This is a genomic window from Haemophilus sp. HMSC066D02, from assembly GCF_001810545.1.
Taxonomy (GTDB): domain Bacteria; phylum Pseudomonadota; class Gammaproteobacteria; order Enterobacterales; family Pasteurellaceae; genus Haemophilus_D.
On sequence record NZ_KV801826.1, the window covers coordinates 54,724 to 101,662 of the forward strand.

The window sequence follows — 46,939 nt, forward strand, 5'->3', positions numbered from 1 at the left end:
AAGCAGCTGAGACAGTGAAAGCAGCTGAGACAGTAAAACCAACTGAGCCAGTAAAACCAGCGGAACAACCAAAAAATGAAGAACAAATCGTGCTTAAACGAGTGGGGTTTGAGGTTAATAAAGAAGATAAAACAGTGACGGTCATTGAAAGACAAATACATGATGACAATAACGTTAATCTCGTTAATGTTGAAGGTCAAGAAATTGAAATTATTCCATCAGGGTATTACGAGCGTCCAGTCATTGGAACGAATGAGAAAGAAGTGTTACAGGCTGATTATCCTGAATTGCGTTCTATTAGTGGCAAAAACTATAAAAATATTCGTTGGGGAAAATTTACGGAGCCTGCTTTAGGTTCTGATTATTATGTCGCATTTGGTGTCAATCCAACAACAGAAATGCCACAATCAGGTACTGCAAATTATATTGGAAATGGTATGCATGTAGAGAAGCGGGCTGATTACTTAGATTCTAACTTATCATTCGTAAAGCTAACGGCTAATTTCGCAGATAAAACATTAAATGGAACAATTTCTTTAGCCAAAACAGGCTATAAGGACGTTCTTGTATCAAATGGGATTGCAGGGGGCGCTCTTTCTCCTAATGTACATTTTGATGATGTTTCCTTATCTGCCAAAATTCAAGGCAATCAATTTAGTGGAACAAATAGCCAAGGTGTTCAGGTTGAAGGAGGCTTCTATGGAAAAGATGCAGACGAAGTAGCCGGAACTTATCAAGGAAATGATAAATTTGGTGTTTTTGGTGCTAGAAAAAATTAGAAAATTTTTGTAAATTTTGAAGCAAGCTTTTGGCTTGCTTTATTTTTCTTTATAGGAATAAAAATGACTTCACAATCGAAACTTGTTTTATTTTTAAGCTCCTCATTGTTGCTTAGTTCATTCTCTTTTGCAGCAGAGAAGTCTCCTCAATCTCGTGATGAGCGGTTTGATGATCAGCTTCAGCTTGCAAAACCGGATTTATCCACTCAAAAGCCACAAATTTCAGAAAAACGTGACGATAAACATACACTTTCTATTACGAAAGAAGAATTGGCAAAACATCCTGATTTGATCGTACGTGGATTGATTCCTGCAGTGTTGCAAAATAATGGTGAAGCCGTTCAACTCTTATTGCCGTTGTATCAAAATTTGCCTAAACAAGATCCATTTTTACTTGAGTGGGCAAATGCGATTAATGCTCGCGAAGAGGGGCATTTTTCGGAAGCGGTAACTCGTTATCGTACTCTATTTTCTCAAGATTCGACCATCCTACCGTTACGTTATCAGTTAGCACAAGCACTGTTTTTAAACAATGATAATGAGGCGGCCAAAGATCAATTCCAAAAACTGAGAGCTGAACAAGTTTCTCCCGAGTCTATCGCCATGATCGACCAATATCTTTCGGCACTTAACCGCCGAGATCAGTGGAAGTTTCAAGGTGGTCTGAGTTTCTTAAACGAAAGTAATATTAACAATGCACCAAAAGCAGGCACTCGCATTGGAAATTGGAATGCCTGGGAGCGCGAAAGTGCAGCAGGTTTTTCTTATTTTGCAGAAGCAGAGAAAAAATGGTCATTACCCCATAATTATTTCACTAAATTTTCTATTGAGGGAAGTGGGAAATATTACTGGGATAATAAAAAATATAATGAATTTAATGGTAGAGTTGGCGCTGGATTCGGTTATCAAACCGCGCGTTTCGAAATGTCATTAATGCCATTTACAGAAAGACGATGGTATGCAGGTGGCTCCTCGGGTAGTGAGTCAATGAAGCAGTATTCGAAAAATTCCGGAGCTCGTTTAGATTTAACCTATTGGCTGAATGAAAAGTGGCAAATTTCAACCGCACTTGAATATGGTGAACAGCGTTATATCACTCGTAAACATTTGAATGGGAATAACTATCTTTGGTCGAATACGTTATCTTATTTTCCTAAGAGTGGTCAATTTTGGTTCGTAGGCGCTGATTATAATCGTGAAAATACACGAGATGAAGACAATGCTTATCAACGTAAAAATCTCCGTTTAGGTTGGGGACAAGAGTGGGGATGGGGTATTTCAACCCGCATTTCTCTTGCGTATGCACGTAGAACTTACAAAGGTGCTGATTTATTCAATATTCGTCAGAAAAATAATGAATATCAATCGGCAGTAACATTATGGCATAGAGATCTTTACTTCTGGGGAATCACGCCTAAAATTACGTGGTCTTATCAACGAGTTTCAAGTAATCACCCATTCTATAACTACGACAAAAATCGTATTTTTCTTGAAATGGGTAAAACATTCTAACGGGAGTTCATAATGGATTTATCACAACGATATAAACAAGCCGCCAAGGAGGCGCGCTGGGCATTAGGGTTAGCTATTTTTTATGTAATTGGATGGTGTGTTTGTGCTTATTTACCGAAAGACTCGCCTGGACCGATAGGTTTTCCGTTATGGTTTGAATTATCCTGTATTTATTTACCCATTTTGTTTGTGGTCATTGGGTATTGGATTGTCAAAATTGTCTTTTTAGATATCCCGCTAGATGTTGAGTCAAAGGAGAATAAATAATGAATTTAGGTATTATTCTCCCATTAGCTATCTATTTAGTCTTCATCTTTGGCGCGGCATTATTTGCTTATGTAAAACGCAGTAAAGGTGATTTCCTTACGGAATATTATGTAGGAAATCGCTCCATGACAGGCTTTGTCCTTGCGATGACAACGGCTTCCACTTATGCTAGTGCCAGTTCTTTTGTTGGTGGACCAGGGGCTGCTTATAAATATGGGCTAGGTTGGGTATTACTCGCCATGATCCAAGTGCCGGCTGTGTGGTTAGCCTTAGGTGCATTGGGCAAAAAGTTTGCATTACTTTCTCGTGAGACCAATGCGCTTACTATCAATGATTTATTTCTCTATCGTTATAAAAATAAATATCTCGTTTGGATTTCCAGTCTAGCATTGTTGCTTGCCTTCTTTGCCGCTATGGTTGTGCAATTTATTGGTGGCGCAAGATTGCTCGAAACCACGATAGGGATTCCTTATACTCACGCCTTACTTATTTTTGCCTTAACGGTTGGTATTTATACGTTTATTGGTGGTTTCCGAGCCGTCGTGTTAACCGATACGATTCAAGGTACGGTAATGATTTTTGGCACAATCGTACTATTAGTGGGCGTGATTTACCATCTCGGTGGCGTAGAAAGTGCGGTCAATAAATTAACTGAAATTGATCCGAGTTTAGTAAGCCCTTACGGCCCAAATGAGATGCTAGATTTTCAATTTATGGCATCGTTTTGGATCTTAGTCTGTTTTGGTGTGGTTGGTTTACCACATACAGCCGTCCGTTGCATGGCTTTCAAAGACAGTAAAGCCTTACATCGAGGCATGCTCATTGGTACGATTGTCCTTTCAGTGATTATGTTAGGGATGCATTTGGCGGGTGCTTTAGGACGTGCCGTTGTGCCAGATTTAACGGTGTCAGATAAAGTGATTCCAACCTTAATGTTGGAAGTGCTTCCTCCTATTGTTGCAGGGATTTTCTTAGCCGCACCGATGTCGGCGATTATGTCCACAGTTGATGCGCAACTCATTCAATCCTCCTCAATTTTTGTGAAAGACTTATATCTTGCAAGCAAACCTGAAGCCGCGAAGAATGAAAAACGAATTAGCCGTATTTCATCAGTCATTACACTAATTTTATCGGCGTTGTTAATTCTTGCCGCACTGAATCCACCTGATATGATTATTTGGTTGAATCTATTTGCTTTCGGTGGATTAGAAGCAGCATTCCTTTGGGTGATTGTATTAGGCATTTATTGGGATAAAGCAAATGCAGCAGGTGCAATAAGCTCAATGGTGGTGGGATTAAGCAGTTATGTGCTACTGACTCAATTTGGTATCAAACTATTTGGTTTTAATGCCATTGTACCTGCACTTGTATTTGGCTTGATTGCTTTCATCTTGGGTAACCAATTCGGCGCAAAAAAACAGTAAAAATGGACCGCACTTTATGATTTACCAGATCCTAGCATTGTTTATTTGGAGTAGTTCCTTTGTTGCCGCTAAATACACCTTTACAATGATGGACACCATTTTGATGATCCAAGCCCGTTTATTAATGGCGGCGATTATTGCGATGCCACTCTTTTTTCGTCGTTGGAAAGGCGTGTCTAAACCGATGCGAAAACAGCTTTGGTGGCTAGGTTTTTTCAATTATACCGCGACCTTTTTGCTGGGATTCATTGGTTTAAAATATACAAGCGCGGCGAGTGCAACGACCATGATTGGATTAGAACCATTATGTGTGATTTTCATTGGGCATTTTTTCTTTCAAGATCGTGCGAAATGGTATCATTGGTTGTGTGGGGCTTTTGCCTTTTTAGGCGTAGCCATTTTAATTCTAGGCGGGCAGGGCAATGAAGGCGCAAGTGAAATTAGCTTATTGGGTTGCTCCTTAGTGGTGGCGGCAAGTATTGTGTTTGCTTGTTGCTTGCGTTGGACGAAAAAAGTGGTGGCAACGGTTTCAGCACAAGCCTATACATCCATTTCGATTGTGTTAGCAAGCATCACCATGCTGCCATTTACTTTATTGCTGACGGAAAACTGGGATATCCATTTTAACTGGCTTGGTTTCTTTGGTTTGATTTATCTCGGTGTAGTATGTAGTTGGTTTGCCTTTTGGTTGTGGAATAAAGGCTTAAATTCGGTGGATGCAAAAATCTCGGGAATTTTGACCGCACTTGAGCCGATTTTTGGTGTCTTTTTGGCAGTATTATTACTCAACGAAGAGGTTTCACTTGTTTCAGCGCTTGGGATTATCATTATTGTGGTTTCAGCCCTAGGCGTAAGTTTATTACCCAGATGGTTACATAAAGAAATTAATTAAAAGGAAAAGAAGATGGCGTGGATTCAAATTCGCTTAAATAGTACAAATGAAAAAGCCGAGAATATTAGCGATTTTTTAGAAGAAATTGGCTCAGTTTCGGTCACATTTATGGATAGCCAAGATACACCGATTTTTGAACCACTTCCAGGCGAAACACGTTTGTGGGGAAATACGGATGTGATTGCATTATTTGATGCAGAAACCGATATGAATGAAATTGTGAGTTTGCTTAAACAAGCACATCATTTAGATGAAAACACCGCTTACAAAATTGAGCAAATCGAGGATAAAGATTGGGAACGTGAATGGATGGATAACTTCCACCCAATGCAATTTGGCAAACGTTTATGGATTTGCCCAAGCTGGCGTGAAGTGCCAGATCAAAATGCAGTTAATGTGATGCTTGATCCTGGTTTAGCTTTCGGAACAGGCACCCACCCGACAACCGCACTTTGTTTAGAGTGGTTAGATGGTTTGGATTTAACTGACAAAACCGTCATCGATTTTGGTTGTGGCTCTGGAATTCTTGCCATTGCAGCCCTTAAATTAGGGGCTAAAAATGCAATCGGTATTGATATCGATCCACAAGCCATTCTCGCCAGTCGAAATAATGCAGAACAAAATGGGGTGGCGGATCGTCTTCAACTTTTCTTATCCGATGATAAACCTGCAGATTTAAAAGCAGATGTTGTTGTGGCGAATATTCTTGCGGGGCCATTGAAAGAACTTTATCCGATTATTTCTCAACTAGTGAAAGAGAGCGGTGATCTTGGATTATCGGGTATTTTAGAAACCCAAGCAGAATCGGTATGTGATGCTTATACACAATCCTTTGATTTAGATCCTGTTGCAGTGAAAGAGGAATGGTGCCGTATTACAGGTAAATTAAAATCGGCTTAATTTCTTTTTGTCAATTAAAAAAAGTGCATTTTTTGAACAAATTTCACTTTGCAAAAAAACGAAAAATGCGTAATATAGCACCCCTTGTCGGTTGCTATTGTGGCCTGACTTGCTGGAGATAGGACTTGTAATTGGGGATAACATAAAATGCGAATTGGTTCTTATGAATTAAAAAATCGTATTTTATTGGCACCCATGGCAGGTATCACGGATCAACCTTTTCGACGTTTATGTGCCCATTATGGCGCGGGATTAACGTTTTCAGAGATGATGTCCACCAATCCACAAGTTTGGCATACAGAGAAATCGAAACTTCGTTTAGCACATAGTGAAGATCTAGGATTAAATGCGGTGCAAATTGCAGGTTCTGATCCTTTAGAAATGGCCCAAGCTGCAGCAATTAATGTAGCCTATGGTGCTGAAATTATCGACATTAATATGGGCTGTCCCGCAAAGAAAGTAAATCGAAAATTAGCGGGTTCTGCACTGCTTCAATTTCCTGATTTAGTGGAAAAAATTTTAAAAGAAGTCGTGAATGCCGTTGATGTGCCTGTGACGTTAAAAATTCGCACAGGTTGGGATAAAGCAAATCGAAACTGTGTGCAAATCGGCAAAATTGCAGAACAATCTGGTATTCAAGCTTTAACCATTCACGGGCGGACGAAAGAATGCCTATTTGAAGGGGAAGCGGAATACGACAATATTCGAGCAGTCAAACAATCAATTTCAATTCCTGTTATTGCGAATGGTGATATTGATTCTGCCTCGAAAGCGAAAAAGGTACTTGAGTATACAGGTGCTGATGCAATAATGATCGGTCGTGCCGCACTAGGCAATCCATGGCTTTTTCAAGCCGTCGAGGCTTTAGTTGAACATGATTCGATAATTCAAACTCCAAGTTTGCGTGAAAAGTGCGGTCATATTTTGCGTCATATTCAGGAACTTCATGAGTTCTATGGTGAGCAAAAAGGCTATCGAATAGCCCGTAAGCACGTAGCTTGGTATTTACAGGGAATTCAACCCGATTCCGTTTTTAGACAGACTTTTAACGCAATTAATGAACCGAAAGAGCAGTTAATTGTGCTGGAAGATTTTTTAAATTCAATTTTGGATAAAGAAAAATGTTAGAACAACAACGTAGTCCGTCTGAAGCGTTAACCGTTTCAGTTTTAAACTCTCAATCACAAGTAACAAACAAACCATTACGTGATTCAGTAAAACAAGCTTTACGCAATTACTTATCACAATTAGATGGTCAAGATGTGAATGATCTTTACGAATTAGTATTAGCGGAAGTTGAACACCCGATGTTAGATATGATTATGCAATACACCCGCGGTAACCAAACTCGTGCAGCGAACATGCTCGGCATTAACCGTGGTACATTGCGTAAGAAATTGAAAAAATACGGTATGGGCTAATTAAGATTAGCAAAAGAAAAGGCGAACATGATGTTCGCCTTTTTATTTATCTATTGAATGGTGAAGCTAATTGGTACACTGACTGAAGAGGTAAATCCAGCGGGTTTTGGACCAACAGGTCTTGCACTTCTCACCGCTTCCAGTGCTGCGTTGTCTAAGCTTTCATCTCCAGAGGAGTTCGTTACTCGTTCTCCTGATAAGGAACCATCTGCCCCTACGCTAAAACTCACGCTCACAACACCTTGTTTACGCATCATCTTCGCTCGAGCAGGATAACGTTTGTGCCGTTCAATTTCACGTCGAATAGCTGCACGGTAAGCATTTAGCTCATCCGTATTGGTACCTGAGCCACCTTGAACGCCATTTGTACCAGGTTGACCTGTGGTCGTTGCTTTAGAATTTGCCGTAGCCGTTGAATTAATATTCTTATCGCCAATCGGTAAGCTCTTCGGCATTTCTACCGCTTTCTCTGCTTTTACCTCATTTTTAGGTTTTTCTTTTGGCTTCTCTTTCGGTTTTGGTTTCGGCTTTTCTATTGGTTTTTCTGGCTTTTTCTCAGGTTCTTTTTTCTTCTCAGGCTCTGGTTTCTTCGTTGGATCTGCGACGACTTCTTGCTTTTCAGGTTCCGGTTCTGCCTGTTGAGGTTCAGGTTCCGGCTCAGGAGCGGGTTCTTCCACTCTCATCCCTTGAATCATTTCCATTGATATTGTCGTGGATATTTCACCTGTAGCATTACTTGCAGCTTCACTTGGCTTATGCCAGTTCCAAAGCAATGCGCCTACAATGGCACCATGAATTAATAGAGAAATAAGCAAGCCTAATAGTGATCGTTTAGCTTGTTGGCTGTTCATTGTTTATGCCCTACTCCGACGCCTCCCACTGCTGGCGCATTTTTGCTCGAAGCGCCTTTATCTTTCATCGAAACAATCGCGACATTTTTAATTTCGTTTTTCGATAACATGTCAGTAATCGTCACAAAATCTTGGAAAGAGGCTTCTGCATCAATTTTTAATGTAACTTTCTGATCTTTATTCCAACCCGCGATCTCTTTTTCAAGCGCTTCTTGCGAGATAGGTTTGTCATTAAAATAAAGTTGTTTATCTGCCGTTACAGTCAATAATTTGGCTAATTCATCTGATTTGAATGCGACCGTTGAACTGGCTTTTGGCACATTAACTTGAATTTTTCCTTGAGAAATAAAGGATGCGGTGATCAACACTATCGCTAATAACACCAACATAATGTCGATGAAAGGAATAATATTGATTTCATCAAATTTTTTCACGATTATTCCTTATCTTTTTGAGCGTTTAATACTTTCCATTTCAATAAGTTAACATCTACTTTACGACCTAAGCCGTTATAGAACATCATGGATGGAATCGCGACTAAAATACCTAGTGCGGTTGCTTTTAGCGCAAGAGAGAGGTGCATCATGATTGCGCCAGCATCGACATCACCGCCAGCTTGACCAATTTGATAGAAGGTTAACAAAATACCAATTACTGTTCCTAACAAGCCCACATAAGGTGCGTTTGCGCCAACGGTTGAAATGGTCGTCATATTGCGATTTAAATCAATTTCAAGTGAATGGATATTGGAATATTTAGCGACATTGACACGGCTTAAAAAGATAAAACGCTCAATCACAGTAGCAAGCATGATTACGCTCATAAGAAGTAAAAGCCCGATAATAATGTAATCACTATATTGTTCTAAAAACTCAAAAAGTTTTGGCATCTGATAGTCCTTTTATATGATAAAGAATACAAAATTAATTGATAATGAATTTCAATTAGATTGGAATTTTATCAAATGAAAAATAGAGCGTAAATATAAATTAGAAAAATGGCTATTTTTTGACCGCACTTTGAGGTAAATCATAGAAAGTGCGGTTGTTTTGAGAGGGGATTTAAAGGGATTGCAGGTAATCTAAGACAACCTGATGATGTTCGCCTGTTTTGAATTTATCAAAAACGTGTTGAATTTTGCCTTGTTCATCAATGAGGAAGCTAATGCGGTGAATGCCGTCATAGGTGCGTCCCATAAATTTCTTTTCACCCCAAACACCAAATTGCTCGGCAACCTGGTGATCTTCATCAGAAAGCAAGGTGAAATTGAGCGATTTTTTCTCAACAAATTGAGCCAGTTTTTTTGGCGCATCTGTGCTGATGCCTAAAATAATCACACCTAATTTTTCTAACTCGCTTTTAGCATCACGTAAACCGCAGGCTTGAGTTGTACAGCCTGGTGTTAAGGCTTTTGGATAAAAATACACGAGTACTTTTTTGCCTTTAAAGTTGCCAAGTGAAATTGGTTGATTATCTTGATTTAAAAGGGTGAATTGCGGTGCTAAGTCACCCACTTGTAATGTTTTCATAAAAAATCCTTAAAAATGTAAAAAATGATTTGTAAATTCAAGCTATTTTAGCGATTATAACCAAATATTTTCAAATGTTATTGTTAAAACGCAAAATAGATGTAAATGGAGTACCTTATGACTACGCAAACCCCCTTATTTTCAGGCAGTATTGTTGCTTTAGTAACCCCGATGGATAACCACGGGAACATTGATTTTGAAACATTAGAAAAACTTATCGAGTTTCATATCAATGCGGGTACAGATTCGATTGTATCTGTGGGGACAACAGGAGAGTCCGCCACATTAAGCATTGAAGAAAATGTGAAGGTGATTGAAAAGACGGTTGAGTTAGCAAAAGGACGTATTCCAATCATTGCTGGCACCGGTGCGAATGCAACGAGCGAAGCCATTGTGATGACAAAATTATTACGTGATAGCGGTGTAGCCGGTTGTTTATCTGTTGTTCCTTACTACAATAAACCAACTCAAGAAGGCATGTTCCAACATTTTAAAGCGATTGCAGAATGCACGGATTTACCACAACTTCTTTATAACGTACCAGGTCGTACCGGTAGTGATATGAAACCTGAAACCGTAGCACGTTTGTCGCAAATTGAGAATATTGTGGGGATTAAAGAAGCCACAGGCGATTTAACTCGTATCACTGCAATTAAAGAATTAGCCGGTAAAGATTTCATTGTGTTAAGTGGGGATGATGCTACAGGGCTAGAAGCGATGAAATTAGGTGCAGAAGGTGTCATTTCTGTGACAAACAACCTTGCTGCAAAAGACATGGCCGCGATGTGTCGCTATGCTTTAGCGGGTGATTTTGCAAAAGCGGAAGAAATTAATGCTCGCTTAATGCCTTTACACCAAGATTTATTTATTGAATCAAACCCAATTCCAGTAAAATGGGCTGCATATCGTTTAGGTTTAATTAAGACTTCACACTTACGTTTACCACTTACTGTGTTAAGCGAAAGCGCTCAAGTAAAAGTAGAAGAAGCATTAAAAATTGCTGGCTTAATTTAATGAATTAAAGGGTTGTTTTTACAGCCCTTTAAACTTTCAGCTCTTTTATTTGTCAAAGAGCGGTCATTATTCTAATTATTTTTTATTGAAAGGATTTAAGGAATGAAAAAAATCGTACTGAGTTTAGTCGCAGCAGCATTGTTATCGGCATGTTCAAACAGCGTGGAAAAAATGCAGACGGCTAATGACACTTATCAAAATTCTGATCGTGAAATACCGAGCTTTTCTCCTTTAGCAAGTGGTGGGGTAACATTGCCGCAAGCTGATCCGACTTATGAACTTCCTCAGCTTAATGCGAAAAAAGAACGCGTGGATATTCGTCCGCCTTCAACCCCATTAGCGATTATTAAAAATTCTTTAACACAATTTGATGGCGAACGTGCATTGATTGTTTATACGGATGCACAAGCAGAGCTTTATAACCTCAAACAAATTGAGCGTTTATTGAAAGAAGAAGGCACGAATTCGACCTTAGATGGTGCAATATTAATGAGTGACTGGGCGCCAACGGGTCGTGCAGACGATAAAGCCAATACAGAGATCCGTTATAAAATTGAACAAGTTACAGCGCAAGATGCGAGTGCGTTAGCGGTTTCTGTCGAACAAATGCGTCGTGATGGTGTAATTTACACACCAAATCAAGCTGATAAGCAGCGCTATGCATCTGATCGTTTAAATCGTTTTGTTTCGGCGCTCACTAGCGCTTATAACAAGCAACAACAAGATTTAAGTAGTGCTTCTGTAGGACCTTTCCAATCTGGTTTAATTACTGATACGAATGGCAGAATGGCATTGGGTATGGATGCAAGCTTTGGTCAAGCATGGCAACGTTTAGGTTCGGCTCTACCGAAATTAGGCTTTAAAGCAACATCTGAATCTGCAGGCCGTGGTTATCGTGAATTGAAATATAAACCATTGGATAAACAAGAGTGGTTACGTTTAGGTGTGAATCCGCCTAATCTAGAAAAAGGCGTTTACCAAATGCAAATTTCTGCGGTGGGTAAACAAAGTGCGGTCGTGATCACTGATGAAGATGGCAAGGCATTACCAAATGAAGCCGCTCAATCCCTCTATTCCGCGCTAGGTGTGTTACTTGCGCAATAATATAATAAGTTGATAAATAAAAAGTGCGGTTCAATTTGACCGCACTTTTTTATTAGAAAAAATTTATTCAGCTTTCACGCCTAAGTTACCCATTTTTACACCGAGGTTACCGAGTGAAACCGGATCCAAATAATCCCCCAAGAATTTGAATAACTCACTTAATTCCGTAAATGAGCGTTTGATTTTTACTTGATCTTCTACTTTACGCACAAATTCATAACGCACATTTTCGCCTTCAAAATAAGCTGTGAGCGTGAGATAAATGGTTTCAAAAAAGTGGCTTTGAGCCCCTTCTTCACCTGGATCACTGATACGGACATTCCAAGTATTGTTAAATAAAACTTCTGTTTTGATTGACATATAGACTTCCTCTTTTTGTTATTTTTTATACTGAAATTGAAACGAAAAACCCGATGATAAAATTTCTGAAATCAAAAACTTTATCATCGGGCTTTTCAAACCAATTGCTCGCATATTTTGCTTTTCGTTGGTAACTGCCTTTGCCTTTACGTTTTTTCTCAACGCGTTGGCGGAATAATTTGTCGTGTAATAGTGCCATCACAGCATTATCTTTCACGACTCCTTTGGAGTGTTGATAAATGGGCTGATTTTCAACCGCACTTTTTGTTTTTTTTGTCATATTTACCTCTAAAAAATTGCCGTGAAGTGTTTCACGGCAAGTCATTATAGCGAAAATGAATAAAATTACAAAATGGCGAGTACGCTTTCAGGCGGTCGTCCAATTTTGGCTTTTTCACCTTTTACCACAATCGGGCGCTCTAATAAGGCTGAATTTTCACTGATGGCTTTTAATAAATCATCATGAGTTAATGCAGGATTATCTAACCCTAATGATTGATAAAGCTCATCTTTGGTACGCATCATTTTTCTAACATCATCTAATCCTAATTTATTAGCCAGTTGCTGTAATGCTTCAACAGAGTAGTGTTGTTGCAAATAAAGTTCGATAGTTGGTTGGATACCTTTTTCTTCTAATAAAGCTAAGGTTTCACGGCTTTTTGAACAGCGCGGATTATGGTAAATCTTAACAGACATAACGTTTCCTTCTATTTTATGTTGAATGAGTGGATATAGGATTGATTTAAATTTTAACTTATAATGACAAAAAATACTTGTTTAGGAAGACTTTATGTTAGAAATGCTAAAAAATTGGTATAGCCGTCGCTTAAGCGATCCGCATGCGATGGGACTACTTGCCATTTTGTTATTTGGCTTTATTGCGATTTATTTCTTTAGTGATTTAATCGCTCCGTTACTGATTGCCATTGTATTAGCATATTTATTGGAAATGCCGATTAATTTTTTAACGAAAAAATTAAAATTTCCTCGAATGCTTGCCACGTTAATTATTTTTGGTGGCTTTCTAACCTTAGCGTTATTAATTTTCTTCGGGCTTGTACCAACATTATGGAATCAAACGATTTCCTTATTAAGCGATTTGCCAGCCATGTTCAATAAGTTACATGAATGGTTATTAGCCCTTCCTGAGCATTATCCTGAACTCATCGATTACACCATGATTGACACCTTTTTTAGTGCGGCTCGCGCGAAGATTTTGGGCTTTGGTGAATCTGCGGTGAAATTGTCGATTACTTCATTAATGAACCTTGTATCACTGGGTATCTATGCATTTTTAGTGCCATTAATGATGTTCTTTATGCTGAAAGATAAAACAGAACTTCTTGCTGGTGTAAGCCGATTTTTGCCTAAAAACCGTCTTTTAGCGTCTAAAGTATGGAATGAGATGCAGCAACAAATTGCGAATTATATTCATGGCAAATTGTTAGAAATTTTGATTGTTGGCGTGGTGACTTATATTATCTTTTTAAGCTTTGGTTTAAATTATCCGCTGTTACTTTCTGTTGTCGTAGGTCTCTCTGTCTTAGTCCCTTATATTGGTGCGGTATTGGTGACGATTCCCGTTGCTTTAGTCGCCATGTTCCAGTTTGGCATTTCCCCAACGTTTTGGTATTTAATTGTGGCCTTTGCGGTGAGTCAACTTCTAGATGGAAACTTGTTGGTGCCGTATTTATTCTCTGAAGTCGTTAATTTACATCCTTTAGTAATCATTATTTCGGTGTTGATTTTCGGCGGATTATGGGGGTTCTGGGGCGTATTCTTCGCTATTCCGTTGGCAACGCTCGTTAAAGCTGTGCTGAATGCATTACCGGATTAGACAGAATTAAAACGATAAAAAGAAAGCTGACGAAAGTCAGCTTTTTTGTTCTTTTAATTTTTGGATATCCAAAATTTCCACACAATTTGTTGTCCCTGCTTTAATGCGCCATTTAATATTAAATTCGTACAGACTAATACCGTAAATACGGTCGGTTTCTTTACCTTGTTGATAAGCTGGGCGGGGATCTTGTGCGATCACTTCTGTAATAAATCTCGCTAAGTGCGGTCGGTTTTTGTGATATTTTTCAACCGCACTTTGGGCGATTTCTGTAAATTCTACGTTTAATTTTGCAGGTGGTTTTTCTTGTGCAAAACTTGATTTTGCCTCAGGTTCGCTATCAGCATAGGCAATATAAGGCTTAATATCAAAAATAGGTGTGCCATCGACAAGATCCACGGAGCCCAAATGCAGAAAAACACGTCCATGAATACATTCCACTTGGCGTAATTCAACTTTGGATAAGCCTAGCGGATTAGGGCGATGCGTAGCCCGTGAAGCAAATACACCGACACGTTGATTGCCGCCTAAACGAGGGGGACGAACAGTGGATTGCCATTTCCCATGGGGTATTTTGTCGAATTGGAAAATAAGCCAAAGATGGCTAAATTGCTCTAATCCTCGCACCGCCTCTGGTGAATTATATGGAGGGAGAAGTTCCACAATACCAATGCCATCTTGTACTAAATCAGGCTGGCGTGGCACTGAGAATTTTTCTTTGTAAGGCGTGTGAATCACCGCAATTGGGTGAAGAGTCAGTGTTAAATCATTCATAAAAAGGCAATTTCCGTGTAGAATACGCCCTTTATTGTAATCAAAAGTGCGGTCAAAAAAAATGACAAATCATAAATTGAAAATGTGGTGGGAAACCGCTCGCCCAAAAACCTTGCCTTTGGCATTAGCTTCTATTTTTACTGGTTCGGCATTGGCATATTGGGCGGATAAAGAAAGTTTTAATCTCACCGTGATGTTACTTTGCTTGCTTACCACCATTTTATTGCAAGTACTTTCCAACTTTGCTAATGATTACGGCGATCATCAAAAAGGGTCAGATACCGAAGAACGTATTGGGCCTTTACGCGGTATTCAACAAGGTGCAATTTCTGCGAATGAGCTTAAATGGGGCTTAATTTTAATGGCGGTGGGTTCATTTTTTTCAGGCGCATTCTTAATTGGTATCGCATATCAAAGTCTCACAGATTTATTGGCCTTTGCAGGTTTGGGTATTCTTGCCATTATTGCTGCCATTACTTATACCGTAGGGGCTAAACCTTATGGTTATTTAGGTTTAGGCGATTTGTCAGTGTTGCTCTTTTTTGGTTTATTGGGTGTGGGTGGAACCTATTATTTACAAACTCACAGCATTGATAGCTTAATTACTTTACCTGCATTAGGCTCAGGTTTATTAGCAACAGCTGTTTTAAATATCAATAATTTACGTGATATTGAGCAAGATGCTAAGGTAGGAAAAAATACCCTGGTTGTGCGTATTGGCCCGAAGAAAGGACGCATTTATCACTGTGTTTTATTAAGCATTGCCGCTTTATGTTATGTGCTATTTGCGGCATCAACCGCATTTAGCCCTTGGCATTTCTTATTTTTATTGGCATTTCCACTGTTATTAAAACATGCGTTATTTGTTTATCGCAGCAAAGAGCCTGCAGTGTTACGTCCGATGTTAGCACAGATGTCAATGATTTCTTTATTTATCAATATCTTGTTTAGTTTAGGCTTGCTTATCGGCTAAATCGGCTTATACTAGAGAAAAAATTTTAACGACAAGGGGTACATTATGTATATCGATACTTCAGAACTTTGTGATATTTATGCTGATCAAGTAGATGTGGTTGAGCCAATTTTTTCTAGCTTTGGTGGCGTCAGCAATTTCTACGGCAAAGTGACGACAGTAAAATGTTTTGAAAATAATGGATTAATTGCCGAAATTCTCGAAGAAAATGGTAATGGCAGAGTACTTGTCGTTGATGGTGGTGGCGCAGTACGCCGTGCTTTAATTGATGCAGAGCTTGCACAACTTGCCGCAGATAATGACTGGGCGGGTATTATTGTTTATGGTGCCGTGCGTCAAATTCAACAGCTTGAAAATATTGATATTGGTATTCATGCGCTTGCACCAATTCCAGTTGGCGCAGATGAAAATAATCATGGTGAAAGTGATCTGCCAGTTAATTTCGGTGGCGTGACGTTCTTCCCTGAAGATTATATTTATGCTGATTTAACAGGTATTATTCTTTCACAAGAAGCATTAGATTTAGAAGATTTCGAAGAAGAATAATTTTGAAATTATTGACCTTTTTAAAGTGCGGTTAGAAATAACCGCACTTTTTTTGTTAAAATTTTTTTGAACAAGATCACATTTTAAACATTTGTTAGTTGAAAGTTTGTAACATTCATTTAACATCGCAAATAGTTCATCTGTAATCAGTTTGGAGGGACTCATGAACGAAACAAACACAACTAAAAATTATAAAAGTGGGATTATCTTTCTGCTGGCGATAGCCTGTTTTTTTATTTTATTAAAATCTTTACCTTTCGCGCCTAAGGAAAATGCTGGTTTAGCATTATTAGCCTTTGTGGCGATTCTTTGGTTAACTGAGGCATTGCATGTCACAGTGACCGCTCTGTTGGTGCCATTACTTGCGATTGCCCTTGATTTGGTGACAACCAAGCAAGCTTTAGTCGCATTTGCCGATCCAACCATTTTCTTATTCTTTGGTGGCTTTGCTTTAGCGACAGCTTTACATATACAAAAACTCGATAAAATGATTGCCAATAAAATCATGGCAATGGCTCGTGGAAATTTATTTGTCGCTGTGATGTATCTTTTCTCCATTACTGCTTTCCTTTCGATGTGGATGAGTAACACGGCAACAGCTGCAATGATGTTACCTTTAGCCATGGGGATCTTAAGCAAACTTGATAAAGAAAAAGAACATAATACTTATGTCTTCGTATTATTAGGGATTGCATATAGTGCGAGTATTGGTGGTATGGGTACATTAGTGGGTAGCCCACCAAATGCTATCGTTGCAAGTAACTTACATTTAACCTTCTCTGATTGGTTATGGTATGGTTTACCAATTATGCTCATTTTGATGCCATTGATGATTGGTACACTTTTCATTGTCTTTAAACCGAAACTTAATTTACATTTTGAACAAAACTTTGAACGTATTGAAATGAATGGCCAACGCGTTTTAACGCTTGTCATTTTTGGTGTTATTGCACTTTGTTGGGTATTTAGTAGTTATATTAATCCAATCATTTCAGGTGTATTTGGTCTTGCTAAAAATATCGGTAGTTTTGATAGCGTCGTCGCATTACTTGCGGCTGTCATTATTTGTTCAACCGGTGTAGCAAATTGGAAACAAATCCAAGAAAGCACTGACTGGGGCGTATTGATGCTTTTCGGGGGCGGTTTAACCTTGAGTGCAGTGTTAAAAGATTCGGGCGCAAGTAAAGTGTTAGCTGACGGTATTGTATTCTTGGTTCAAGGACAACATTACTACCTCATTGGTTTATTGGTCGCAACCTTCATTATTTTCTTAACTGAATTTACTTCCAATACGGCAAGTGCGGCGTTATTAGTACCAATCTTTATTTCTATCGCACAATCTCTCGGTATGCCGGAAATTGGTCTTGCGTTAATTATCGGTTTAGGTGCATCTTGTGCCTTCATGTTACCAGTGGCGACACCGCCAAATGCAATCGTATTTGGTACAGGTGAGGTTCGCCAAAGTGATATGGTTAAAGCTGGATTTATCTTAAATATTGTATGTATACTCGTTATCGCGACAATAGGATATTATTTCTGGTTGAATTAATCATATAAAGAAAAGGGCGTGTTGGATATTCAACACGCCCTTTTATTATTTCAGTAAAGATTATTCATCTTTATTTGATTTATCCTCTTCTTCTACTTCAATCTCAACTTCATCTGCTTTATCTGCAGCACCGTTGATCGTTAAGCAAATCTCGCTAGAAATCAAATGCTCTAAAATTGTGGCAAGCTCGTGTAATTTTTCTTTGTCATCATCGAAATAGCCTTCTTCTTTCAAGTGAGCAATAAAGGCCGAGAATACCGCTTTATCGAAGAATTCAGGCGCGTTAATACCGTGTAATACAGAAAGGCGTTGTGCTACCAATTGGCTTTCTTTTTCTAGTAAACCACGGGCAATTCCAGGGTCTCTACGTAAAATGCTTACTGTAATGTAGTAGCGTTGTAAGATTTCACGCATACCCGCAGACCAAAGTTGTAAAATACGAACTTTAGCGCGGTGGATAGATAAGAAATTATCATTGGCTTGGATAACTTCTTGACGTGCAAATTCATCAATAATGGCTTTAATTTGTGTATCTAATTCTTCTTCATTGAAATGAAGGAAGAGTTCGCCTTTTAAGAATGGATAAATTTTACGTACCGCATCCAATAATAAATCTTTTTGGATAGCTTCATAATGTAAAACGATACTCGCAACAAGTGAAGGCAGCACAAATAAGTGTTGAATGTTATTGCGGTAATACGTCATGAGAACAGCAGAATTACGTTCTAAACGAATAATTTCCCCAAAGTTATCTTTTTCAACTAATACACCCACGCGGTCTAAGCTTAATACGTGGTCAAGCATCGCTTTTGGTGTATCAGTTGGCAGTACCACATCAGTAGAATACGGTACATTCTTTAACATTTCTTGATAACTAGAGAGTTGTTCTAATAGTTGCTCATGAGAAAGCGTACGTTGACGAGAAGAGAGTAGAGCGGTCCCCACTAAATTCATCGCATTGACGGCTGCAGCTTTATTAATATTCACCATCACTTGATTAGAAACAGCCCCAACCGCATGGTTAAACCAGTGAGGTTTATCTTCATGATGTTGTTCTTTCCATTCTGGATAATGGTGATTGAGATAATTTGAAAGCGTGATTGGTTCACCGAAACTCACAAAACCTTGACCTAAATTACGCAATTTTTTAATTACACGTAACACTAAGCCTGCATTTTCTTTTTCTTTCGCTGCGCCACGTAATTCTTTCGCGTAAGTATCCACTTCTAATACGTGTTCATAACCGATATACACTGGCACTACAGAAATAGGACGCGTTTGGTTATGTTGAAGTGCTTGTAGCGTCATCGACATCATACCGGTTTTTGGTGCAAGCAATCGACCTGTACGAGAACGACCACCTTCAATAAAGTATTCGACGGAATAACCACGGTGGAATAATTCCCCTAAATACTCACGGAAAATTGCAGAATAAAGGCGGTTACCTTTAAAGGTACGGCGAATAAAGAATGCCCCCCAACTACGGAATAAAGGACCCGCTGGCCAGAAGTTTAAGTTGATCCCTGCTGCAATGTGTGGTGGTACAAGACCTTGGTGATAGAGCACATAAGAAAGTAATAAATAGTCAATGTGACTACGGTGACAAGGCACATAAACAATCTCATGTCCTTCTAATGCTAATTTACGCACACGATCCGCATTTTGTACATCAATACCGGAATACAGTTTGTTCCATAACCAGCGTAAGAAACGATCTGCTACACGAAGGCTTGAATGGCTTACATTAGCCGCGATTTCATGAAGAATTTTTTCGGCTTCAGCATAGGCTTTATCGCGGCTGATATTTTTTGATTTTGCCTCATCTTCAATCGCATTTTGAATCGCTTGGGAATTTAAGAGTTTATTAAACATAGCTTCGCGGTTTGGCAAACGAGGTCCTGTCGCGGAAATGCGTTGTTTAGCGAAGTGCATTTTTGCCACGCGAGCCAGTTTTTGCGCAATTTTTTCATCTGAACCGTGCTCATTTACCATGTAACGCAAAGAAAGTGCTTGAGAAAAACGCACAAAAGTATCACGTCCAAACCAAATTGCCGCAAAGGTTTTTTGAATACCGTTTAATAAGCGAAGATTGGGCAAGCTTGCTTTATCTTCTTTACCTGGTGAACGTCCCCAAAGCACCGAAACTGGGATCAGTTGTACATCTAAATCGGCTGCATCACGGTGCAGTTCTAAGTATTTATTGAAGACTTTGGCGGTTTCATCTTTTGCGCCTTTTGATTTAAAAAAGCGGCGACCTTCGTCTAAATAGACATAACGTGGTAATGCTACGCCATCAATCACATTCTTTTCAGCTGGATCAGGCAAACCTACACTCAAACAGTTACGACGGAAAATTACGAAGTCAGTTTGAGAGGTATAAGGTAAAACATAAAGAATAGGTTGATTGATATTGAGTTGAAGCTCTTCGATGGGTTGAGCGGGAATAGGATTATTTTTTACTAAAACCGAAAGCGGTAATTCTAATAATTTACGATAAGTACTTACGATGCCAGACATAATTAATATTCTCTTTTTGTTAGACATTTCTAGGTATTGTCAGGCATTTTAACACATTCGACCAGTCAAATTCTAAAAATTTACATTTGAGATTTATGATGAACACTCAAAAAGATGAAAAAAATTGACCGCACTTTTATCGCTAAAAAATAGTTGTTGCAATCGCTATCTTTCTGTATATACTAACAGTTATTCTGTATAAAGTAACAGGAGTGTATATGAGACCATTAACTGCCAGACAACAAGAAGTGCTGGAACTCTTAAAACGCCATTTAGAAACCACGGGTATGCCGCCAACTCGTGCAGAAATTTCTCGTGAATTAGGCTTTAAATCCCCTAATGCGGCAGAAGAACATTTAAAAGCGCTTGCTCGTAAAGGTGCAATTGAAATTGTTGCGGGAGCTTCTCGCGGTATTCGCATTATTGATGATAGTGCTAATGATGAGGAAGAAGAGGGCTTACCGCTCATCGGTCGCGTAGCTGCAGGGGAACCAATTTTAGCCGAGCAACATATTGAAGGCACTTATCGTGTTGATGCTAATATGTTTAAGCCTCAAGCTGATTTCTTATTAAAAGTATATGGCCAATCCATGAAAGATATTGGTATTTTAGACGGCGATCTTCTTGCTGTTCATAGCACAAAAGATGTGCGAAATGGACAGATTGTTGTTGCCCGAATTGAAGATGAAGTGACAGTAAAACGCTTAGAACGCAAAGGTTCTGTTATTTATCTGCATGCGGAAAATGAAGAGTTTCAGCCGATTGTCGTTAATCTTGAAGAACAGCATCATTTTGAAATTGAAGGGATTGCAGTAGGGATCATTCGTAATAACGCTTGGATGTAATGATGAAAGTGCGGTGAGAAAATAAAGTGTTTTTTGACCGCACTTTGTCTATTCTGGCTATTTGCCATTCGGCTTATTGCTCTCTATAATGCCAAAAAATTTTCAAATCAAGGAAGGAAACATGCAGTTTTCCAAAATGCATGGCCTTGGCAATGACTTTGTCGTTGTTGATGCTGTGACGCAAAATGCCTATTTTACCCCTGAAACCATTAAACGCTTAGCCGATCGTCATCGTGGAATTGGTTTTGATCAGCTTTTAATTGTTGAGCCACCTTATGATCCAGATTTAGATTTCCATTATCGTATTTTCAATGCAGATGGTAGTGAAGTGTCGCAATGTGGAAATGGGGCAAGATGTTTTGCGCGTTTTGTCACCTTAAAAGGGTTGACCAATAAAAAGGATATTGCAGTAAGCACGCAAAAAGGAAAAATGGTTTTAACCGTAAAAGAAGACGGGCAAATTCGCGTCAATATGGGCGAGCCGATTTGGGAACCCAATAAAATTCCTTTTACTGCCAATAAATTTGAAAAAAACTATATTTTACGTACCGATGTTCAAACGGTGCTTTGTGGTGCAGTATCAATGGGCAATCCACATTGCGTTGTTCAAGTGGACAATATTGAAACGGCCAATGTAGCAGAGTTAGGTCCACTCTTAGAAAGCCACGAACGTTTTCCTGAAAGGGTAAACGCTGGATTTATGCAAGTCGTCAATCGTAACCACATTAAATTGCGTGTATATGAACGTGGTGCAGGTGAAACGCAAGCGTGTGGCAGTGGTGCTTGTGCTGCAGCGGCTGTTGGAATTATGCAAGGTTTACTTGATAACAAAGTGCAGGTTGATCTACCTGGTGGTAGCTTGCTTATTGAGTGGGAAGGCGTAGGTTCGCCGCTTTATATGACGGGTGATGCTACTCATATCTATGATGGCAACATTCACCTTTAATCTCTTCTAATCGAATAAAAAATGCGTGGAAACTATCCACGCATTTTTTACTTATTGTTCAACTTCCACATCACGCTGATTTAATGGCTGCGTTGGGCGGTTATTTTTCCCTTCCATTTCTTCTATAGCGGCAATTTGTGCTTTGCTTGCTTGAATTGGGGCTTTAAAAATGGTCCAAGCCACGTTTTCACTACAAGGTGGAGTAGTGAGCGATCCATTTAAGCGGAAGCGTGCCATCTCTTTTGGCATTAGTGCTTGAATATCAATCGGTTGAGCCAATTTTTCTTTTTGTCCAACGGTGAGTTTTTTCTCAACTACTGGTGCTAACGCTGGATTAGCTTCACCTTCATTCACCATTACTGCAATTACGGCTAACGATTTATCTTCACTTTGATGGACAAAATGAATTTCTAAAGGATAATGTTTGCGTTTAAAGGTATGTTCACTTGGTGTGTGAAAGTGAAATTGTTTCAAATAAAACTGCTTACCATCAAGCGTAATAGATGGCGCATTTTCTTGTGCAACGCTGGCTTGCACGGTGTGTCCATTGTTTTCTACTTGATAAGCCGCAGGGAAATAATCCATTTTAAGTGATTTTTTTGCCGCTTTCATGCTGTTATCTGCTTCCAGATTAACAGGCGACTGAACCTTCCCTAGCTTACAGGTTTGATATTCGGTGAGTAAATCACCCCAATGTTCAGGGCTTTCCTTACCATCATAAGACCAATGCACTTTATGAGTTTGGGTACATGATGTTACGCTTAATGCGATAAGTAAGCTAGAAAGCAATAGACGAGTCTTCATAAGGCACCTCTCCTTTTTTGTGGTATATGCCTCATCGATTCTACTTGTTATGTACGATAACTTTTTGATTTTGGTCAAGTTTTGTTTGAGTGTTTAACTCATCGTACGAGTGGGATAATGCTAAAAAAGCCGTCTATTTCGACCGCACTTTTTTAGTCCTGACAGAGTCTTTCTCTCAGATCTTCTACAGTTTTGCTGGTTTTAATTCGCTCGAAAACAATATCCGCTTCAGGATATTCTTTATTAAGATAGCGTAGCCATTGTTTGATTCGGGCAACATGATAAAAACCAGAATCATGGAAATTTTCCATTTCCGCATATTTTTCCAAGATTTTTTGAATATCCGCCCAAGGCATTTTTTCGCAATTTTGTTTGAGTACAAGGCTTAAGTTTGGAATATTTAATGCACCACGCCCGACCATTAGATCTTCGCAACCTGTCGCTTTCAAACATGCTTGACCATCTTCCCAACGCCAAATTTCACCATTAGCAATCACTGGGATTGTTAAGCGAGATCTCACTTCACCGATTTTTTCCCAATTGATGCGATCGGCACGATAGCCATCGGCTTTAGTTCGACCGTGAATAGTGATTTCAGAAGCGCCACCTTGTTGTACGGCATCGGCAATTTCAAAAGCTTGTGAAGTGCAATCCCAACCTAATCGCACTTTTACACTTACAGGCAAATGGCTTGGTACGGTTTTTCGTAAGGCTAGAGTCGCTTGATAAATTAGTTCAGGTTGCTTGAGAAGTGCTGCACCTCCGTTACTGCCATTAACGGTTTTGGATGGACAGCCACAATTTAAATCAATACCATGTGATCCAAGCTCAATGGCGCGATTGGCATTTTCAGCAAGACAGTTAGGATGTTGACCTAAAAGTTGGACACGAACAGGTGTTCTAGAAGGTGTAAAACCCTGATTTTTGAGTTCAGGGCAAAGACGATAAAAGACCTTTTCAGGTAAGAGTTGATCCACCACGCGAACAAATTCGGTGATGCAGAGATCATATTCATTCACTTCGGTTAAAAGCTGGCGAACGAAAGGATCAAGCACTCCTTGCATGGGGGCGAGGATAACACGCACTATTTCCAGCCTTTCACTTTACAAATTAAATCGTAAGCGGCTTGGATTTGTTGCGCTTTTTCTTTAGCCATTTCCATCATTTCTGGCGGTAAGCCTTTCGCAACTAATTTATCTGGGTGATGTTCATTCATTAAACGACGATATGCACGTTTTACGGCATTACGATCATCACTTTCACTCACGCCCAATACTTTATAAGCATCACTTAATGTTGGGCCAGAAGATTGTTGGTAACCACCTTGTTGTTGGTATTGATAGCCACCTTGCTGTTGATAACCGCCCTGTTGGTATTGGCGATAGAATCCACCTTGAGTAAATTGACGAGCTGCAATTTCCATTGCCAGCATTTGCTCAAACTGCATACGGGAAAGACCAAGCTCTTCAGCCACCACATAAAGCACTTCTTTTTCTGAGTCATGTAATTGAGAATCAGCAAATGCGGCTTGCACTTGTACGTGCAAGAACATTCTCAGTAAGTCAGCACGTTGTCCACATCCAATGCGGAATTCACGAATCACCTGGCGTAAAGGGAAATCGGCTTCTTTACCGCGACGAAAGGCCTCTTGAGCGAGTTTGCGATGGCTCTCATCTAATTGCATCTGGTTCATCAACTGATTCGCCAGTTGAATATCTTCTTCCGTCACACGACCTTTGGATTTACTTAAATGCCCAAGTACCGCAAAAGTAGTTTGCATAAAGAGTGCTTGTCGGGTCGTTTTTTTCTTAAAAAAGCTAGAGTTAACCGAACCAAGCTCATAGAGTTTTTTATCTGCGATAGAGCCTAAAATAAGTCCAGCGATAGCGCCGAAAAAGCCCCCCCATTTAAAACCGAGAAAAACGCCGATAATCTTTCCAAAAAAATACATTCTTTTCCCCTAAAGTGCGGTCAAAAGGTCTTTTGACAATAATGGGCAGACGCTAATGTCTGCCCTTACATTAATATGGCTTTATTCTTATTTTTCAAGTAATAAATTACACACCATAACTTTCACGATAAGCCCGCATCACAGGTAAATATTGCTGATAATCGGGTTCTTTTTCAATAAATTGCATTAAATCATCCAAATCAATAATGGAAAGCACTTGGCATTGATAGTCTCGTTCTACTTCTTGGATGGCAGAAAGTTCCCCTTTTCCTTTTTCCTGACGATTTAATGCAATAAAGACAGCCGCTAATCTCGCGTTATTGGCTTCAAGAAGTGCCATGGACTCACGAATGGCTGTGCCAGCTGTAATGACATCATCGACTAACAACACATTGCCGGTTAATGGGCTACCGATCAAATTACCGCCTTCACCGTGATCTTTGGCTTCTTTGCGATTAAAGCAAACAGGTGTATCACGGTTAAATTGATTGAATAGTGCAATGGAAACGCTCGTCGCAATCGGAATGCCTTTATAGGCAGGACCAAAAATGACATCAAAATCGACCGCACTTGATTGAATCGCTTTCGCATAGAATTCACCTAAGCGAGCAAGATCTGCACCCGTGCTAAATAATCCTGCGTTAAAAAAATAAGGGCTTTTTCGACCTGATTTTAGCTCAAACTCGCCAAATTTAAGCACGTTACGGCTCAAGGCGAATTTAATAAATTCGATTTTGTAGCTTTCCATTTTTTGTTCCTATAAACCTAATGCTTCACGTTGTGCAGCGAAGATTTGTTCGCAGCCTTGTTTTGCTAAGCCCAATAAGGTGAGTAATTCTTCGTGGCTGAATGGTTCGCCTTCTGCAGTACCTTGTACTTCGATCATACGACCATCTTCCATCATCACAACGTTCATATCTGTTTCGGCGGCTGAATCTTCCACATATTCCAAATCACACACAGCTTCACCTTCAACAATCCCAACCGAAATTGCAGCAATCAGACCTTTGATTGGATTGGTTTTTAATGTGCCATTTGCAATCAAACCATTGATAGCATCACATAATGCTACTGCAGCACCCGTGATGGAGGCTGTTCTTGTACCGCCATCCGCTTGAATCACATCACAGTCTAAGGTAATAGAACGTTCGCCAAGAGCCTCTAAGTCAACCATAGCACGTAATGAGCGAGCGATTAAGCGTTGAATTTCCATGGTGCGTCCACCTTGTTTGCCTTTTGCCGCTTCACGTTGCATACGGCTGTGTGTAGAGCGAGGTAACATGCCATATTCTGCTGTCACCCAACCTTGATTTTGTCCTTTTAAGAAACGCGGTACGTTTTCATCAACACTCGCCGTACATAAAACTTTAGTATCACCAAATTCCACTAATACTGAGCCTTCAGCATGTTTCGTGTAATTACGGGTGATTTTAATTGGACGAGGCTGATGATTTTCACGATTATTTGGACGCATTCTGAATTCCTTTATTTTATTGATAAAAAAGCGTGCTTATTTTAGCACGCTTTTTAGTGTTTTATGGATTTGCTTGTTCAAACTCACGAATTTTATTAAACACATCTTGTAAATCTGTACCATAGTTAATTTTTTGCAATTCAGGCACAGAGTTAGATTTTACTAACATTCTGAGTGGTTGGAATTGCATATTGCACAAGTAGATTTGTTGATGTGGCAACATATGCTGTACAAAATGAGTGAGTGCATGAATACCGCCGGTATCCAGCACAGTCACGGCATCGCATTGCAACACGATATGTTTGATCTCGTGATCCGTATGGACGGTTTTATCATGCAAATCCGCAAAGAGTTTATCCGCCGCAGCAAAGAATAGTGGACCGCTGATACGATAAGCTAATACATCATTTAAATCTTCTGGTGCAGGTTGTTCAATCGCTTTTGTCATTTCTGCAATGGTGCGGATAAATAAGAGACTCGCTAATAATACGCCGACAGAGATGGCAATTACCATATCAAATAACACAGTGAGAATTAAGCAAGTGAACAACACAGCAATTTCGTTTTTTGTGGAGCGACGCGCCAAACGAATAATTTCAGGTACATTTGCCATATGCCAAGCTACCATTAATAGCAATGCAGCCATAGAAGAGAGTGGCAAATAAGACAGGGCATTCGCAAAGAATAATAGCGAGAATAAAACCAAGAGTGCATGAATGACACTGGCTATTGGCGATACTGCTCCAGATTTAACGTTGGCTGCAGAACGTGCAATTGCTGCAGTTGCCGTAATGCCGCCTAAGAATGGTGAAATAATATTACCTAAACCTTGGGCGAGTAATTCATTATTGGAATGATGTTTGGTATCCGTCATATTATCTAAAATGACCGCACAAAGTAGCGATTCAATCGCGCCTAATACAGCCATTGAAAAGGCGGCAGGCAAGATATCTTGTATGCGATCAAAATTCCAATTGATGACTTCACCTTGTGCATTAGGAATATTCCAAGGTAAGGCAAATTCAGGCAGGACATTAGGGATACCATGTCCTGTTGTACCGTCAGATAAGGTATATTGGAATGCTGTACCAATGGTTTCAACCGAGAAGCCAAATTGTCCTAAGGCTAATGCCATGAGTGTCCCAATAATGACCGCAGGTAAATGGCCCGGCACGGGTAAACGAAGTTTATGCCATTGGGTGAGTACAAATAAGGTGATCACGCCAACCGCAGTGTCTGCCCAGTTAATCGTCGGAAGTGCGGTCAAAATAGCTTGCACTTTTTCAATATAGTGAGGTGGCATCTGGGCAATGTCTAAACCTAAAAAATCTTTGATTTGCAAGGTGCCGATGGTGATCCCAATCCCGCAGGTAAAGCCAAGTGTAACGGGGAGAGGAATGTACTCAATTAGTCGTCCCAATCGAGACAACGCCATGATGACTAAAATAATTCCCGAAAGTAGCGTTGCCATAAGTAACCCGCTGAGCCCAAATTGTTGGGTGACGGGATATAAAATCACGACAAATGCGGCGGTTGGACCTGAAATATTAAAACGCGATCCACCGGTTAACGCAATTACGATCCCCGCTATGATAGCGGTATAAAGACCGTGTTGTGGTGGCACACCGCTAGCAATGGCTAAAGCCATGGAAAGTGGAATCGCAATGACGCCCACGGTGAGACCCGCGATAATATCTTTAATCAATTTTTGTTTTCCGTAACCTTCACGGAAAGATTCTTTCAATGCGCTAAATGGTTTTACGGCCAAAAACACATTTTTAGAAAAGAGTGATTTGATATGCATAAAAATACGATGATAGAAAAAAGATAGTTTATATTTTAGCTAAAAGGAAAAGGATTTTTTATGTTCTAGCTCAAAAAACTTGACTAATCTTGGATAAATCTTTATATTTCACGCACTTCAAAACGGTGAGATGTCCGAGTGGTTGAAGGAGCACGCCTGGAAAGCGTGTATGTGCGAAAGTGCATCGGGGGTTCGAATCCCCCTCTCACCGCCATTCAAATTACAATTCTTTGTAAATATCCAATCATTTTTTAAATCATATATTCTCGATATTTTATGGATATAAAAAAGCACGCATTAAGCGTGCTTTCGTTATTTATACGAGTGTTTAGTTAGCGCCAGCGTATCCCAACACCCGCACCTGCACCAAAATCACCACGACTACTTGCAGTACCGCCTACTTTAAATAGCAGTTTACCATTATCAGATGCACGAGAATAACCCACTGCTAGTGCACTTTCATTACGGAAAGTTCCTGCACCTACACCAAGCACACTTTCCCCAGAGGTAATGGCTTGAGGTACTTGTGTTAATGCAATGGCACTTGAAATACCTGCGCGTAATTTTTTCACGTTGTGTTTCAAATCTGAGCGCAATGATTCAGTAGAACGAGTCATTTCAGAACGTAAATCAGAAATCTCTTTCGTATTTGTCATAACTTGATTTGATAAGTGATCTAAACGTGAAGCGTGATTAGCAATATTTTGCACGTTATTGTTTACTTTATCATTAAGTACTTTGGTGTTCTGGGTATTGTTTGCAGAATTGTGACTGATTCTATTTTTTAGGTCATCAATATCAGTTCTGTTCGTTTGAATATTGTTTGTATTATTTTTTACTTGGTTATCTAGGTTATTTAGATTTTTTTGGGTATCCGTAACACGCTCTCCCACACCCGTGATACGATTATCTAAGTCCTTACGATTCTCCGTAATACGATTATCTAAATCTTTGCGATTTTCTGTAATTCGTTCATCGAGCGCTCGGCGATCTTCAGTAATGCGACTATCTAAACGACCCACTTCATCATTAATGCGGTTGTTGAGATTTTTATCTGTTTCATTAATGCGATCATTTAAGTTTTTATCTGTTTGGTTTAAACGATCATCAACGCCAGTAATACGATTATTTAAATCTTTCTGAGCATTGGTAATGCGATCATCAAGACGCCCCACTTCAGTTGTTACACGATTATCAATTTCAGTTTGAGTATTCGTAATACGTTCATCTAATGCTCGGCGGTTTTCCGTGATATCTTTATCTAAACGACCTACTTCGTCATTAATGCGGTTGTTGAGATTTTTATCTGTTTCATTAATACGATCATTTAAATTTTTATCAGTTTGATTAAGTCGAACATCGACACCAGTGATGCGATCGTCAAGTTCTTTACGCTCATTTGTAATTCGATTATCAAGAACTGAACGAGTTTCAGTAATACGCTCGTCGAGTCTTCCTACTTGAGCATAAACTTCAGTTTTTGTTGCGGTATCTTCTGCGAAAGCAAGAGATGCACTTCCAAATAGACATACAAATAATAGTGTTTTTTTCATTAGGTTTAATTCCTTTAAATAAAAAATATCCGAAATATAATAAAAGTTTCATTTGGTATGAAACGAAATGAATAATACTTGTATGAAATAATTTGGTAAATATTTAAATGTAAAAATTTACAAAGATTTACATTGTAAAACAATAACTTATGACTTTATTAAATAATTTAATTTTTTAAGAATGTATATAATGGCACGCCCTAAAGGATTCGAACCTTTGACCCACGCCTTAGAAGGGCGTTGCTCTATCCAGCTGAGCTAAGGGCGCATTTTAAGGGTTACATCTTTTGTATGGAATTTCGAGGGAAATATAAAAGAAGTGGTCGGCGAGATAGGATTTGAACCTACGACCCACTGGTCCCAAACCAGTTGCGCTACCAAGCTGCGCTACTCGCCGACGATTGAGCACAATTATAGTGAGCTTTTCTTTTCAGTCAATTAATTTTTTAGATTCCTCTTTCAACTGCTCAAAATTATTCCAGTTTTTTTAACCGCTCTTTTGTTGTCTTTGTAAAATAAGGCGTTGTCAGTTAAAATAGCAAACGTTTACTTAATGCCACCTTGAGGAAAAATGCATGACCGCCCAAATTATTTCAGGTACTGAACTATCAAAAAAAATCAAATCTGATGTTGCCAGTAAAATTGAACATTATCGTGCTCAAGGTAAACGTGCGCCAGGACTTGCAGTAATTTTAGTGGGGGCAGATCCAGCTTCTCAAGTCTATGTGGGCAGTAAACGTAAAAGTTGCGAAGAGATCGGAATGGTCTCGAAATCCTATGATTTACCTGAAACCACGACAGAGGCGGAACTACTACAACTGATTGACCAATTAAATGCCGATGAAACCATTGATGGCATTCTAGTCCAGCTTCCATTGCCTGAACAAATTAATAGCACATCAGTGATTGAGCGTATTAGCCCTGAAAAAGATGTGGATGGTTTCCACCCTTATAATGTGGGGCGTTTATGCCAACGTATCCCAACTTTACGCGCTTGCACCCCTTATGGTGTGATGAAATTATTAGAAACTACAGGTATTGATTTACACGGTAAACATGCCGTGATCGTTGGTGCATCAAATATTGTAGGGCGTCCAATGTCGCTTGAATTATTATTGGCAGGCGCTACTGTCACAGTGACACACCGTTTCACGAAAGATTTAGAGCATCATATTCGTCAGGCAGATGTTTTAGTGGTGGCTGTGGGTAAACCTCGTTTTATTCCAGGTGATTGGATTAAAGAAGGGGCAACGGTCATTGATGTGGGAATTAACCGTATCAATGGCAAATTAGTGGGTGATGTGGAATATGATGTGGCGATACAAAAAGCGGCTTATATTACGCCAGTACCGGGTGGAGTAGGGCCAATGACAGTTGCCATGCTGATGTTTAATACACTTTATGCTTATGAGCATAACAATCAACTCGTTTAAGAAATAAAAAAGTGCGGTTAAATTGACCGCACTTTTTGTATTAATGTAATTTCAATCTTGGTTTTAAATAGTGGTTAAGTTTATCCACTAAAATAATCAAGCCAATCTTAATACATCCATGCAAAGCATGTTGGTGCATACGATATAAAGACACATACGCAAACTGTGCAAATTTACCTTGAACAGTTAGTGGGTTTTTCCCAAATTTATTTGAAATGCTGCCCAATGCGGTAAAGCTTGAAAGAGAAACCAAGGTTCCCTTATCGTTGTACTTGAAGGCTTTTAATGGTTTTTGCTCAAAAAGTGCAACGATATTTTTTGCACAAGCTTTTGCCATTTGGTGTGCAGCCTGCGCTCTTGGCGGAACTAATTTACCGTTTGGTTGCATTAATGCCGCACAGTCACCAATCGCGAAAATACTGTCATCCACCGTAGTTTGAAGGGTATCTTTTACCACTAATTGATTGATGCGGTTAAGCTCTAATCCATCAAATTGCTGTGTCACCGTTGAGGTACGAACACCCGCCGCCCACACAATCAGATCAGCTTTGATTTCTTCACCATCTTTGGTGATAAGTGTATTTGGTTGGGCTTCCGTGATCATCGTATTTAATTTCACGTTTGCCCCCATTTCTTGCAATTCATCTAATACCGCTGCAGATAAATTTTCAGGTAGAGCAGGTAATAAGCGAGGACCCGCTTCAACTAAGGTGACTTGCAAGCAAGAATTATCAATTTTACCGTAACCGTAAGAAGATAGGTCTTCAGTGGCATGATAAAGCTCCGCGGTTAATTCCACGCCAGTTGCACCACCGCCAACAATGGCAATATTGACTTTGCTCTCATCCACTAATTTCTGTTTAAATTCTTCTTCACCAATATCGTCTAATACACGGTTTTCTGAGAATTTAAGGAATAATTCCAACATTCTTTGTTGGAAGCGAAGTGCTTGATCTGAGCTGTCTAAGAAAATACAGTTATCAGCCACGCCTTTTGTATTGAAATCATTCGATTTACTACCGATCGCAATCACTAAGTAATCATAAGGAATACGACGTGCAACCACGAGCATATCGCCTTCTTGCCCATAAACGGGGGCAAGTTCAACATATTTCTGTTCACGATTGATGCGCGTGATCGAACCTTGTTCAAAGCTAAAATGATGGTTTTTCCCGTGTGCACGATAGCTAAGAGAATCCGTGCCATCATCCATCACACCAGTAGCGATTTCGTGTAATAAGGGTTTCCACAAGTGGGTCGCATTGCGATCCACAAGCGTCACTTTAGCCTGTTTTTTACGACCTAATTTGTCGCCTAAAAATGTCGCTAACTCTATGCCGCCGGCGCCACCGCCAACGATCACGACGTTTTTCATAAAGTACTCCTAAAAGCAAAATTGTTAAAAATGTTAAACTAATGTAATGATAGCATAACAAATAAAAAGACGAAAAAATTTAATGGAAATGATCGCACTTTATTGATGGCAGCGATCGTAAAGCGGTTGTAACTGTTTAATGGTTTGGGTGATAAATGAAACAGGATCGATTTGATGAAGTTCAGCTTTTTCAATGCTTTTTCCAATGCACCAAAAATCTTCATCTGAACGTAAGAGGAGATCTTTTTCAGAAATGTCCTTCACTTGGCGAAAATCATCATATTCGCTTTCATCTTCTCGCCAAATATCAAAATCAGCAAATTGTTTGAAATCAAATTGATCAAGCCACTGATTATATTGTTGCACATTAATTTGTGAGCGATCTGCACGATAGCAATGCCAATCTAAACACACTCTTAGTCGGCGACGATTTAATAGCACAGAAAAGATTGCTGCAGAATTTTGGTTGAACTCGTATTTAAAATAAGCGAAGAAATGCGCGCGTACCTGCCAGCCATTGGTCCAGCTTTCAATATGCGGTTTCGCAAAAGGCATGCCTAGTTGCTTTGCCACTTCTTGGATAATCGCTTTCCAGTTATCCCAGTGTAATTTGTAATCCGCTTTAATCGCCGGAATATCTTCCGGACAGAATTTCTTCATTTGAGCGAATTGATAGAAAGGAATATTGAACAGTTCACAAGATTCAGCCGTAAGCGAGAGCATGGCGTTTCCTTAAAAATCACTGTAATTTTTGACCGCACTTTGCGTGAAGAACTGTTTGTCTTCCCAACGCAACAGGGTCATTCGATTATTCCACACACATCCTGTATCCAAGGCATAAATACCTCTTGGAGTTGGCTCATCGACTAAACTAGCCCAATGCCCAAATACAATGGGAATTTGTTTATAAAGAGGATTATCTAAATTAAACCAAGGCGTGAGCTCCGCTGGCGCATCTTTTAAAGGGGATTTACAGGCAAAATCAAAGCGATGATCCAAATAGCAAAAACGCATTCGAGTGAAAGCATTAATAATGTAACGGTGGCGATCTAAGCCTTGCAAATCTCGAGACCAGCGATCAGGCTGTTCGGAATACATATTTTCAATGAGATAATGAAAATCGCCGTGCTGTAAAATCTGTTCAACTTCAGCTGCACAAGATTTCGCAGTTTCCAAATCCCAATCAGGCGAAATACCTGCGTGTGCCATCAGGAAGTTTAATTCTTCATTATGCACAAGTAGTGGCTGATGGCGTAACCAATGAATCAGCTCATCAAAATCGGGTGCATTAAAAATGGCATCGACACGATCACGCGGTTTCACTTTTTTAATACCCAGTGCGGTCGCAATTAAGTGTAAATCATGATTGCCTAGCACGGTTTGTGCCGAATCGCCAAGTGATTTTACAAAACGAAGACATTCAAGTGATTTATCCCCACGCGCCACAAGATCCCCCACGAGATAAAGTTTATCTTGCGTAGGATTGAAGCTCACACGTTCTAATAAAAGCTGTAATTCATCATAACAGCCTTGCAAATCACCGACGAAATAGGTTGCCATTTTTGACCGCTCTTTTTACTCTTCTGAATCTAAGATTTCATCTTTATTAATATCAGCTGGAGGATTATCCGCTAACCAGTTTGCTAAACGTGCATAATCTGCGATAGCCAAATTTTCTGCACGTGCATTTAAATCAATACCAAGTGCGGTCAGATTTTCAGGTGAAAATAGTGTTGAAAGTGCATTGCGTAATGTTTTACGGCGCTGATTAAACGCTTGGGAGCAAACACGGTTCAACCAATATAAATCTTTTACAGGGTGCGGCAATTCTTTATGCGGAATTAAACGCACAACCGCTGAATCTACTTTCGGTGCAGGTTTAAATGCAGAAGGTGGCACTTCAAGTACAGGCATCACTTGGCAGAAATATTGCGCCATAATGGTTAAACGTCCGTAAGCTTTGCTATTTGGCCCTGCACATAATCGTTTTACCACTTCTTTTTGTAACATGAAGTGCATGTCTTGAATCACATCATGATATTTAAATAAGTGGAACATCAATGGGGTGGAAATGTTGTAAGGTAAGTTACCAAACACACGTAATTTCTGGCCTTTTTCTGCTAGGTTTTCTTGTGTATAAAGCTCACCAAAATCAAATTGCATGGCATCCGTTTCAATCACGGTGAGCTTTTGATGTAAAAATGGATGATGACGTAAACGTTCTGCTAGGTCTCGGTCAAGTTCTACTACGGTAAGATGATCGACAAGCTCACCAACCGGCTCTGTTAATGCGCCAAGTCCCGGACCAATTTCCACTAAGAATTGATTGGGTTGTGGGTAAATCGCCGCCACGATACCTTGAATCACAGATGTATCATGTAAAAAGTTTTGACCAAAGCGTTTACGCGCCGTATGGCCTAAGTGTTTTTTTGAATTCATAAGTACTATTTAATAAGAAAAGTGCGGTTATTATAGAGCCTGTATTTCTTTTGTAAATCATTCCTAAGTCTTGATACAACTTACAAATTGGTGAAAAAAGTGATTTTTTTCTGTTCAATTTTATTTTAATCTTTCGTCTAACGCCAAAAACGGCTATAATCCGCCCGTTTTTCATTTATAACCGCAAAAAAGTGCGGTCAAAAAAATCATTATTTTAGAGGATAAAATGGCAAAAGAAGATTGCATTGAAATGCAAGGCACAATTTTGGAAACCTTACCAAATACCATGTTCCGCGTTGAGTTAGAAAATGGTCACGTAGTGACCGCACATATTTCTGGCAAAATGCGTAAAAACTATATTCGTATCTTAACGGGCGATAAAGTAACTGTAGAAATGACACCTTATGACTTAAGCAAAGGTCGTATCATTTTCCGTAGCCGTTAATTTAGAAATAAAAGAAAAGCCGATATGTTGATATCGGCTTTTTTTGTTTGAAAAGCGTACAAATTATTTGAAGTCTAGAAAAAAATCTGTATAATCAGCGCCCTTAGCCACATTCATTTTTTCGTTCCTTGCCTTTGCAGATTGGTGGCTAATCTACGTCAAAGGCTGATTAACCCGTAAGGAGCAGTAATGCGTCACTACGAAATCGTGTTTATGGTTCATCCGGACCAAAGCGAGCAAGTACCAGGTATGATCGAACGTTACACAGGTTCTGTTAAAGAAGCTGGTGGTCAAGTTCATCGCCTAGAAGATTGGGGTCGTCGTCAATTAGCGTACCCAATTAACAAATTACACAAAGCACACTATGTGCTTATGAATGTAGAAGCGCCTCAACAAGTCATCGACGAGCTAGAAACGACTTTCCGTTATAACGATGCTGTATTACGCAGTCTTGTTATCCATACTAAGCACGCCGTAACCGAAGCGTCCCCAATGAAAGCGGCTAAAGAAGAACGTAAACCTTTAGCTGAAGTTGAAAACAACGATTTTGAGGATGCTGAAGAGTAATTCAAAACTTGATAATCGCTTCTCGTTAATCGGCACAGTGTGTCAATTACCCAAGCGAAGCAAAAGCCCTAACGGGATTGCGCATTGCCAATTTTGGCTGGAACATCGTTCCGAACAAGTCGAAAGTGGTTTATCACGCCAAGCGTGGTTAAAGATGCCTGTTCAAGTCAGTGGCAATCAGTTAATAGAAAAAACTCAAAGCATTACGGTCGGCAGTAAACTTCTTGTGGTGGGGTTTATTACTTCACATAAAACCTCAAATGGTTTAACGCAGTTAGTATTGCATGCCGAGCAAATCGAATTTATAGATTAGGAGACAGCCAAATGGCACGTTATTTCCGTCGTCGTAAGTTCTGCCGTTTCACCGCGGAAAATGTTGTTGAAATCGATTACAAAGATATCGCTACATTAAAGAACTACATTTCTGAAAGCGGCAAAATTGTACCAAGCCGCATTACCGGTACTCGTGCGAAGTACCAACGCCAATTAGCACGCGCAATCAAACGCGCTCGTTATTTAGCGTTATTACCTTACTCTGATTCTCATCACAATTAAGAAGGAGTTAGGAAATGCAAGTAATTCTTTTAGATAAAATCGTTCACCTAGGTAATGTAGGTGATCAAGTTAATGTTAAATCTGGTTTCGCTCGTAACTTCTTAATCCCACAAGGTAAAGCAGTTATGGCAACTAAAGCTAACATTGAACACTTTGAAGCACGTCGTGCAGAGTTAGAAGCAGCGGCAGCAGCAAGTCTTGCAGCAGCTCAAGCTCGTGCAGCACAAGTGACTGCATTAGGTTCTGTAACTATCGCATCTAAAGCAGGTGAGGAAGGTCGTTTATTCGGCGCAATCACTACTCGTGATGTAGCAGAAGCAGTAACTGCAGCAGGCGTTGAAATTGCGAAAAGCGAAGTTCGTTTACCAAACGGTCCAATCCGTACTCTTGGTGACCACGATGTTCGTTTCCAACTTCACGGCGAAGTATTTGCAACATTAGATGTTATCGTTGTTGCAGAATAATTATCAAAGTTTTTGATAAAAGAAAACCCGACGTTATGTCGGGTTTTTTGTTTTTCTGGATTAAGAAAATATTTTGGTTATTTGTCGAGAATAAAAAAGTGCGGTCATTTTTGACCGCACTTTTATTTATCAATTTAGTATTTTTAAATTACAAACCTAATACGGCAAATAACACCCAAACAGTGTAAATGGTTGCGAGGCCGTAGAAGATAAATCCGCCTGCTGGCACGTGGATTTTAAGATCGTGCATCGCGTGATGGATACGGTGTAAACCACACCACATTGGGAAAATGGTTAAAACTAAGATAACCAATTTTCCGATCCAAGAATAAGCGAATGTAATTAAGTTATGTGGATCAATTAATCCGAATGGTAACAATAAACCAAGGATTAAGATCACAACAGGGAAGAAAATCGCACTGACAGTCCCGCCAGCACCAAACATCAACCATACTGGTGGTTCGCCAGAGCGTTTTGGATTTTGAACGACCATTTTTTCTCTCCCTACATATAAACTAAAATTAATGCGATAACACTAATCACAGCTGTCACTGCCCAAAGTGCATTTCTTAATACGTGATGTGGTAAACGTTCATTTTTAACAATGATGTTCATCACTTTTGGTGTCATCACGAAATAAGTTGCAGTGTGATATAAGGTCGCAATTAATGTGATGATATTTAAGACCACCACAATTGGATTTCTTAAGAAGCCAATGAAATCAACAATACCTAAGCCTGGTACAGGATTGCTTGCAAGGCAAAGTACACCGTAAAGCAATACGATACAGAACCACACAGCAAAGATAGAAGTTGCTTCACGTACCATATAAGCTTTGTAGAAATCCAATTTTTGCCACCAAGTAGCCGTCATTGGGCGAACATATTTTTTGCGTTTACTTACTGTTACTGACATATTCTTCCCCTTAGCCTTTTGGTTTTAGCATTGAGATAACATAATCTTTGGCACTTTCCACTTTGCCTTGGTTGATTGCAGAAGCTGGATCCACGTGTTTTGGACAGACTTCAGAACAATAACCCACGAAAGTACAGCTCCAAACACCGTTTTTACCATTTAATAATGGCATACGTTGTGCTTTACCATGGTCACGGTTATCAAGGTTGTAACGGTGTGCCATTGTAATCGCTGCAGGGCCTAAGAATTCAGGATTTAAACCAAATTGCGGACAAGCGGCATAGCATAAACCACAGTTGATACACATTGAGAATTGACGATATTTTTCAAGCTGTGCCGGCGTTTGTTTCGTACGGCTGACTTGCAACTCTTTCGATGGATGTGGTTTACCATCTAATGCTGGTGCTTCGTTACCAATAATATAAGGTTTAATTGCCTCTAAACTTTCGATGAAGTGGCTTAAATCAACCACTAAGTCGCGTTCAATAGGGAAGTTTGCTAATGGTTCAATACGCATATGGCCGCTGTAATCACGTAAGAATGTTTTACAAGCCAATTTTGGTTTGTTATTTACCATCATCCCACAAGAACCGCAGATCGCCATACGGCAAGACCAGCGATAAGAAAGAGACGGTTCAAGTTTATCTTTAATGTAACCTAACGCATCTAAAAGAGAAGTTTGGTTATCATAAGGTACTTGATAAGAGCTTAAATGTGGCTCTTGATCATTTTCTGGGTTGTAGCGTAATACTTCTACAGTCATTACTGGTGAATTAGCCATTTGCTTGCTCCTTAGCTTTCGCAGCCGCTTCTGCCGCTTCTGCTTCAGCACCATAAACACGTTTTGCTGGTTGAGATTTAGTGATTTTCACCGGGCTGTATTCAATACGCGGTGCATCATCGCCATTGTAGTAAGCAAGGGTGTGTTTTAAATAATTCACATCATCACGTTCAGTGTAGTCTAAGCGTTGGTGTGCACCACGAGATTCTTTACGTTCAATTGCAGAGTTGGCAATTGATTGTGCCACATCAAGGATGTAACCTAATTCTACAGTGTAAAGCACATCGGTATTGAATACGCTTGAACGGTCTGCAACACGAATACGTTTATAACGTTCTTTAAGCTCAGCAATTTTATCTACTGCTTTTTGCATGCTTTCTTGGTCACGGTAGATACCACAACCTTCTTCCATGACGGTACCCATTTCATCACGGATTTCAGACCAAGATTCATTACCGTCTTGGTTATAAAGTGCTTCAAGGCGAGCCACAACATCTTGTGCTTGTGCATCAACTGCTGCACGGTTTGCTGGTTGTGCTTCTGCTGCACGTTGTGCGGCATATTCACCTGCAACACGGCCTAAAACCACTAATTCTGCAAGCGAGTTAGAACCTAAACGGTTTGCACCGTGTAAACCAGAAGACGCACATTCACCCACAGCAAATAATCCTTTAATGCGAGTTTCGCTGTTGAAATCCACTTCAATACCACCCATGGTATAGTGAACAACCGGACGAACTGGAATTGGTTCATTAACTGGGTTTACACCTTCATAAGCACTTGCTAATTCACAAATGAATGGAAGACGTTCATGTAAATATTTTTCACCTAAGTGACGTAAGTCAAGGTGAACCACATCAACACCTTTTGCAGTTTTTAAGGTGTTGCCTTTTTTCCATTCTTGCCAGAATGCTTGTGAAACTTTATCACGCGGACCAAGTTCCATATATTTGTTTTCAGGTTTACCGATTGGGGTTTCAGGGCCTAGACCATAATCTTGTAAATAACGGTAGCCGTTTTTATTCACTAAGATACCGCCTTCACCACGACAACCTTCAGTCATTAAGATACCGGTGTTCGGTAAGCCGGTTGGGTGGTATTGGACGAATTCCATATCACGAAGAGGAACACCATGACGATATGCCATTGATAAACCATCACCAGTTACGATACCGCCGTTGGTGTTGAATTTAAATGCACGACAGCCACCACCAGTTGCAATTACAACCGCATTTGCGTTGATTTGAACAAGTGAGCCTTCCATCATATTCATCGCCACCATACCGCGAGCATGGCCATCATCAACTAAGATGTCTAAAACGAAGTGTTCGTCAAAACGTTGAATTTGTGGATATTGAATGGATGTTTGGAAAAGAGTATGTAACAAGTGGAAACCGGTTTTGTCTGCCGCGAACCAAGTACGTTCGATTTTCATCCCACCGAAACGACGCACGTTCACATCGCCATCTGCTTTACGGCTCCAAGGGCAGCCCCAACGTTCAAGCTGAGTCATTTCCACTGGAGAATGTTCAACGAAGTATTCCACCACATCTTGTTCACATAACCAGTCACCACCGGCAACGGTATCGTGGAAGTGTTTATCGTAGGAATCTTCCTCTTTAATTACTGCGGCCGCACCACCTTCTGCTGCAACCGTATGGCTACGCATAGGATAAACCTTAGAAACTAATGCGATCTTTAAGTTAGGGTTTGCTTCTGCTGCTGCAATTGCTGCACGTAAACCGCCGCCACCGGCACCAACAATAGCAATATCGACATTAACCGTTTGCACGATATCCTCCAATCATATAGAAAGTAAAAAAATAAAATGCCCTAAATTAATAGGGGCTTGTGGTAATTCTGCCACTTTTGTTTACAAATTAGTAACTTTTTTTCCCGAATAAACAGATAAAATATCAAAAGTGTGATCTAACTCAAAAAAGTTAATTTTTTATATATTTATAGATGATAACCGTTTGCGTTTAAGAATGATTTAGTCGGATTATTGAGTTAAAAATCAGTCTTGTTTACAATAGCCTAATTCATTTTAAAGGTGAAAACGGAGAAAAAAATGACCGCACTTAGCGATGAAAAAACAGAATGGCAACCTTCCGCCTCAATTAAAAACTTATTGGCGCGTGCCAAAATCATTGCGGATATCCGCCAGTTTTTTACTGAACGTGGATTATTAGAAGTAGAAACTCCCGTTTTAAGTGAATTTGGTGTGACGGATCTTCACCTTTCAACTTTTAATACAGAGTTTATTGCACCTTTTGATGAACTGTCGAAAACGCTGTGGCTTTCTACTAGCCCGGAATATCATATGAAACGTTTATTAGCAGCAGGCAGTGGACCGATCTTTCAAATTGGCAAAGTGTTTCGTAATGAAGAAGCGGGTAATCGCCATAATCCGGAATTTACCATGCTTGAATGGTATCGACCGCACTTTGATATGTACCGCTTAATGAATGAAGTGGATGATTTATTACAACAGATCCTCGATTGCAAACCTGCAGAAACCTTAAGTTATCAATTTGTCTTCCAAGAATATGTAGGATTAGATCCATTGTCTGCTACTCGTCAAGAATTAGTAGAGGCAGCGCGCAAGCACAACTTTATGGCAGATGAAGATGAAGATCGTGATACGTTATTGCAATTTTTATTCAGCGAAGTGGTAGAACCTAAAATCGGACAAGAGGCCCCTGTTGCGGTTTATCATTTCCCTTCTTCCCAAGCTGCGCTCGCACAACTTAGCCCAGAAGATAGCCGCGTGGCAGAACGTTTTGAGTTCTATTATAAAGGCTTAGAGTTAGCCAACGGTTTCCATGAGCTCACAGATGCACGAGAACAACAATACCGCTTTGAAAAAGACAATCGCCTACGCGAAAAAGCAGGATTGCCACAGCGTGAAATTGACTATCGTTTTCTAGGGGCATTACAAGCAGGTATTCCAAATACTTCTGGTGTGGCTTTAGGGGTCGATCGTTTAATTATGATTGCATTAGGCGCGGAAAGTATTAAAGAAGTGATTTCATTTTCGATAGAATGTGCCTAGTTTGCTCAAAAAATATTCATTATGTCTTCGAAAATGAATAAAAAAGAAGAATAAATTGCTCAAAATAGAGCGATCATTGTATAGACAAAATTCTGAAAAGTTCGATGTGAAAGGATGTTTTTGATTAAAAAATGTCCTTTTTTGTGTAAAAAATGTGATCTTGATCCAATTTTAGAAAATTGGAAGAGATCCTCCCATTGACACTATAGGTTTATTTTGTAATATTTGCGACGTCTATTTCGGAGATTGAACTTTTTATGAAAAATTGCTTCAATCAAAAATCATAGGTAACAACCAAAAGGAATAACAATTATGAAAAAGACACTAGCAGCATTAATCGTTTCTGCATTTGCCGCTTCAGCAGCAAACGCAGCAGTAGTTTATGACAACGAAGGTACTAAAGTTGAATTAAACGGTTCTCTTCGTTTAATCTTAGAAAAAGCGGATGCTAAAAAGTATGACGCAGTAGGTAATTCAACTAAAACTGCAAATTCCGCTTTACGTAACGCAGGTTCACGTTTCGGTATCACAGTAAAACACAACTTAGATAACGATTTCTATGCGTTAGGTCGTTTAGAATTCCATTTTGATGATACAGAATCTCGTGACCAATTCGGTAGTCTTTATGCTAAACGTGCTTATGTAGGTTTAGGTAGCAAAGCAACTGGTGATATCACATTCGGTCGTCAATTAACTATCGCAGATGATTTAACCCAAGCAAATGACTATGAATATGGCTTTATTCCAAAAGGTAAATATATTCCAACTTCAGGCACTGGTGTAGTACGTTACGACTATAAAGGTATCGAAGGTTTACAATTAAGTGCAAACTACAACTTCGGTCAACGTCATAATGATAAAGGTAGAGCGCTTACCCCAGGTCTTAAAAATGCATTTGGTTTCGGTGCATTATACACAGCAGGTGATTTAGATGCTCGTTTCGCTTATGGTCACACTAACCTTGAAACTAATGCAACATATAAACACCGTGTAGATGGTTTCTTAGCATCATTAGGCTATAAATTTGGTGATTTCAAATTAACAGGTGACTTTGGTTATGCACATGTGAAATTTGATGATGCAAAAACAAATAAATTCTATGTATCTCCAGGTTTTGCATATCAAGTAACTCCAGCATCTCAAGTATATGGTAACTACCTATATGAGCGCGTGAAAGGCGAAGCTGATAAAGACAAAACTCACGGTTTCTTACTTGGTGCAGACTACAAACTTCATAAACAAGTTGTATTATTTGTAGAAGGCAAATATGTGACTACTAAAGAGTACGTTAACGATTCTTACGATGGTAAAACTAAAGACAGAGCTATCGGTGTAGGTATGCGTGTATTCTTCTAATCTTTGATTAGATAAGAATCTTAAAAGGCGAATCGAAAGGTTCGCCTTTTTGTTTATTTTTTAAATCTCCCCAACTCTTTTTAAATCTCCCCAAACCCCTCTTTACAAAAGAGGGGCTTTTTTATGATGTGGCTTTTAGTAGTTTTATTGGGAATATATTTGAGAGAGTTAAGAACGGAGAACGTTTATGGGCTATTAAGCTCCCCCTCTTTCGTAAAGAGGGGGCTGGGGGGAGATTTAATTATTTCAACTTATCCAAAACCAATTTCCCCATCATTTCAATATGGGCTTTTTCAGCATTCAATGCGGGGATGTAGTGATAAGACACACCGCCGTGATTTAAGAACGTCTCTTTGTTTTCAACTTCAATTTCTTCTAAGGTTTCTAAACAATCCACGGAAAAGCCAGGGCAAATCACGGCGATTTTTTGAATGCCTTGAGAAGCTGCTTCTTCTAAAAAGTGATCCGTATAAGGTTGTAACCATTCTTCACGACCAAAGCGAGATTGGAAAGTCATATTCCATTGGTTTTCTGTCAAACCTAATTTATCCACAATGGCAATGGTGGTTTGTTTGCAGTGCTGACGATAATAATCGCCCATATTCTCATAACGCAATGGAATGCCATGATAAGAAAAAAGCAAAAACTCATCGGGTTTTAACCGCACTTTAATCGAATCCACTAAGGCATTAATGTAGTTTTCATCAAGATGATAAGAATGAATAAACTCAAAAGGCACAATATTGCGTTCTTGTGCAATGGCACGATTAAACGCATCGATTAATGCACCTGTTGTGGTGCTGGAATATTGTGGATAAAGCGGCAATACAATCATGCGTTCCACATCATTTTTAAGTAAATTTTTGACCGCACTTTGCATCGAAGGATTGCCGTAAGTCATGGCAATTTCGACTTGTGCATTGATGCCTTGTTCAGTCAAATAAGCTTGTAAACCCGCTTGTTGTTGCTTTGTAATGGCAAGTAGGGGAGAGCCTTGTTCTGTCCAAATAGATTGATAATTTCGTGCAATGCGTTTAGAACGCATCGGTAAAATAATGGCTTTTAAAAGGGGATACCATTTCCAACGAGGCAAATCGACCACGCGAGGATCCATTAAAAAATCAGCTAGATAACGGGAGATCGCTGCGGGTTGAGGGGCATCAGGCGTACCAAGGTTCGCTAAAATGATGCCAATTTTTTGAGTTGTAGTCATAAATGTTTGATAGAAAGCGTTAATCGAGAAACGCAGCAAAGTTTATCTTGTTCATCGCGAATGTCAATTTGCCAAACATGGGTATTTTGACTTAAAGCAATTGGTGTTGCCTTTGCGGTAACAAAACCTTGTCTCACTGGGCGAAGATGATTGGCGTTGATATCTAATCCCAAGGCAATTTGGCCTTCTTCTATACTGAGAAATCCCGCCAAAGAGCCAATGGTTTCAGCCAACGCGACAGAGACGCCACCATGTAATAAGCCGAAAGGCTGAGTGCTACGATGATCAACGGGCATTTTTGCCTCAATCCAGTTTTCACCATAAGCTGAGATCTCAATGCCTAAATGCCCAACAGCACAATGTTTCCCCATTTCATTAAGCTGTTCAAGCGTGAACGCTTTTTTCCAGATTGCCATATACTTTTCCTTATCTTATTTGATGGCGTTAGTTTGATCTAATTCGATACTTTCGTAAAGAAAAAAGAAAGGCAGTATAATGATTTTAGTACGCAATTTTGCTTATTTTTTACACAAAAATTTACACTTCTTTAAGTTTTTCGCAAAAATTTTCAAAAATCTTTACATATATTTACATAAGTCAAAATTTACTTTAATTAATTGTAATTTTTAGTAAATTTTTTTTTAGATGCTTCCTTTTTATACAAAGTTCGCTTAGAATAAGCTGTTCTGACCAGAAAGGTAAGGGGAACTGTTGTCAAAATTTGTGGTCGTCGCCTTTCTGACGTTGAATTTTTCGGCGCTGTTGCATCAGTGACAGCTTCTTAATCATCCTAATAAAAGGAATAATTTTATATGAACAAAGTGTTTAAAGTTATTTGGAATCATGCTACACAAACGTGGACTGCAGTTTCTGAACTTGGGCATGCTAAAGGTAAAACCAAATCTAAAAAAATCGTGAAATTGACTGCACTTGCAGGTGCTGTGATTGGTTCATTGGCTGCATCACAAACAGCGATGGCTGTAACAGATCTTGGTACTAACGATGCGGTGAATATTGCAGCAAACAATGTAGCAAATCCACCTGCTGGTCGCGAAGCGATTGCGGTAGGTCAAAATGCAGGTGCGACCCACCAACATTCTATTGCGATTGGTAGAAATGCAACTGCAAAGTGGACGAATACTATTTCTATCGGTAAAGATACTGTATCAAGCCAGGATCATGCGGTTGCAATGGGCACTAGCGCAAATGCATCGGGTGTTCAATCAGTTGGTGTAGGTTCTTATACTAAAGCAGAAGCTAATTTAACTATTGCAGTTGGTCCATATGCTCAAGCAAGTAAAGAAGCAGCAATTGCTATGGGTTCTAATGCGACTGCAGCTGAATCAAACTCTGTTGCAGTAGGTCAAACTGCGACTGCAGCTAACAATAACGCTATTGCTATCGGTACGAAAACTAAATCTGCTGGCGATAACGCAATTGGTATTGGTGCTTATGCAGAATCAACTGCAGCACGTGCTACAGCGATTGGTGTGTTAACGCAAGCTACTGGTAAAGGTTCATTCGCAGGTGGTGCATCTGCTCAAGCAACAGGTGAAAACTCTGTGGCGATTGGTGGAGCACAAGATGGTACTTTAGGTAATAAAGCAGGTACTGCGGCTAAAGCGACGGGTAACCAAGCTATTGCTTTAGGTACTCAATCTAATGCTTCAGAGGCTAATGCTACCGCAATTGGTAACGGTGCAAACGCATCTCATAAGAATGCAGTTGCTCTAGGTTCTGGTTCTGTAACTAAAATGGCTATTCCTAATGCGTCACAAGAGTTCTTCAAGAAAAGATATACCTTCGCAGGTGGAAATCCAGAGAGCGTAGTGAGCTTCGGTTCTTCAGGTAAAGAGCGTCAATTAGTGAATGTGGCAGCAGACCGTATTAATGGCGATTCAACTGATGCAATCAATGGTTCACAATTATATGCTGTGACTCAAATGATCGGTGATCACCAATGGATAGTAAGTGGTAATACAACTGCTAGTGTTCGCTCTTCTCACGAAGAACATGGTGTAAAACGCAATGATATCGTTGATTTCGAAGATGGTAAGGGTACCAGTGCTGTTATTAGACATACGCCAGCAGATATTAGTTCAGGTGAAGCAGGAAAAACATATGTTACATACAATGTTAACTTAGTAGATGGCAAAAATACAAAAGTTAAATTTAACTCAACTACTAACACCTACCAAATTGATGTTGACATTGTAAATAGTTCTACTGGTGCAACTGGTGCTACAGGCCCTAAAGGCGATACAGGTCCTGCTGGTCCTAAAGGTGATACCGGCGCTACTGGTGCAACCGGCGAAAAAGGCGACAAAGGTGACAGCGCTTTAGGCTTAACTGTTGACGTTCAAGATGATAACGCAAACGGTACTCACACTATTACTATTAGTAATTTAGATGATGGCTCAGTCACTACTACCATCGTTAAAGACGGTAAAAACGGTAAAGATGGTAAAGACGGTGCTACTGGTGCAACAGGTGCTACAGGCGCAACTGGTGCTACAGGTGCTAAAGGTGACACAGGTGCTACAGGTGCAACAGGTGCTACAGGTGCAACAGGTGCTAAAGGTGACACTGGTGCTACAGGCGCAACTGGTGCTACAGGTGCTAAAGGTGACACAGGTGCTACAGGCGCAACAGGTGCTACTGGCGCAACTGGTGCTACAGGTGCAACTGGTGCTACAGGTGCTAAAGGTGACACAG

The 46,939-nt window shown here is 39.7% G+C and carries 51 protein-coding genes and 3 tRNA genes; 26 read left to right on the plus strand and 28 right to left on the minus strand.

Annotation, left to right across the window (positions count from 1 at the left end; genetic code table 11):
- The 8 genes from HMPREF2750_RS08765 to fis form a co-directional block, all read left to right on the plus strand.
- The coding region (locus HMPREF2750_RS08765; protein ID WP_070583506.1) for a transferrin-binding protein-like solute binding protein at window positions 1-779 on the plus strand (779 nt) is incomplete at its 5' end.
- 63 nt (window positions 780-842) lie between these two features.
- Entirely contained in the window at window positions 843-2,291 is a 1,449-nt protein-coding gene (locus HMPREF2750_RS08770; protein ID WP_083304585.1) for a surface lipoprotein assembly modifier, read from the plus strand.
- 12 nt (window positions 2,292-2,303) lie between these two features.
- A complete protein-coding gene (locus HMPREF2750_RS08775; protein ID WP_070583508.1) occupies window positions 2,304-2,558 on the plus strand; it encodes a YhdT family protein in 255 nt (84 codons plus the stop codon).
- Window positions 2,558-3,982 (plus strand): sodium/pantothenate symporter, encoded by a 1,425-nt coding sequence (panF, locus tag HMPREF2750_RS08780; protein ID WP_049373568.1) that lies wholly within the window; start codon window positions 2,558-2,560, stop codon window positions 3,980-3,982. The genes HMPREF2750_RS08775 and panF overlap by 1 nt, the downstream gene beginning before the upstream one ends.
- A gap of 16 nt (window positions 3,983-3,998) precedes the next feature.
- Window positions 3,999-4,874 (plus strand): DMT family transporter, encoded by an 876-nt coding sequence (locus tag HMPREF2750_RS08785; RefSeq protein ID WP_070583510.1) that lies wholly within the window; start codon window positions 3,999-4,001, stop codon window positions 4,872-4,874.
- Window positions 4,875-4,886: 12 nt separating this feature from the next.
- Window positions 4,887-5,774, plus strand: coding sequence for a 50S ribosomal protein L11 methyltransferase (gene prmA, locus HMPREF2750_RS08790; RefSeq protein WP_049373572.1), 888 nt, complete (start codon window positions 4,887-4,889; stop codon window positions 5,772-5,774).
- 147 nt (window positions 5,775-5,921) lie between these two features.
- Window positions 5,922-6,902: a tRNA dihydrouridine synthase DusB gene (gene dusB / locus HMPREF2750_RS08795; RefSeq protein ID WP_070583511.1), complete on the plus strand. Its 981-nt coding sequence runs from the start codon at window positions 5,922-5,924 to the stop codon at window positions 6,900-6,902.
- Window positions 6,896-7,195 (plus strand): DNA-binding transcriptional regulator Fis, encoded by a 300-nt coding sequence (gene fis / locus HMPREF2750_RS08800; RefSeq protein WP_005696908.1) that lies wholly within the window; start codon window positions 6,896-6,898, stop codon window positions 7,193-7,195. Before dusB ends, fis begins: the two co-directional genes overlap by 7 nt.
- Window positions 7,196-7,245: 50 nt before the next feature.
- On the opposite strand, the gene HMPREF2750_RS08805 is transcribed toward fis, so the two are convergent.
- The 4 genes from HMPREF2750_RS08805 to bcp form a co-directional block, all read right to left on the minus strand.
- Window positions 7,246-8,046: an energy transducer TonB gene (locus HMPREF2750_RS08805; protein ID WP_049365291.1), complete on the minus strand. Its 801-nt coding sequence runs from the start codon at window positions 8,044-8,046 to the stop codon at window positions 7,246-7,248.
- The gene (gene exbD, locus HMPREF2750_RS08810; RefSeq protein ID WP_070583513.1) at window positions 8,043-8,480 is read right to left on the minus strand and encodes a TonB system transport protein ExbD; all 438 of its coding nucleotides are present in this window, start codon (window positions 8,478-8,480) and stop codon (window positions 8,043-8,045) included. Before exbD ends, HMPREF2750_RS08805 begins: the two co-directional genes overlap by 4 nt.
- 2 nt (window positions 8,481-8,482) lie before the next feature.
- Complete coding sequence (gene exbB, locus HMPREF2750_RS08815) at window positions 8,483-8,935, minus strand: TonB-system energizer ExbB (protein ID WP_070583515.1); 453 nt, start codon at window positions 8,933-8,935, stop codon at window positions 8,483-8,485.
- 172 nt (window positions 8,936-9,107) lie between these two features.
- Window positions 9,108-9,575 carry a thioredoxin-dependent thiol peroxidase gene (bcp, locus tag HMPREF2750_RS08820; protein WP_070583517.1) on the minus strand — a complete coding sequence of 156 codons (468 nt, stop codon included), beginning with the start codon at window positions 9,573-9,575 and terminating at the stop codon, window positions 9,108-9,110.
- Window positions 9,576-9,692: 117 nt separating this feature from the next.
- Between bcp and dapA the strand changes: the two genes are divergently transcribed.
- Both dapA and bamC read left to right on the plus strand, forming a co-directional pair.
- Entirely contained in the window at window positions 9,693-10,589 is an 897-nt protein-coding gene (gene dapA, locus HMPREF2750_RS08825; RefSeq protein ID WP_070583519.1) for a 4-hydroxy-tetrahydrodipicolinate synthase, read from the plus strand.
- A gap of 102 nt (window positions 10,590-10,691) precedes the next feature.
- Window positions 10,692-11,693 carry an outer membrane protein assembly factor BamC gene (bamC, locus tag HMPREF2750_RS08830; protein WP_070583521.1) on the plus strand — a complete coding sequence of 334 codons (1,002 nt, stop codon included), beginning with the start codon at window positions 10,692-10,694 and terminating at the stop codon, window positions 11,691-11,693.
- Between the two features lie 63 nt (window positions 11,694-11,756).
- Here the strand turns inward: bamC and HMPREF2750_RS08835 are convergent, their stop codons facing one another.
- The 3 genes from HMPREF2750_RS08835 to arsC form a co-directional block, all read right to left on the minus strand.
- Window positions 11,757-12,053 carry a DUF5377 family protein gene (locus HMPREF2750_RS08835; protein ID WP_049371484.1) on the minus strand — a complete coding sequence of 99 codons (297 nt, stop codon included), beginning with the start codon at window positions 12,051-12,053 and terminating at the stop codon, window positions 11,757-11,759.
- Window positions 12,054-12,078: 25 nt separating this feature from the next.
- The gene (locus HMPREF2750_RS08840; protein WP_054419082.1) at window positions 12,079-12,333 is read right to left on the minus strand and encodes an alternative ribosome-rescue factor A; all 255 of its coding nucleotides are present in this window, start codon (window positions 12,331-12,333) and stop codon (window positions 12,079-12,081) included.
- A gap of 65 nt (window positions 12,334-12,398) precedes the next feature.
- Complete coding sequence (arsC, locus tag HMPREF2750_RS08845) at window positions 12,399-12,749, minus strand: arsenate reductase (glutaredoxin) (RefSeq protein WP_049356048.1); 351 nt, start codon at window positions 12,747-12,749, stop codon at window positions 12,399-12,401.
- Window positions 12,750-12,843: 94 nt separating this feature from the next.
- Here arsC and HMPREF2750_RS08850 point away from each other — a divergent pair, with 94 nt between their 5' ends.
- Entirely contained in the window at window positions 12,844-13,890 is a 1,047-nt protein-coding gene (locus tag HMPREF2750_RS08850; RefSeq protein WP_054419087.1) for an AI-2E family transporter, read from the plus strand.
- 36 nt (window positions 13,891-13,926) lie between these two features.
- On the opposite strand, the gene tsaA is transcribed toward HMPREF2750_RS08850, so the two are convergent.
- Complete coding sequence (gene tsaA / locus HMPREF2750_RS08855) at window positions 13,927-14,664, minus strand: tRNA (N6-threonylcarbamoyladenosine(37)-N6)-methyltransferase TrmO (protein WP_070583523.1); 738 nt, start codon at window positions 14,662-14,664, stop codon at window positions 13,927-13,929.
- Between the two features lie 61 nt (window positions 14,665-14,725).
- Between tsaA and HMPREF2750_RS08860 the strand changes: the two genes are divergently transcribed.
- The 3 genes from HMPREF2750_RS08860 (at window position 14,726) to HMPREF2750_RS08870 (ending at window position 17,732) form a co-directional block, all read left to right on the plus strand.
- Window positions 14,726-15,637, plus strand: coding sequence for a 1,4-dihydroxy-2-naphthoate polyprenyltransferase (locus HMPREF2750_RS08860; RefSeq protein ID WP_070583525.1), 912 nt, complete (start codon window positions 14,726-14,728; stop codon window positions 15,635-15,637).
- A 45-nt stretch (window positions 15,638-15,682) separates the two neighbouring features.
- Window positions 15,683-16,183 carry a ribonuclease E activity regulator RraA gene (gene rraA, locus HMPREF2750_RS08865; protein WP_065243719.1) on the plus strand — a complete coding sequence of 167 codons (501 nt, stop codon included), beginning with the start codon at window positions 15,683-15,685 and terminating at the stop codon, window positions 16,181-16,183.
- A 163-nt stretch (window positions 16,184-16,346) separates the two neighbouring features.
- Window positions 16,347-17,732, plus strand: a complete 1,386-nt coding sequence (locus HMPREF2750_RS08870; protein ID WP_070583527.1) for a DASS family sodium-coupled anion symporter — start codon at window positions 16,347-16,349, stop codon at window positions 17,730-17,732.
- 60 nt (window positions 17,733-17,792) lie between these two features.
- Here the strand turns inward: HMPREF2750_RS08870 and plsB are convergent, their stop codons facing one another.
- On the minus strand, window positions 17,793-20,249 hold the full coding sequence (gene plsB, locus HMPREF2750_RS08875; protein WP_070583529.1) for a glycerol-3-phosphate 1-O-acyltransferase PlsB: 2,457 nt from the start codon (window positions 20,247-20,249) through the stop codon (window positions 17,793-17,795).
- A gap of 218 nt (window positions 20,250-20,467) precedes the next feature.
- Between plsB and lexA the strand changes: the two genes are divergently transcribed.
- Together lexA and dapF are read left to right on the plus strand one after the other, a co-directional pair.
- Window positions 20,468-21,094, plus strand: coding sequence for a transcriptional repressor LexA (lexA, locus tag HMPREF2750_RS08880; protein ID WP_070583531.1), 627 nt, complete (start codon window positions 20,468-20,470; stop codon window positions 21,092-21,094).
- 121 nt (window positions 21,095-21,215) lie between these two features.
- Window positions 21,216-22,040 carry a diaminopimelate epimerase gene (gene dapF, locus HMPREF2750_RS08885; protein ID WP_070583533.1) on the plus strand — a complete coding sequence of 275 codons (825 nt, stop codon included), beginning with the start codon at window positions 21,216-21,218 and terminating at the stop codon, window positions 22,038-22,040.
- 51 nt (window positions 22,041-22,091) lie between these two features.
- Here dapF and HMPREF2750_RS08890 read toward each other — a convergent pair whose 3' ends face one another.
- The 6 genes from HMPREF2750_RS08890 to dauA all read right to left on the minus strand — a co-directional run bounded on the left by HMPREF2750_RS08890 (window position 22,092) and on the right by dauA (window position 28,073).
- On the minus strand, window positions 22,092-22,844 hold the full coding sequence (locus HMPREF2750_RS08890) for a carbonic anhydrase (protein WP_070583535.1): 753 nt from the start codon (window positions 22,842-22,844) through the stop codon (window positions 22,092-22,094).
- A 152-nt stretch (window positions 22,845-22,996) separates the two neighbouring features.
- Window positions 22,997-23,929 (minus strand): tRNA dihydrouridine(16) synthase DusC, encoded by a 933-nt coding sequence (gene dusC / locus HMPREF2750_RS08895; protein ID WP_070583537.1) that lies wholly within the window; start codon window positions 23,927-23,929, stop codon window positions 22,997-22,999.
- Window positions 23,929-24,795, minus strand: coding sequence for a co-chaperone DjlA (gene djlA / locus HMPREF2750_RS08900; RefSeq protein WP_070583539.1), 867 nt, complete (start codon window positions 24,793-24,795; stop codon window positions 23,929-23,931). Before djlA ends, dusC begins: the two co-directional genes overlap by 1 nt.
- Window positions 24,796-24,901: 106 nt before the next feature.
- Entirely contained in the window at window positions 24,902-25,543 is a 642-nt protein-coding gene (gene pyrE / locus HMPREF2750_RS08905; RefSeq protein WP_049380142.1) for an orotate phosphoribosyltransferase, read from the minus strand.
- A gap of 9 nt (window positions 25,544-25,552) precedes the next feature.
- Window positions 25,553-26,269: a ribonuclease PH gene (rph, locus tag HMPREF2750_RS08910; RefSeq protein WP_070583542.1), complete on the minus strand. Its 717-nt coding sequence runs from the start codon at window positions 26,267-26,269 to the stop codon at window positions 25,553-25,555.
- A 61-nt stretch (window positions 26,270-26,330) separates the two neighbouring features.
- Entirely contained in the window at window positions 26,331-28,073 is a 1,743-nt protein-coding gene (gene dauA, locus HMPREF2750_RS08915) for a C4-dicarboxylic acid transporter DauA (protein WP_070583544.1), read from the minus strand.
- Window positions 28,074-28,197: 124 nt separating this feature from the next.
- On the opposite strand from dauA, the gene HMPREF2750_RS08920 reads away from it, so the two are divergent.
- Window positions 28,198-28,287, plus strand: a tRNA-Ser gene (locus HMPREF2750_RS08920).
- 118 nt (window positions 28,288-28,405) lie between these two features.
- On the opposite strand, the gene HMPREF2750_RS08925 is transcribed toward HMPREF2750_RS08920, so the two are convergent.
- The 3 genes from HMPREF2750_RS08925 to HMPREF2750_RS08935 all read right to left on the minus strand — a co-directional run bounded on the left by HMPREF2750_RS08925 (window position 28,406) and on the right by HMPREF2750_RS08935 (window position 30,023).
- Entirely contained in the window at window positions 28,406-29,626 is a 1,221-nt protein-coding gene (locus HMPREF2750_RS08925; RefSeq protein ID WP_070583546.1) for a YadA C-terminal domain-containing protein, read from the minus strand.
- Window positions 29,627-29,817: 191 nt separating this feature from the next.
- Window positions 29,818-29,894, minus strand: a tRNA-Arg gene (locus HMPREF2750_RS08930).
- Window positions 29,895-29,946: 52 nt separating this feature from the next.
- Window positions 29,947-30,023 (minus strand) — tRNA-Pro (locus HMPREF2750_RS08935).
- A 178-nt stretch (window positions 30,024-30,201) separates the two neighbouring features.
- On the opposite strand from HMPREF2750_RS08935, the gene folD reads away from it, so the two are divergent.
- Window positions 30,202-31,059 carry a bifunctional methylenetetrahydrofolate dehydrogenase/methenyltetrahydrofolate cyclohydrolase FolD gene (gene folD, locus HMPREF2750_RS08940; RefSeq protein ID WP_065243737.1) on the plus strand — a complete coding sequence of 286 codons (858 nt, stop codon included), beginning with the start codon at window positions 30,202-30,204 and terminating at the stop codon, window positions 31,057-31,059.
- Between the two features lie 40 nt (window positions 31,060-31,099).
- On the opposite strand, the gene HMPREF2750_RS08945 is transcribed toward folD, so the two are convergent.
- The 4 genes from HMPREF2750_RS08945 to rsmA form a co-directional block, all read right to left on the minus strand.
- The gene (locus tag HMPREF2750_RS08945) at window positions 31,100-32,434 is read right to left on the minus strand and encodes an NAD(P)/FAD-dependent oxidoreductase (protein WP_070583548.1); all 1,335 of its coding nucleotides are present in this window, start codon (window positions 32,432-32,434) and stop codon (window positions 31,100-31,102) included.
- Between the two features lie 99 nt (window positions 32,435-32,533).
- Complete coding sequence (locus HMPREF2750_RS08950) at window positions 32,534-33,157, minus strand: glucose-6-phosphate 1-dehydrogenase family protein (RefSeq protein WP_070583550.1); 624 nt, start codon at window positions 33,155-33,157, stop codon at window positions 32,534-32,536.
- A gap of 9 nt (window positions 33,158-33,166) precedes the next feature.
- Window positions 33,167-33,994: a bis(5'-nucleosyl)-tetraphosphatase (symmetrical) ApaH gene (apaH, locus tag HMPREF2750_RS08955; RefSeq protein ID WP_070583552.1), complete on the minus strand. Its 828-nt coding sequence runs from the start codon at window positions 33,992-33,994 to the stop codon at window positions 33,167-33,169.
- 15 nt (window positions 33,995-34,009) lie between these two features.
- Window positions 34,010-34,873 carry a 16S rRNA (adenine(1518)-N(6)/adenine(1519)-N(6))-dimethyltransferase RsmA gene (gene rsmA / locus HMPREF2750_RS08960; RefSeq protein WP_070583553.1) on the minus strand — a complete coding sequence of 288 codons (864 nt, stop codon included), beginning with the start codon at window positions 34,871-34,873 and terminating at the stop codon, window positions 34,010-34,012.
- A gap of 226 nt (window positions 34,874-35,099) precedes the next feature.
- On the opposite strand from rsmA, the gene infA reads away from it, so the two are divergent.
- The 5 genes from infA to rplI all read left to right on the plus strand — a co-directional run bounded on the left by infA (window position 35,100) and on the right by rplI (window position 36,904).
- Window positions 35,100-35,318 carry a translation initiation factor IF-1 gene (gene infA / locus HMPREF2750_RS08965; RefSeq protein WP_005627617.1) on the plus strand — a complete coding sequence of 73 codons (219 nt, stop codon included), beginning with the start codon at window positions 35,100-35,102 and terminating at the stop codon, window positions 35,316-35,318.
- A 189-nt stretch (window positions 35,319-35,507) separates the two neighbouring features.
- A complete protein-coding gene (gene rpsF / locus HMPREF2750_RS08970; RefSeq protein ID WP_005627620.1) occupies window positions 35,508-35,885 on the plus strand; it encodes a 30S ribosomal protein S6 in 378 nt (125 codons plus the stop codon).
- Window positions 35,872-36,198 carry a primosomal replication protein N gene (priB, locus tag HMPREF2750_RS08975; protein ID WP_005627623.1) on the plus strand — a complete coding sequence of 109 codons (327 nt, stop codon included), beginning with the start codon at window positions 35,872-35,874 and terminating at the stop codon, window positions 36,196-36,198. Before rpsF ends, priB begins: the two co-directional genes overlap by 14 nt.
- Before the next feature lie 11 nt (window positions 36,199-36,209).
- Window positions 36,210-36,440: a 30S ribosomal protein S18 gene (gene rpsR, locus HMPREF2750_RS08980; RefSeq protein ID WP_005696867.1), complete on the plus strand. Its 231-nt coding sequence runs from the start codon at window positions 36,210-36,212 to the stop codon at window positions 36,438-36,440.
- Window positions 36,441-36,454: 14 nt separating this feature from the next.
- Window positions 36,455-36,904 (plus strand): 50S ribosomal protein L9, encoded by a 450-nt coding sequence (gene rplI / locus HMPREF2750_RS08985; protein WP_005698599.1) that lies wholly within the window; start codon window positions 36,455-36,457, stop codon window positions 36,902-36,904.
- 148 nt (window positions 36,905-37,052) lie between these two features.
- On the opposite strand, the gene frdD is transcribed toward rplI, so the two are convergent.
- Genes frdD through frdA form a run of 4 tightly spaced genes read right to left on the minus strand, consistent with a single transcriptional unit; the run spans window position 37,053 to window position 40,392 of the window.
- Window positions 37,053-37,397 (minus strand): fumarate reductase subunit FrdD, encoded by a 345-nt coding sequence (frdD, locus tag HMPREF2750_RS08990; RefSeq protein WP_070583555.1) that lies wholly within the window; start codon window positions 37,395-37,397, stop codon window positions 37,053-37,055.
- 11 nt (window positions 37,398-37,408) lie between these two features.
- Window positions 37,409-37,819, minus strand: a complete 411-nt coding sequence (gene frdC / locus HMPREF2750_RS08995; RefSeq protein WP_070583557.1) for a fumarate reductase subunit FrdC — start codon at window positions 37,817-37,819, stop codon at window positions 37,409-37,411.
- A 10-nt stretch (window positions 37,820-37,829) separates the two neighbouring features.
- The gene (locus tag HMPREF2750_RS09000) at window positions 37,830-38,600 is read right to left on the minus strand and encodes a succinate dehydrogenase/fumarate reductase iron-sulfur subunit (protein WP_005696861.1); all 771 of its coding nucleotides are present in this window, start codon (window positions 38,598-38,600) and stop codon (window positions 37,830-37,832) included.
- Window positions 38,593-40,392 (minus strand): fumarate reductase (quinol) flavoprotein subunit, encoded by a 1,800-nt coding sequence (gene frdA, locus HMPREF2750_RS09005; RefSeq protein ID WP_070583559.1) that lies wholly within the window; start codon window positions 40,390-40,392, stop codon window positions 38,593-38,595. The genes HMPREF2750_RS09000 and frdA overlap by 8 nt, the downstream gene beginning before the upstream one ends.
- A 279-nt stretch (window positions 40,393-40,671) precedes the next feature.
- On the opposite strand from frdA, the gene epmA reads away from it, so the two are divergent.
- Both epmA and HMPREF2750_RS09015 read left to right on the plus strand, forming a co-directional pair.
- Window positions 40,672-41,655 (plus strand): elongation factor P--(R)-beta-lysine ligase, encoded by a 984-nt coding sequence (gene epmA, locus HMPREF2750_RS09010; RefSeq protein ID WP_070583561.1) that lies wholly within the window; start codon window positions 40,672-40,674, stop codon window positions 41,653-41,655.
- A gap of 312 nt (window positions 41,656-41,967) precedes the next feature.
- Window positions 41,968-43,011 (plus strand): porin, encoded by a 1,044-nt coding sequence (locus HMPREF2750_RS09015; RefSeq protein ID WP_070583563.1) that lies wholly within the window; start codon window positions 41,968-41,970, stop codon window positions 43,009-43,011.
- A gap of 241 nt (window positions 43,012-43,252) precedes the next feature.
- On the opposite strand, the gene hemH is transcribed toward HMPREF2750_RS09015, so the two are convergent.
- Complete coding sequence (gene hemH / locus HMPREF2750_RS09020) at window positions 43,253-44,224, minus strand: ferrochelatase (protein WP_070583569.1); 972 nt, start codon at window positions 44,222-44,224, stop codon at window positions 43,253-43,255.
- A complete protein-coding gene (locus tag HMPREF2750_RS09025; protein WP_070583571.1) occupies window positions 44,221-44,640 on the minus strand; it encodes a hotdog fold thioesterase in 420 nt (139 codons plus the stop codon). The genes hemH and HMPREF2750_RS09025 overlap by 4 nt, the downstream gene beginning before the upstream one ends.
- Window positions 44,641-45,036: 396 nt before the next feature.
- Between HMPREF2750_RS09025 and HMPREF2750_RS10170 the strand changes: the two genes are divergently transcribed.
- The coding region (locus HMPREF2750_RS10170) for an ESPR-type extended signal peptide-containing protein (protein ID WP_315940625.1) at window positions 45,037-46,939 on the plus strand (1,903 nt) is incomplete at its 3' end.

Bases quoted from the DNA above. Each gene is read 5' to 3' on its own strand.
- HMPREF2750_RS08770 (WP_083304585.1), top strand. From the start codon at position 843: ATGACTTCACAATCGAAACTTGTTTTATTTTTAAGCTCCTCATTGTTG.
- HMPREF2750_RS08775 (WP_070583508.1), top strand. From the start codon at position 2,304: ATGGATTTATCACAACGATATAAACAAGCCGCCAAGGAGGCGCGCTGG.
- panF (WP_049373568.1), top strand. From the start codon at position 2,558: ATGAATTTAGGTATTATTCTCCCATTAGCTATCTATTTAGTCTTCATC.
- HMPREF2750_RS08785 (WP_070583510.1), top strand. From the start codon at position 3,999: ATGATTTACCAGATCCTAGCATTGTTTATTTGGAGTAGTTCCTTTGTT.
- prmA (WP_049373572.1), top strand. From the start codon at position 4,887: ATGGCGTGGATTCAAATTCGCTTAAATAGTACAAATGAAAAAGCCGAG.
- dusB (WP_070583511.1), top strand. From the start codon at position 5,922: ATGCGAATTGGTTCTTATGAATTAAAAAATCGTATTTTATTGGCACCC.
- fis (WP_005696908.1), top strand. From the start codon at position 6,896: ATGTTAGAACAACAACGTAGTCCGTCTGAAGCGTTAACCGTTTCAGTT.
- HMPREF2750_RS08805 (WP_049365291.1), bottom strand. From the start codon at position 8,046: ATGAACAGCCAACAAGCTAAACGATCACTATTAGGCTTGCTTATTTCT.
- exbB (WP_070583515.1), bottom strand. From the start codon at position 8,935: ATGCCAAAACTTTTTGAGTTTTTAGAACAATATAGTGATTACATTATT.
- bcp (WP_070583517.1), bottom strand. From the start codon at position 9,575: ATGAAAACATTACAAGTGGGTGACTTAGCACCGCAATTCACCCTTTTA.
- dapA (WP_070583519.1), top strand. From the start codon at position 9,693: ATGACTACGCAAACCCCCTTATTTTCAGGCAGTATTGTTGCTTTAGTA.
- bamC (WP_070583521.1), top strand. From the start codon at position 10,692: ATGAAAAAAATCGTACTGAGTTTAGTCGCAGCAGCATTGTTATCGGCA.
- HMPREF2750_RS08835 (WP_049371484.1), bottom strand. From the start codon at position 12,053: ATGTCAATCAAAACAGAAGTTTTATTTAACAATACTTGGAATGTCCGT.
- HMPREF2750_RS08840 (WP_054419082.1), bottom strand. From the start codon at position 12,333: ATGACAAAAAAAACAAAAAGTGCGGTTGAAAATCAGCCCATTTATCAA.
- arsC (WP_049356048.1), bottom strand. From the start codon at position 12,749: ATGTCTGTTAAGATTTACCATAATCCGCGCTGTTCAAAAAGCCGTGAA.
- HMPREF2750_RS08850 (WP_054419087.1), top strand. From the start codon at position 12,844: ATGTTAGAAATGCTAAAAAATTGGTATAGCCGTCGCTTAAGCGATCCG.
- tsaA (WP_070583523.1), bottom strand. From the start codon at position 14,664: ATGAATGATTTAACACTGACTCTTCACCCAATTGCGGTGATTCACACG.
- HMPREF2750_RS08860 (WP_070583525.1), top strand. From the start codon at position 14,726: ATGACAAATCATAAATTGAAAATGTGGTGGGAAACCGCTCGCCCAAAA.
- rraA (WP_065243719.1), top strand. From the start codon at position 15,683: ATGTATATCGATACTTCAGAACTTTGTGATATTTATGCTGATCAAGTA.
- HMPREF2750_RS08870 (WP_070583527.1), top strand. From the start codon at position 16,347: ATGAACGAAACAAACACAACTAAAAATTATAAAAGTGGGATTATCTTT.
- plsB (WP_070583529.1), bottom strand. From the start codon at position 20,249: ATGTCTGGCATCGTAAGTACTTATCGTAAATTATTAGAATTACCGCTT.
- lexA (WP_070583531.1), top strand. From the start codon at position 20,468: ATGAGACCATTAACTGCCAGACAACAAGAAGTGCTGGAACTCTTAAAA.
- dapF (WP_070583533.1), top strand. From the start codon at position 21,216: ATGCAGTTTTCCAAAATGCATGGCCTTGGCAATGACTTTGTCGTTGTT.
- HMPREF2750_RS08890 (WP_070583535.1), bottom strand. From the start codon at position 22,844: ATGAAGACTCGTCTATTGCTTTCTAGCTTACTTATCGCATTAAGCGTA.
- djlA (WP_070583539.1), bottom strand. From the start codon at position 24,795: ATGTATTTTTTTGGAAAGATTATCGGCGTTTTTCTCGGTTTTAAATGG.
- pyrE (WP_049380142.1), bottom strand. From the start codon at position 25,543: ATGGAAAGCTACAAAATCGAATTTATTAAATTCGCCTTGAGCCGTAAC.
- rph (WP_070583542.1), bottom strand. From the start codon at position 26,269: ATGCGTCCAAATAATCGTGAAAATCATCAGCCTCGTCCAATTAAAATC.
- dauA (WP_070583544.1), bottom strand. From the start codon at position 28,073: ATGCATATCAAATCACTCTTTTCTAAAAATGTGTTTTTGGCCGTAAAA.
- HMPREF2750_RS08925 (WP_070583546.1), bottom strand. From the start codon at position 29,626: ATGAAAAAAACACTATTATTTGTATGTCTATTTGGAAGTGCATCTCTT.
- folD (WP_065243737.1), top strand. From the start codon at position 30,202: ATGACCGCCCAAATTATTTCAGGTACTGAACTATCAAAAAAAATCAAA.
- HMPREF2750_RS08945 (WP_070583548.1), bottom strand. From the start codon at position 32,434: ATGAAAAACGTCGTGATCGTTGGCGGTGGCGCCGGCGGCATAGAGTTA.
- HMPREF2750_RS08950 (WP_070583550.1), bottom strand. From the start codon at position 33,157: ATGCTCTCGCTTACGGCTGAATCTTGTGAACTGTTCAATATTCCTTTC.
- apaH (WP_070583552.1), bottom strand. From the start codon at position 33,994: ATGGCAACCTATTTCGTCGGTGATTTGCAAGGCTGTTATGATGAATTA.
- rsmA (WP_070583553.1), bottom strand. From the start codon at position 34,873: ATGAATTCAAAAAAACACTTAGGCCATACGGCGCGTAAACGCTTTGGT.
- infA (WP_005627617.1), top strand. From the start codon at position 35,100: ATGGCAAAAGAAGATTGCATTGAAATGCAAGGCACAATTTTGGAAACC.
- rpsF (WP_005627620.1), top strand. From the start codon at position 35,508: ATGCGTCACTACGAAATCGTGTTTATGGTTCATCCGGACCAAAGCGAG.
- priB (WP_005627623.1), top strand. From the start codon at position 35,872: ATGCTGAAGAGTAATTCAAAACTTGATAATCGCTTCTCGTTAATCGGC.
- rpsR (WP_005696867.1), top strand. From the start codon at position 36,210: ATGGCACGTTATTTCCGTCGTCGTAAGTTCTGCCGTTTCACCGCGGAA.
- rplI (WP_005698599.1), top strand. From the start codon at position 36,455: ATGCAAGTAATTCTTTTAGATAAAATCGTTCACCTAGGTAATGTAGGT.
- frdD (WP_070583555.1), bottom strand. From the start codon at position 37,397: ATGGTCGTTCAAAATCCAAAACGCTCTGGCGAACCACCAGTATGGTTG.
- frdC (WP_070583557.1), bottom strand. From the start codon at position 37,819: ATGTCAGTAACAGTAAGTAAACGCAAAAAATATGTTCGCCCAATGACG.
- HMPREF2750_RS09000 (WP_005696861.1), bottom strand. From the start codon at position 38,600: ATGGCTAATTCACCAGTAATGACTGTAGAAGTATTACGCTACAACCCA.
- epmA (WP_070583561.1), top strand. From the start codon at position 40,672: ATGACCGCACTTAGCGATGAAAAAACAGAATGGCAACCTTCCGCCTCA.
- HMPREF2750_RS09015 (WP_070583563.1), top strand. From the start codon at position 41,968: ATGAAAAAGACACTAGCAGCATTAATCGTTTCTGCATTTGCCGCTTCA.
- hemH (WP_070583569.1), bottom strand. From the start codon at position 44,224: ATGACTACAACTCAAAAAATTGGCATCATTTTAGCGAACCTTGGTACG.
- HMPREF2750_RS09025 (WP_070583571.1), bottom strand. From the start codon at position 44,640: ATGGCAATCTGGAAAAAAGCGTTCACGCTTGAACAGCTTAATGAAATG.